At 66.8% G+C, this 56,945-nt stretch carries 52 protein-coding genes (1 of these 52 running past the window's edge); 33 read left to right on the top strand and 19 right to left on the bottom strand.

Going from position 1 to position 56,945, the window contains the following annotated elements:
- Nucleotides 1-15 precede the first annotated feature (15 nt).
- The 3 genes from EO141_RS13925 to EO141_RS13915 are packed head-to-tail and all read left to right on the top strand — an operon-like array spanning nt 16 to nt 2,229.
- Nucleotides 16-879 (top strand): SPOR domain-containing protein, encoded by an 864-nt coding sequence (locus tag EO141_RS13925; protein WP_127169486.1) that lies wholly within the window; start codon nt 16-18, stop codon nt 877-879.
- A 5-nt stretch (nt 880-884) separates the two neighbouring features.
- Entirely contained in the window at nt 885-1,433 is a 549-nt protein-coding gene (locus tag EO141_RS13920) for a hypothetical protein (RefSeq protein WP_126971526.1), read from the top strand.
- A gap of 40 nt (nt 1,434-1,473) precedes the next feature.
- Nucleotides 1,474-2,229 carry an SDR family NAD(P)-dependent oxidoreductase gene (locus EO141_RS13915; protein WP_127169485.1) on the top strand — a complete coding sequence of 252 codons (756 nt, stop codon included), beginning with the start codon at nt 1,474-1,476 and terminating at the stop codon, nt 2,227-2,229.
- Nucleotides 2,230-2,360: 131 nt separating this feature from the next.
- Here EO141_RS13915 and EO141_RS13910 read toward each other — a convergent pair whose 3' ends face one another.
- The 4 genes from EO141_RS13910 to speA form a co-directional block, all read right to left on the bottom strand.
- Nucleotides 2,361-3,488 (bottom strand): acyltransferase, encoded by a 1,128-nt coding sequence (locus EO141_RS13910; RefSeq protein WP_127169484.1) that lies wholly within the window; start codon nt 3,486-3,488, stop codon nt 2,361-2,363.
- A 278-nt stretch (nt 3,489-3,766) separates the two neighbouring features.
- Nucleotides 3,767-5,101 carry a glycosyltransferase gene (locus EO141_RS13905; RefSeq protein WP_127169483.1) on the bottom strand — a complete coding sequence of 445 codons (1,335 nt, stop codon included), beginning with the start codon at nt 5,099-5,101 and terminating at the stop codon, nt 3,767-3,769.
- Entirely contained in the window at nt 5,094-9,077 is a 3,984-nt protein-coding gene (locus tag EO141_RS13900) for a non-ribosomal peptide synthetase (RefSeq protein WP_127169482.1), read from the bottom strand. Before EO141_RS13900 ends, EO141_RS13905 begins: the two co-directional genes overlap by 8 nt.
- A gap of 892 nt (nt 9,078-9,969) precedes the next feature.
- On the bottom strand, nt 9,970-11,856 hold the full coding sequence (speA, locus tag EO141_RS13895; RefSeq protein ID WP_127169481.1) for an arginine decarboxylase: 1,887 nt from the start codon (nt 11,854-11,856) through the stop codon (nt 9,970-9,972).
- Between the two features lie 234 nt (nt 11,857-12,090).
- On the opposite strand from speA, the gene speE reads away from it, so the two are divergent.
- Nucleotides 12,091-12,948 carry a polyamine aminopropyltransferase gene (gene speE, locus EO141_RS13890; protein WP_024939717.1) on the top strand — a complete coding sequence of 286 codons (858 nt, stop codon included), beginning with the start codon at nt 12,091-12,093 and terminating at the stop codon, nt 12,946-12,948.
- A gap of 166 nt (nt 12,949-13,114) precedes the next feature.
- Here speE and EO141_RS13885 read toward each other — a convergent pair whose 3' ends face one another.
- Nucleotides 13,115-13,726 (bottom strand): PH domain-containing protein, encoded by a 612-nt coding sequence (locus EO141_RS13885; RefSeq protein WP_104584958.1) that lies wholly within the window; start codon nt 13,724-13,726, stop codon nt 13,115-13,117.
- 633 nt (nt 13,727-14,359) lie between these two features.
- Here EO141_RS13885 and EO141_RS13880 point away from each other — a divergent pair.
- Nucleotides 14,360-15,016, top strand: a complete 657-nt coding sequence (locus tag EO141_RS13880; protein ID WP_164739214.1) for an RIO1 family regulatory kinase/ATPase — start codon at nt 14,360-14,362, stop codon at nt 15,014-15,016.
- A gap of 158 nt (nt 15,017-15,174) precedes the next feature.
- Here the strand turns inward: EO141_RS13880 and EO141_RS13875 are convergent, their stop codons facing one another.
- Both EO141_RS13875 and EO141_RS13870 read right to left on the bottom strand, forming a co-directional pair.
- The gene (locus tag EO141_RS13875; protein WP_127169480.1) at nt 15,175-17,154 is read right to left on the bottom strand and encodes a beta-N-acetylglucosaminidase domain-containing protein; all 1,980 of its coding nucleotides are present in this window, start codon (nt 17,152-17,154) and stop codon (nt 15,175-15,177) included.
- A gap of 469 nt (nt 17,155-17,623) precedes the next feature.
- Entirely contained in the window at nt 17,624-17,962 is a 339-nt protein-coding gene (locus EO141_RS13870) for a P-II family nitrogen regulator (RefSeq protein ID WP_016904463.1), read from the bottom strand.
- A 191-nt stretch (nt 17,963-18,153) separates the two neighbouring features.
- Between EO141_RS13870 and EO141_RS13865 the strand changes: the two genes are divergently transcribed.
- The 3 genes from EO141_RS13865 to EO141_RS13855 all read left to right on the top strand — a co-directional run bounded on the left by EO141_RS13865 (nt 18,154) and on the right by EO141_RS13855 (nt 20,751).
- Nucleotides 18,154-18,432: an accessory factor UbiK family protein gene (locus EO141_RS13865; protein WP_016904462.1), complete on the top strand. Its 279-nt coding sequence runs from the start codon at nt 18,154-18,156 to the stop codon at nt 18,430-18,432.
- Between the two features lie 15 nt (nt 18,433-18,447).
- Nucleotides 18,448-19,968, top strand: a complete 1,521-nt coding sequence (locus tag EO141_RS13860; RefSeq protein ID WP_127169479.1) for a YifB family Mg chelatase-like AAA ATPase — start codon at nt 18,448-18,450, stop codon at nt 19,966-19,968.
- Between the two features lie 273 nt (nt 19,969-20,241).
- Entirely contained in the window at nt 20,242-20,751 is a 510-nt protein-coding gene (locus tag EO141_RS13855) for a lipocalin family protein (RefSeq protein ID WP_161960161.1), read from the top strand.
- 630 nt (nt 20,752-21,381) lie between these two features.
- Here EO141_RS13855 and EO141_RS13850 read toward each other — a convergent pair.
- Nucleotides 21,382-21,558: a hypothetical protein gene (locus EO141_RS13850; protein ID WP_010374782.1), complete on the bottom strand. Its 177-nt coding sequence runs from the start codon at nt 21,556-21,558 to the stop codon at nt 21,382-21,384.
- A gap of 383 nt (nt 21,559-21,941) precedes the next feature.
- Here EO141_RS13850 and EO141_RS13845 point away from each other — a divergent pair, with 383 nt between their 5' ends.
- The gene (locus EO141_RS13845; protein WP_127169478.1) at nt 21,942-23,501 is read left to right on the top strand and encodes an EAL domain-containing protein; all 1,560 of its coding nucleotides are present in this window, start codon (nt 21,942-21,944) and stop codon (nt 23,499-23,501) included.
- Between the two features lie 246 nt (nt 23,502-23,747).
- On the opposite strand, the gene EO141_RS13840 is transcribed toward EO141_RS13845, so the two are convergent.
- Nucleotides 23,748-24,872, bottom strand: a complete 1,125-nt coding sequence (locus EO141_RS13840) for an acyl-CoA desaturase (RefSeq protein WP_127169477.1) — start codon at nt 24,870-24,872, stop codon at nt 23,748-23,750.
- A 9-nt stretch (nt 24,873-24,881) separates the two neighbouring features.
- The gene (locus tag EO141_RS13835) at nt 24,882-25,958 is read right to left on the bottom strand and encodes a ferredoxin reductase (protein ID WP_127169476.1); all 1,077 of its coding nucleotides are present in this window, start codon (nt 25,956-25,958) and stop codon (nt 24,882-24,884) included.
- 93 nt (nt 25,959-26,051) lie between these two features.
- On the opposite strand from EO141_RS13835, the gene fabR reads away from it, so the two are divergent.
- Together fabR and EO141_RS13825 are read left to right on the top strand one after the other, a co-directional pair.
- Nucleotides 26,052-26,699, top strand: coding sequence for an HTH-type transcriptional repressor FabR (fabR, locus tag EO141_RS13830; protein WP_104584881.1), 648 nt, complete (start codon nt 26,052-26,054; stop codon nt 26,697-26,699).
- Nucleotides 26,700-27,177: 478 nt separating this feature from the next.
- Nucleotides 27,178-27,990, top strand: a complete 813-nt coding sequence (locus tag EO141_RS13825; protein ID WP_104584879.1) for a hypothetical protein — start codon at nt 27,178-27,180, stop codon at nt 27,988-27,990.
- A gap of 116 nt (nt 27,991-28,106) precedes the next feature.
- Here EO141_RS13825 and EO141_RS13820 read toward each other — a convergent pair whose 3' ends face one another.
- From EO141_RS13820 to EO141_RS13810, 3 genes are all read right to left on the bottom strand, one after another.
- Entirely contained in the window at nt 28,107-28,976 is an 870-nt protein-coding gene (locus EO141_RS13820) for an alpha/beta fold hydrolase (protein ID WP_127169475.1), read from the bottom strand.
- Nucleotides 28,976-30,076 (bottom strand): DUF3182 family protein, encoded by a 1,101-nt coding sequence (locus EO141_RS13815; RefSeq protein WP_127169474.1) that lies wholly within the window; start codon nt 30,074-30,076, stop codon nt 28,976-28,978. The genes EO141_RS13820 and EO141_RS13815 overlap by 1 nt, the downstream gene beginning before the upstream one ends.
- Nucleotides 30,077-30,184: 108 nt before the next feature.
- Entirely contained in the window at nt 30,185-30,346 is a 162-nt protein-coding gene (locus EO141_RS13810; protein ID WP_164739213.1) for a hypothetical protein, read from the bottom strand.
- Nucleotides 30,347-30,759: 413 nt separating this feature from the next.
- On the opposite strand from EO141_RS13810, the gene EO141_RS13805 reads away from it, so the two are divergent.
- The 8 genes from EO141_RS13805 (at nt 30,760) to EO141_RS13770 (ending at nt 36,248) form a co-directional block, all read left to right on the top strand.
- Nucleotides 30,760-31,041: a hypothetical protein gene (locus EO141_RS13805; protein WP_104584871.1), complete on the top strand. Its 282-nt coding sequence runs from the start codon at nt 30,760-30,762 to the stop codon at nt 31,039-31,041.
- Nucleotides 31,042-31,069: 28 nt separating this feature from the next.
- Nucleotides 31,070-31,336, top strand: coding sequence for a hypothetical protein (locus tag EO141_RS13800; protein ID WP_164739212.1), 267 nt, complete (start codon nt 31,070-31,072; stop codon nt 31,334-31,336).
- A 94-nt stretch (nt 31,337-31,430) separates the two neighbouring features.
- Entirely contained in the window at nt 31,431-32,024 is a 594-nt protein-coding gene (locus EO141_RS13795; protein ID WP_127169472.1) for a DUF4142 domain-containing protein, read from the top strand.
- A gap of 201 nt (nt 32,025-32,225) precedes the next feature.
- Complete coding sequence (locus EO141_RS13790; RefSeq protein ID WP_127169471.1) at nt 32,226-33,113, top strand: TIGR01777 family oxidoreductase; 888 nt, start codon at nt 32,226-32,228, stop codon at nt 33,111-33,113.
- Nucleotides 33,114-33,261: 148 nt separating this feature from the next.
- The gene (locus EO141_RS13785; RefSeq protein WP_104584865.1) at nt 33,262-33,927 is read left to right on the top strand and encodes a response regulator transcription factor; all 666 of its coding nucleotides are present in this window, start codon (nt 33,262-33,264) and stop codon (nt 33,925-33,927) included.
- Nucleotides 33,924-35,108 carry an ATP-binding protein gene (locus tag EO141_RS13780; RefSeq protein WP_127169470.1) on the top strand — a complete coding sequence of 395 codons (1,185 nt, stop codon included), beginning with the start codon at nt 33,924-33,926 and terminating at the stop codon, nt 35,106-35,108. Before EO141_RS13785 ends, EO141_RS13780 begins: the two co-directional genes overlap by 4 nt.
- Nucleotides 35,109-35,235: 127 nt before the next feature.
- A complete protein-coding gene (locus EO141_RS13775) occupies nt 35,236-35,526 on the top strand; it encodes a hypothetical protein (RefSeq protein ID WP_119129984.1) in 291 nt (96 codons plus the stop codon).
- A gap of 59 nt (nt 35,527-35,585) precedes the next feature.
- Nucleotides 35,586-36,248: a DUF3313 domain-containing protein gene (locus EO141_RS13770; RefSeq protein ID WP_127169469.1), complete on the top strand. Its 663-nt coding sequence runs from the start codon at nt 35,586-35,588 to the stop codon at nt 36,246-36,248.
- A 338-nt stretch (nt 36,249-36,586) separates the two neighbouring features.
- Here the strand turns inward: EO141_RS13770 and EO141_RS13765 are convergent, their stop codons facing one another.
- The gene (locus EO141_RS13765) at nt 36,587-37,405 is read right to left on the bottom strand and encodes a histidine biosynthesis protein HisIE (protein ID WP_127169468.1); all 819 of its coding nucleotides are present in this window, start codon (nt 37,403-37,405) and stop codon (nt 36,587-36,589) included.
- A 242-nt stretch (nt 37,406-37,647) separates the two neighbouring features.
- On the opposite strand from EO141_RS13765, the gene EO141_RS13760 reads away from it, so the two are divergent.
- The 9 genes from EO141_RS13760 (at nt 37,648) to EO141_RS13720 (ending at nt 46,223) form a co-directional block, all read left to right on the top strand.
- Complete coding sequence (locus tag EO141_RS13760; protein WP_104584857.1) at nt 37,648-39,087, top strand: Do family serine endopeptidase; 1,440 nt, start codon at nt 37,648-37,650, stop codon at nt 39,085-39,087.
- Between the two features lie 116 nt (nt 39,088-39,203).
- Nucleotides 39,204-39,566, top strand: coding sequence for a hypothetical protein (locus tag EO141_RS13755; protein ID WP_006450942.1), 363 nt, complete (start codon nt 39,204-39,206; stop codon nt 39,564-39,566).
- Between the two features lie 3 nt (nt 39,567-39,569).
- Nucleotides 39,570-40,058, top strand: a complete 489-nt coding sequence (locus tag EO141_RS13750; RefSeq protein ID WP_104584855.1) for a hypothetical protein — start codon at nt 39,570-39,572, stop codon at nt 40,056-40,058.
- Nucleotides 40,055-40,438, top strand: coding sequence for a hypothetical protein (locus tag EO141_RS13745; protein WP_119129794.1), 384 nt, complete (start codon nt 40,055-40,057; stop codon nt 40,436-40,438). The genes EO141_RS13750 and EO141_RS13745 overlap by 4 nt, the downstream gene beginning before the upstream one ends.
- A 187-nt stretch (nt 40,439-40,625) precedes the next feature.
- Complete coding sequence (locus EO141_RS13740) at nt 40,626-41,732, top strand: AI-2E family transporter (protein ID WP_104584851.1); 1,107 nt, start codon at nt 40,626-40,628, stop codon at nt 41,730-41,732.
- Between the two features lie 115 nt (nt 41,733-41,847).
- The gene (locus tag EO141_RS13735) at nt 41,848-42,585 is read left to right on the top strand and encodes an HAD family hydrolase (RefSeq protein ID WP_127169467.1); all 738 of its coding nucleotides are present in this window, start codon (nt 41,848-41,850) and stop codon (nt 42,583-42,585) included.
- 42 nt (nt 42,586-42,627) lie between these two features.
- Nucleotides 42,628-43,998, top strand: a complete 1,371-nt coding sequence (locus EO141_RS13730) for a leucyl aminopeptidase family protein (RefSeq protein ID WP_104649957.1) — start codon at nt 42,628-42,630, stop codon at nt 43,996-43,998.
- 591 nt (nt 43,999-44,589) lie between these two features.
- The gene (locus tag EO141_RS13725) at nt 44,590-45,684 is read left to right on the top strand and encodes a catalase family peroxidase (RefSeq protein ID WP_127169466.1); all 1,095 of its coding nucleotides are present in this window, start codon (nt 44,590-44,592) and stop codon (nt 45,682-45,684) included.
- Nucleotides 45,681-46,223, top strand: coding sequence for a cytochrome b (locus EO141_RS13720; protein ID WP_127169465.1), 543 nt, complete (start codon nt 45,681-45,683; stop codon nt 46,221-46,223). Before EO141_RS13725 ends, EO141_RS13720 begins: the two co-directional genes overlap by 4 nt.
- Nucleotides 46,224-46,327: 104 nt before the next feature.
- On the opposite strand, the gene EO141_RS13715 is transcribed toward EO141_RS13720, so the two are convergent.
- The 3 genes from EO141_RS13715 to EO141_RS13705 all read right to left on the bottom strand — a co-directional run bounded on the left by EO141_RS13715 (nt 46,328) and on the right by EO141_RS13705 (nt 49,175).
- Nucleotides 46,328-47,116, bottom strand: a complete 789-nt coding sequence (locus tag EO141_RS13715; protein ID WP_127169464.1) for a ThuA domain-containing protein — start codon at nt 47,114-47,116, stop codon at nt 46,328-46,330.
- Between the two features lie 177 nt (nt 47,117-47,293).
- Nucleotides 47,294-47,896, bottom strand: a complete 603-nt coding sequence (locus EO141_RS13710) for a response regulator transcription factor (RefSeq protein WP_127169463.1) — start codon at nt 47,894-47,896, stop codon at nt 47,294-47,296.
- A 91-nt stretch (nt 47,897-47,987) separates the two neighbouring features.
- Nucleotides 47,988-49,175 (bottom strand): sensor histidine kinase, encoded by a 1,188-nt coding sequence (locus EO141_RS13705; RefSeq protein ID WP_127169462.1) that lies wholly within the window; start codon nt 49,173-49,175, stop codon nt 47,988-47,990.
- Nucleotides 49,176-49,606: 431 nt separating this feature from the next.
- Here EO141_RS13705 and EO141_RS13700 point away from each other — a divergent pair, with 431 nt between their 5' ends.
- The 5 genes from EO141_RS13700 to EO141_RS13680 all read left to right on the top strand — a co-directional run bounded on the left by EO141_RS13700 (nt 49,607) and on the right by EO141_RS13680 (nt 55,730).
- Nucleotides 49,607-50,851, top strand: coding sequence for an efflux RND transporter periplasmic adaptor subunit (locus EO141_RS13700; RefSeq protein ID WP_164739211.1), 1,245 nt, complete (start codon nt 49,607-49,609; stop codon nt 50,849-50,851).
- A gap of 383 nt (nt 50,852-51,234) precedes the next feature.
- Entirely contained in the window at nt 51,235-51,924 is a 690-nt protein-coding gene (locus EO141_RS13695; RefSeq protein WP_104584264.1) for an ABC transporter ATP-binding protein, read from the top strand.
- A 12-nt stretch (nt 51,925-51,936) separates the two neighbouring features.
- Nucleotides 51,937-53,097 (top strand): ABC transporter permease, encoded by a 1,161-nt coding sequence (locus EO141_RS13690; RefSeq protein ID WP_127169461.1) that lies wholly within the window; start codon nt 51,937-51,939, stop codon nt 53,095-53,097.
- 7 nt (nt 53,098-53,104) lie between these two features.
- On the top strand, nt 53,105-54,430 hold the full coding sequence (locus EO141_RS13685; protein WP_164739210.1) for an ABC transporter permease: 1,326 nt from the start codon (nt 53,105-53,107) through the stop codon (nt 54,428-54,430).
- Between the two features lie 184 nt (nt 54,431-54,614).
- Nucleotides 54,615-55,730: an alpha/beta fold hydrolase gene (locus EO141_RS13680; protein WP_104584260.1), complete on the top strand. Its 1,116-nt coding sequence runs from the start codon at nt 54,615-54,617 to the stop codon at nt 55,728-55,730.
- Nucleotides 55,731-55,983: 253 nt separating this feature from the next.
- Here the strand turns inward: EO141_RS13680 and rarD are convergent, their stop codons facing one another.
- Entirely contained in the window at nt 55,984-56,895 is a 912-nt protein-coding gene (gene rarD, locus EO141_RS13675) for an EamA family transporter RarD (RefSeq protein WP_127169460.1), read from the bottom strand.
- Nucleotides 56,892-56,945, bottom strand: partial view of a drug/metabolite exporter YedA gene (gene yedA / locus EO141_RS13670; RefSeq protein WP_126943101.1) — the 3' portion only. 843 nt of this gene lie beyond the right edge of the window; 54 of the gene's 897 nt are visible here — the last part of the coding sequence; the start codon falls outside the window, past its right edge — the gene reads right to left on this strand; its stop codon occupies nt 56,892-56,894. The genes rarD and yedA overlap by 4 nt, the downstream gene beginning before the upstream one ends.

Below are 56,945 nucleotides of genomic sequence, written 5' to 3'. Positions count from 1 at the left end.
TCGGAGAAGTGGTAGATGGCAGCACGACGCGGTAAGAGTCAGGCGCGACGCAACACCAGCAATGGCACTCCCGGTTGGGTGTGGTTGGTGGCAGGCGCTGCGATTGCGGCAGTGATCTTTCTGGCCGCGCCCAACCTGTTCAAGAAGGACGGCGACGGCTTCCTGCGCGTGGGCCCGCGGGCGAACCCCGACGCCCAGCCCGAGCCGGTGGCCGATGCCGACGTGGATACGCCGGCCGAGCTCCCCAAGCCCGCGCAACCGCCCAAACCGCAAGCCAAGCCGGGCGATGCGCAAACCCAGTACGACTTCTACACCTTGCTGCCCGGCAAGGAAGTGCAGATGTCCGATGCCGAACTGGCGGCCAGTGCGCGCGCCGAGGAAGCCGCACGTGCGCGTGCGGCTCTGGAAGGCAAGCCGGTTGCACCTGCACCGGGTGCGAGCGTGGCCGCCGCCACGCCGGCCACCAGCGTGCCGGTGCCGTTGAACGAAACGGCGGCCAGCGCGCCGAAGCCGTTGGCGGAGACCGCCCCGGCACGTCCGGCCGCCACGCCGGCGCCGGCCAGCACAGCCACGCCGGCAGCGACGGCTGCGCCGAAGCCGGCAGCGGCAGCTGCCACCGCGGCAACCCCCGCTGCAGTGACAGACAACACCCGCTACATCCTGCAGGCCGGCTCGTTCGGCGCCTCCGGCGACGCCGAATCGACCAAGGCCAAGCTGGCGATGATGGGCCTGGCCGCACGCGTGGAATCGGCCGATATCAGCGGCAAAACCGTCTACCGCGTGCGCATGGGGCCGTATGGCAGCGCCGGCGAACTGGCCGAAGCCAAGCAGAAGCTGACCGGCAGCGGCTTGCCCGCCATTGCGATCAAGGCGCAGTAGCCGCAGTGCTGCAGCGCGCCGCCGGCCTGTGGTTGTGGTGGGGACTGATCGGCGCGGCGCACGCCACCGAGCAGATTCCAGACCGTATCCGGATCGACGGGCAGGACGCGGCGCTGCTGGCCGAACCCCTGTCGCCGGTGCTGGACGACCAGGCCACCTGGCAACGTTTCGTGCCGCATGCGCGGCAGGCGCTGGGCAGTTGCAGTGCGAACTGGCGCGGTTACCGGGCCGATTGGCGCGTGGAAAACGCACAGCTGCTGCTGGATCGCGTCGTCATCGGCGCCTGTGCCACCGCTCCGCCGGCATTGCCCCTGGATGTGCTGTTTCCCGGACGAACCGCCCCGGTCGCCGCAGACTGGATCGATGGCGAGCTGGTGATTGCTTTGCCAACCGCTGCGAGCGCCGCCGACACCGCACCCACAGCCGCAGAGGCGCCGTACCTGCTGCTGCAGGTGCAACACGGCCGTGTCCTGGCGCGCGAACCGCTCAGTGAGGCCAGCCTGCGCGCGCGGCGCGCCCAGGCCAGCGCGCCCGGCCCTGCCACTGCCCCCTGATCCCTTGCCTGATCCCCCTCGTTTGCAGGAGTTATCCCCCATGTCCAAGACTGTCCTGATCACCGGTGCCACCTCCGGATTCGGCAGCGCCGCCGTGCGCCGGTTTGCCGCCGACGGCTGGAAGATCATCGCCACCGGCCGCCGCGCCGAGCGCCTGGATGCCCTGGCGGCCGACCTGCCCGCCGGCCAGGTGCATACCGCCGCGTTCGACATGCGCGATGCGCAGGCCTTGTCGGCAGCGATCGATGCAGTGCCGGCGGAGTTTGCCGACGTCGATGTGCTGGTCAACAACGCCGGGCTGGCGCTGGGCACCGCGCCCGCGCAGCAGGCCGACCTGACGCAGTGGCAGCAGATGATCGACACCAATGTCACCGCGCTGGTCACCCTCACCCACCGCCTGCTGCCGGCGTTGATCGCACGCCGTGGCGCCATCATCAACATCGCCTCGGTCGCGGCGACCTACCCCTATACCGGCGGCAACGTCTACGGCGGCACCAAGGCGTTCGTGCAGCAGTTTTCGCTGGGCCTGCGCGCGGACCTGCACGGCACCGGCGTGCGCGTGACCTCGATCGAACCGGGCATGGCCGAAACCGAATTCACCCTGGTGCGCACCGGCGGCAACCAGGCCGCCTCGGACACGCTGTACCGCGGCGCCACGCCGATGACCGCCGAGGACATCGCCGAGCAGATCTTCTACGTCGCCAGCCTGCCGGCGCACCTGAACATCAATCGGCTGGAAATCATGCCGGTCACGCAGTCGTTCGCCGGTTTCCAGGTGGCGCGCGACGCGCAGTGACGATGGCCTGCAACGCCGATGCATCTGCCGGGTCGCGATCCGATGCTGTGTCGGCCGGCGCGTGAGCACTGCGCGCCGCATCGAGGCAGCACGACAACGCCGCGCATTGCGCGGCGTTTTGCGCTGCGCGGTCAGCCGCGATCAGCGGCAGCCAGCGGCCGCACGCCTGGCCGCAGCACCCTGTCACGCAGCTGCAGGAACGGGCGCTCCACCACGTAGTGCAACAGCGCACCGCCCAGCACTGCGACCAGGCCATACACCGCAAACGCCAGCACGCCACGCCCCTCCAGCGCCGGGCCGAACCAGCCCTGGGTGAGATGGAACACGGCCTTGTGGGTCAGATACAGGCTGTAGGAAATGGCCGCCAGCCACGCCGCGCCCGGCACGCGCAAGCCGCCAAGCACACCGCTGCGGGCTGCGCCGGCGAGCACCAGCAAGGCCAGTCCCAGCGACAGCACCGGCCAGCCCACCGCATTGCCGACCAGGCCGGTGCGCTCGCGAAACAACCACATCGCCAGCGCCAGAATCGCCACGCCCGCACACAGAATGGCGTTGCCGTGCTGCTGCAGCCGTTGCCACAGCGTGGGGCGAAACACCTTCAGTACCGCCAGCACGACACCGGCCAGCAGACCGTCCAGACGGTTCCAGGTCGGGTAATAGAGGTCTTCGATGAACCAGTTGCGCTGCAGGCCGGCGCCGGCGCTGTCCAGGGCGGTGTTGTGCCACCAGATGCCGGCACGCAACGCGATGCCTGCCACCACCACCAGCACGCAGAGCACGACGAACCGCGCGGCCGAGGGCCGCCGCATCAGCAGCGTCGCCAGCAACGGAAACACCAGATAGAAATGTTCTTCCACGCAGAGCGACCAGGCGTGCGAGAACGCGGCATCACGGCCATAGTCGACCAGCAGGTTCATGGTGAAGCTGACGAACATCCACCACGGCGCCAACCCGGGGGCCTCGCGGAACTGCGGCCACGCCAAGTAGATCGCCAGCACCACCAAGAATGCCGGCAGGATGCGGAACGCGCGGCGCAGGTAGAAATCCCTGAAGTCCAGGCGTTGCCCGCGTGCCAGCGGCCTCAGCACCTGCGTGCCGATCAGGAAGCCGCTCAGCACGAAGAACAGGTCCACGCCCATCCAGCCGTAGCGCGACAACCACGCCCAGTCCGGCCCCAGACCGCCGACCACGAAGGAATGGAACAGCATCACCCAGACGATGGCGATGCCACGCAGCAGATCGAGAGCGGGATAGCGCATGCGGGCGATGCAGGGCCGAGGGAGCCCGATTGTGCCGCATCCCGCCGCTGCGGCGATGCCGGCACCGGCGTTGGCCGCGCTCGCCAGCTCGTGCCGGCAATGCAGACGCGTTCCCGACGTCTGTCAACCGTGCAGGCCTGCTGCCGTCGACCAGTTAGCGGCGACAGCAACACGCCCAGCACCCCACCGGTGCCGCACCCGGAGACCTTCGGTACCGCCAGCCGCATTGCCGCCGCCAAACCGCTGTCGATGCTGTGGCTTCCCCACGGCGTCATCCATCACGCGACAGCCTGCTGCTCGACGCGCGCTCCCTGCGCCAGCGTCACCGTCGGTTCCAGCAATCCCCATGCTTCCAGTTGGTCCACTGCCCGGCCGATTCCGTCCTCATCGCGGATGCGCTGGCCCAGCGCGCGTGCCGCCGCGCGCATGCCCGGCGCGCTGGCCTGGCCGATGGCATCGGCCAGGGTCTCCGGCTGCAATCCGGCCCGTGCAAGCGCCGGCGGCGCGACGCCGCGCTGGGCCAGGCAATGCGCCCAGAACGGCTGGTCGTAGCCGAACGGCAGCACCACCGACGGAATCCCCGCAGCCAGCGCCGCACCGGTGGTGCCGGCACCACCGTGATGCACCGCCACCGACACCCGTGGAAACAGCCAATCGTGCGGTGCCTGTTCCAGCTGGAAGAAGCGCCCGGCATCGTCGGACGCTTCTTCCCCGGCCGCCAGCCCGCCCCAGCCGCTGGCCAGCAGCGCGCGCTGACCGGTCAGACGCACCGCCGCCTTGACGGTGGCGGTGAGCTGCGCCGCATCACTGCTGATCATGCTGCCGAAACCGATGTACAGCGGCGGCGGGCCCGCCTGCAAAAATGCCTCCAGCGCGGCCGGCGGCTGCCACTGCGGCTGCGGCAACTGCCAGAAACCGCTGACCTGGGCCCGATCCGGCCAGTCCGGCGGACGTGGGCACAGATGCTCGCTGTAGCCATACACCACGCGCTGCGCACTGCGATCGGGACCGCTCCACGGATACGCCGGCAACCCCAATGCCGGGCGCACGATGCCGTTGAGCGCCGGACGCATCAGCTGCCAGCCGGCAAAGCGCACCGCATGATGCAGCGCCACACTCACCAGCCCGGGCAGACGCACGGTGGGCATCACCATCAACGGCACGTGGCGCGAGGCGGTCAGCGGCTGCAATTGCGTGAGCACCACCGGCAGCCCGTAGGCCTGGCCCAGGCTGTGCGCCAGCAGGCTCGCGCTGCCGACGCCGAGAATCAGGCCGGCATCGGCACAGGCCGCGCGACCCTGCGCGGCCCAGTCGCGTGCCCACTCCAGCAGCTGGGCGCGCAAGGTGCCCCAGATGCCGCGCCAGCCACCGCGCATCTCGGCGACATCCGGATGGCCCTGCAACAGCTTCTGGTGGTCGCCGCTGAGCGGGAAGAACTCCAGCCCGTTGGCACGGATCAGCGATTCAAAGTTGGCGCTGGTCAGCACCCGCACCGGGTAACCGCGCTCCTGCAAGCCACGCCCCAGCGCGATGATCGGGCGCACATCGCCATGCGTGCCCAGGGTGGCGATCAGCACCGGGCGGCGTCCCGCGTTGAAGGAAGACTCAGGCATATTCGGCCACCCCGTCGCTGGCGGTGGCGATGCGGCCATCACGTTGTACGGCTTTCGCAGTGGCCGCGTGCAGCAATGCACTAAGCGTGGCCGAATGCGTGGGCGACAGCATCGAATGGTGGTCGCTGTCGAGCGCATGCAGGTGCAGGTTGCGCACGTACGGACGCCAGGCCTGCGGCCGGTAATCCACCCACATCGTATCGTCGCCGCCGGAGCTCATGCGCACGCTGGCTTCGACGAACACCACATCCTGGTCCAGCGGCTTGGGGCGATGGCGCCGCGCCAGCTGCAGGTGGTGCTGGGTCATGCCGCCCATGTCGTCCAGCAATGTGGGACGTTGTTCGAGCAGCTGGCGCACCGCGGGCAGGTCGTTCAACCCGTAGTGATCGCACAGCAGGCTGGCCAGTTCGGCAACCGTGGTCGGCATCGGCTGGCCATGGGCCAGATGCAGGCCCAGCGCATGCACCGATGCACGCACGTTTTCCGATTCCGGCAGCGACGCGGCCTGCTCCAGGTGCGGGTAGCTGTCGAGCATCGCCAGCAGCTCGACTTCTTCGCCCAGCGCATGCAGTTCGGCGGTGATGGCATGGGCGATCAAGCCGCCCAGCGACCAGCCAATCAACCGGTACGGCCCCTGCGGCTGCACCGTGCGCAGCCGCGCCAGATAGTCGCGTGCAATCGCCTCGATGCTTTCCGGGCGATGCTGCGGGTCGCTCAAGCCCGGCGACTGCAGGGCATATACCGGCCACTGCGGATCGAGCTGGCCGAGCAAGGTGAGATACGACCAGCCCAGACCGACCACCGGATGGATGCAGAACAGCGGCGTCGTGCCCGGGGTGCCGGCACGCAGCGGCAACAGCACGCCGAGCGGGTCGTTCGGGGTCTGCACGTTGCGCTTGATCACCTCGGCCAGGCCGGCGATGGTCGGTGCATGGAACAGGCTGCCCAACGGCAGTTCGACACCGAACGCCTGCGGGAAGCGTGCGGCCATTTCCGCCGCGCGCAGCGAGTCGCCGCCGAGCTCGAAGAAGTTGTCTTCCACACCCACCGCCTCGATCCCCAGCACGTCCTGCAGCATCGCCGCCAGCTGGTGTTCGAGCGCGTCGCGCGGCGCCACATGCGCGCGCTGCGGCAGCGCACCCGGCGACGGCAAGGCGCGGCGATCCAGCTTGCCATTGGGTGTCAGCGGCAATGCCTTCAACGGCATCCACAAGGTGGGAATCATCGACGTCGGCAGGCGCTGCTGCAGATGCGCACGCAACAGCTCGGGCGATGGCGTTGCGCCCTGCTTGCCCACCACATACGCCAGCAACTGCAGCGCATCGTGGTCGCCATCGCGATGACCGACCACCACCGCCTGCGCCACCTGCGAATGCAGCAGCAAGGCGTTTTCGATTTCGGCCGGCTCCACGCGATGGCCGCGGATCTTCAGTTGCGCGTCGGCGCGGCCGATGAATTCCAGCATGCCGTCGCGGCGCTGACGCACGCGGTCGCCGGTGCGGTACATGTTGCTGCCGTCGTTGGCGAACGGGTCACGCACGAACCGCTCGCTGGTCAGCTGGCGCTTGCCGCGATAGCCCTTGGCCACGCCCGCACCGCCGATGTACAACTCGCCGATCGCACCGGTCGGCAGCGGTTGCCGCTGTGCATCGAGCACATAGACACGCGTATTGAGCAGCGGCCGGCCGATCGGCGGAGCGGCGGCGTCGGTCAGCTGCAACGGCATGATGGTCGACCAGATCGTGGTTTCGGTCGGCCCGTACAACTGGGTCAGGCGCCCGACCCGGCTCAGCAGCTGGGTCGCCAGTTCCGGCACCAGGGCTTCACCACCGACCAGGGCGTGGATACGGTCCAGCGCCAGATCCTGGTTGGCCAGCAGGATGCGCCACAGCGATGGGGTCGCCTGCACCACACTGATCTGCGCGTGCGCGATCAGCCGCGACAGGCTGCGCGGATCATGGGTGATGCCGGCCGGTGCGATGACCACGCGCGCGCCCACCAGCAACGGCAGATACAGCTCCAGCCCGGCGATATCGAAGGTGATGGTGGTGACTGCCATCACGCGGTCGCGTGGGCGCAATGCCAGCTCATGCTCCATCGCATGCAGGAAATTGAACAGATTGCGATGGCTGATTTCCACACCCTTGGGCGCGCCGGTCGAACCGGAGGTGTACAGCAGGTAGGCAGTCCCGTCCGGCGTGGCCAGCGGCGCGATCGCCGCCGGCAACACGGCCGGGCGCGGATCCAGCCAGACCATGCCACCGAGCAGATAGCGCTCGCACAACGCCGGCTCGCAGACCAGCGCGATGGCGCCGGAATCGTTGAGCATCTGCCGGTTGCGCGCGGCCGGGCTTTCCGGGTCCAGCGGCAGATACGCCGCCCCGCTCCACATCACCGCCAGCAGGGCCACCAGCAGGTGCTCGCTGCGCGGCAACGCGATGGCGACCACATCGCCGGGGCGGACGCCATCGGCCACCCATTGCGCGGCGATGCGCGAGGCCAGTTCGCACAGCGTGGCGTAATCCAGGGTGCGGTTGTCGTATTCCACCACCACCGCTGCCGGCATCAGCTCGGCGCGCTGCAGCATGCCGTGAAGCAACGTGGCCGGTTCCGGCAACGCTGCGGCGGTGGCGTTCCAGGTGTGCAACAGGCGGTGGCGTTCCGCATCGCCCAGCACATCGATCTGGCCCAGCGCGCACTCCGGGTCGGCCAATACCGCATCGGCCAGATGGGTCAGGCGGCGGCAATGGTCGGCCAGTTCGTCGCTGTCGTACAACGCCGGATTGGCATCCAGATCGAAGCGCAACGCGGCACCGTCGCCGCGCTCGTAGCAGAAGATGGTCAGATCATCGGCCGGGCCGTTGGAGAGGTTATGCGGCATCGCATGGGCCTGGCCAAAGCGCAGTGCGTAGTCGAAGGCTTCGATGTTCACCGCCAGGCGTGCGAACTTCTGGTCGATCCCGAACATGCCCAGATCGCGGCGCACATCCTCGAAGCGGTATTGCTGGTGGCGCAGCGCATGCCTGACCACCGAGGACACCTGCGCGAACAGGGCATGCACCGGCTGCTGCGGATCCATTTTCAGGCGCAGCGAAATCACATTGGCCACCAGGCCTGCGGTCTGCCGGTAACGCGCATTGATGCGGCCGGTCACCGGCATGGCCAGCACCAGATCCTCGGTGCCGGTGCAGCGGTAGTAATAGGCGGCGATCAGCGAAATCAGCATCTGCGGCAGGCTGGCGCCATGGTCCTTGCCCAGCGCACGCAGCCGCGCCACCTGCTGCGGCGAGAACTGCCCGGTGCCACGCAACAGCCCGGTCGACAGCTGGCTGCCCGGACGTGCCAGGGTTGCCGGCGGCGGCAGATCGGCCAGCTGCTGCATCCAGTAGCTGCGGTCGCGCTGAAAGCGATCGGAGTCGCGATACTGCTGCTCGAGTTCGATCAGCGACAGCGCGCTGCCGTATTGCGCAGGCGCCAGCTCGATGCCTTCTGCGTAGGCGTTGTACAGCACCGCCATGCGCTGCATCATGATCGAGGCGCAATAGCCATCCATCACCAGATGACTGACGCATTGCACCCACATGTGGTGATCCTCGCCCAGGCGGAATACTGCGCAATGCCATAACGGCCCGTTCTGCAGGTCTTCCGGCTTGCGGATTTCTTCATCGACCCAGTGCTCGGCCGCAGTGCGCGGGGACGGATCTTCGCTGACGTCGAAGTACGGAATCGCGGCGGTGTAGTCGGGCAGGACCACCTGGTGCGGCACGCCGTCGTGCTCGACGATGCAGAGCCGCAGCGTGTCGAATTCGCGCGTCAGCTGCATGCTGGCGCGGATCAGCAGCTGCGGATCGAGCGGGCCGACCATTTCCAGGGCTTCGGACAACATCAAGGTGTTGTCGGTGTGCAACTTGTTGGCGACCCACAGGCCGCGTTGCGCTTTGGTCAGGGGAAACACGGGAGAGGCGTCAGCGTGCATGGCGTGCATCCTTCTTGTATGGCGCGCAGTCGCCCGGTGCGCCATGCCCGCAACGCGGTCACTGGGACGCCGGATCAGCACATGGCCTTGAAAACGTGAGGTAAGAGACACCGACGACCGCCGGCGCAGGCCGGCGATACACGATGGAAACGCACAATGGGAACGCACCACGAAGCGACGTGCAGCGTCGAGACAACGACGTGCACCGGCTTTCTTTAAAGCACTTGTTTCCCGACAAGTTAAACAAACACTAACAATTAGCCAACGCGATAAACCGTGCAAAAATCACGAAATCCGCGTCGTCTGCAAAAATCATGTGCTGAAGTGTGATTTCAATTAGTGTTCCAGATGCATACGTCCACAGATGGCGTTTTCCACACGCTGTGCGCTGCGGACCAGACTGCCATGCATCACCCGGCAACGTGGCCAAGGCGTTCTTTGCCGGGAATTTGGCCTGTTTCGCAACAAGCCCGGAACCGCGCGCACCAAGACCACTGCATGCAACGGCATTGACATCAGTGCACTGCGGGCACAACCACTGCGCAGGGCACCGCACTTTTTTGGAATGCGGATTGCAACCGCAGCGTCACGCGAGGGTTATCTGACCGTCATTGCCACGCCGCGTCGGCCACGCATGCACAGCCGTGGGATGCGTGGCCAGCTCCTGGCTAGAGCAGAGGGCGTGGGGTCTCGCAGGCAGTCAATGGGTGGTACGTCGCTGGCATCGCCAAGGCGCGCAGAAACCACGGCGTCCGGCGATGGCGCCGGTTCAACACCTGAGGTACGTCACATGCCGGCCGCATCGCTGTGCTGCGGCCCACCTATCCCATGCATGGCGCGCGGAGTGACAACAAAACGGCGCGCCACGGCATCGGCCGCAGCGCGCAGTGCATCAGCCCAACGGTTCGTCGGACAGATAGGTGTAACCGGTCAACCCTGCTTCCAGTGCGTCGCTCAGTTCCTGCGCGCGCTCGGGCGATAGCTGCGCGGCGGCAATGCGCTCGGCATAGGTCGCACGCAGCGTGTCCAGCTGATACCCCACGTAGTCCAGCATCACATCGGTGGTATCGCCACGACGCTGCTGCGCGATGCGATAGCCATCGCCATCCACGGCCACTTCCACCGCATCGGTATCGCCGAACAGGTTATGGATGTCGCCGAGGATTTCCTGGTAGGCACCCACCAGGAAAAAGCCGATGCGATAGCTCTGCCCCGGGTTCAACGTGTGCAGCGGCATCGAGCTGTCCAGGCTTTCGTTCTCGACGTAGGTCTTGACCATGCCGTCGGAATCGCAGGTCATGTCGGCAATGATGCCGCGCCGCTGCGGTGCTTCGTTCAGGCGCTCGATCGGCACGATCGGAAACACCTGATCGATCGCCCACACATCCGGGATCGACTCGAACACGCTGAAGTTGACGAAGTACTTGTCCACCAGCCGCTCGTTGAGTTCGTCCAGCACCGGGCGATGGCTCTTTTCGTCGAAGCTCAGGCGTGCACGCACGCCGTGCGCGATCGCATAGAACAGGTCGTCGATACGCGCGCGGTGGGTCAGGTCGATCTGGCCCAGTGCATACGCACTCAAGCCTTCGGCGTGGAAATGCTGCGCCTCCTGGAACAGTTCCACCGCCGGGCGCACATCGAGCTCGTCGTGGATCTCGCGCAGGTGGCGGATCGCCGCCGGTTCGTCGTCGTGCGCGTCGGGCACACGGCCTTCCGGCGCCTGCTCCACTTCGGACACGTTGGCGATCAGCACCGCGTGGTGGGCGGTCATGGCGCGGCCGCATTCGGTGACGATGCGCGGCGGGGCCAGGCCGTGCTCTTCGCAGGCGCTGGCCAACGGCTGCACGATGTTGCTGGCGTAGGAATGCAGGCCGTAGTTGATCGAGCAATAGCTGCGCGAGCGCGTACCTTCGTAATCGATACCCAGACCGCCGCCGACGTCCACGTGGCTGATCCTGGCGCCCAGGCGCGACAACTCCACGAAGTAGCGCGTGGCCTCGCGCATGCCGTTGGCGATGTCGCGCACGTTGGAGATCTGCGAGCCCATGTGGAAATGCAGCAGGTTCAGGCTGTCGGCGTACTCGGTGTCGCGCAGCATCTTCCACAGGTCCAGCACCTGACGCGGCGACAGCCCGAACTTGGCCTTGTCGCCGCCGCTGTTCTGCCACTTGCCCGCGCCCAGCGAGGCCAGGCGCATGCGCACGCCCAGGCCCGGCTTGACGTCCAGCGCGCGCGCCTCTTCCAGCACCAGCTTCAGCTCGGAGGGCTTTTCGATGACGATGAAGGTCTGCAGGCCGAGCTTGCGGCCGATCAGCGCCAGGCGGATGTATTCGCGGTCCTTGTAGCCGTTGCAGACGATCAGCCCGCCCGGACGCGACAGCGCCAGCACCGCCATCAGCTCCGGCTTGCTGCCCGCTTCCAGGCCGAAGCCGTCACCGTGGTGGCTGGCCAGGGTGCCGGCCACGCCGCGATGCTGGTTGACCTTGATCGGGTACACCGCGGTGTAGCCGCCGGCGTAATCCCATTCGGACTGCGCCTGCGCGAACGCCGCCTGCAGCTTGCCCAGGCGCTGGCCCAGGATGTCGGGGAAACGCACCAGCAGCGGCAGCTTGGCGCCGGCCGCGCGCGCGGCGTCCACCACCTCGGGCAACGACACCGACGGACCGTCGCTGGTCGGCGTGACCACTACATGTCCGGCATCGTTCACGTCGAAATACCCGTCGGCCCAATGCGGGATCGAATAGGTCTTGCGGGCTTGGTCGAGGGACCAATCGCTCATTTCGCTGACTCGGCTGGGGCAAAAAGGGCGTGAAGTGTAACGCCTGGCACGCGCAGGGTCCGTTACAATCCGCGCCGACTTCACGCCCTGCTCCTGGTCGGAGCGGGGTTGGCAGGGGGTCGGGACGGCCGCCAGCAGCTTGCTTGCGCGCGGCGGCGCCCGCCCCTCATCCGGCGCTTCGCGCCACCTTCTCCCGGCGGGAGAAGCAACAGCCCCCATCTTTAAGGACTTTGCATGAGCGCCAACGACAACTGGTACATCGAACACTTCCAGCCGACCGGCTCGGCCATCGGCTTCCGCATCAGCGGCAAGCTGGACGAGGTGCAGTCCCCGTTCCAGAAGATCGAGATCTACCAGACCACCGACTGGGGCAAGCTGATGCTGATCGACGGCGCGGTGATGCTGACCAGCCGCGACAATTTCTTCTACCACGAGATGATCAGCCACCCGGCGCTGTTCACCCACGCCGCGCCCAAGCGCGTGGTGATCATCGGCGGCGGCGACTGCGGCACGCTGCGCGAGGTGCTCAAGCACCCGGGCGTGGAAAGCGCCACCCAGTGCGATATCGACGAGCAGGTCACCCGCATGTCGGAGAAGTATTTCCCCGAGCTGTGCGACTCCAACCACGACGCGCGCGCCGAGCTGTTGTTCGACGACGGCGTGGCCTACATGGCCAACTGCCCGGCCGGCAGCGTGGACATCGTGATCGTCGACTCCACCGATCCGGTCGGCCCGGCCGAAGGCCTGTTCAACAAGGCCTTCTACGAGAGCTGCTTCAAGGCACTGAAGGACGACGGCATCCTTGTGCAGCAGTCCGAGTCGCCGCTAGCGCTGCTGGAGCTGATCAAGGAAATGCGCACCGAAATGGGCAAGGCCGGCTTCCAGTCGTTCAAGACGCTGCCGTTCCCGCAGCCGTGCTACCCCACCGGCTGGTGGAGCGTGACCATGGCCAGCAAGCAGGCCAACGCCGATTTCGCCTTCCGCCAGGACGCCGCACAGGCCAAGGGCTTCGAGACGCTGTACTACACCGCGCACCTGCATACCGGCGTGCTGGTCGCACCGCCGTTCGTGGCCAAGGCGCTGGGCGAGTAAGCGTAACTGTCAGCCCGTCGCGCTGCCGGCAGGTACGCGCGGCGCAGCAGGAACCACGGTAGGCGTGGTTCCTGCCGGTTCCGGGCCGCGGCCGCGCCCGCCTGGCGATCGGCGCAGTCGTTTGTCGGTCCTGGCCGTGGCCACGGCCAGGTACCGTGCCGAGCGCCTACAACCGCGCCAGCACCTCGGTTTTCTTGGCGTCGAACTCCTCCTGGGTGACCAGCCCCGCATCCAGCAACTGCCTGAGCTTGCTCAGCACCTGTATCGGATCGTCCGCGGCGGCTGCCGTGCTCGGCGATGCAGACGGCATGCCGCCCTGCGCGCCGGGTGCATGCACCACCACGCCACCGGCCGAGGCGCGCAACTTGTCGAACTCCAGTTGCTGGCGCTTTTCGTAGGCCGATTCTTCCACCTGCTGCGCATAGGCGTAGACCCGCCGGGCCTGTTTCTTGGGCAGGCTGTCGATGGACAGGTAGCCGCCCTGCGTGGTGCGGCACATGATCGTCGCTCCCAGCATCTGCTCGCTCATGTGCACGTCGAGCACCTCGCGCCAGGGGACATCGCGAAACGTCATCCCGAACAGCGTGGGGTGCACCACGATGAATCTGCGAGTGGTCAGCACCACCGCGGCCGGCGACAGGTTCACCACCATTTTCTTCTGCACCGCGATGTACTCGACCTGCTCGTCCCGCGTCAGCAACTCGTTCACCTTGGGCAGGATCTTGCCCACGGCCACCGGGTCCTGCTCGTCGGCCAGGAATTGCGTAAAGACCTCCATACCTTCCTCGTCGTGATCGCCTGCGCCGCAGCGTGTCCTGTATGACACCACATCCATGCCTTCGTGGTGCCGATCAGAAATCCGGCCAGCAATGCACGGCGCCGGATCGCTGAGTGCTTCAGACAACCCCAACCGCAACAAGGCGGATGTCGCCATCGCCTTGCTGTGGGCACCACGCTGGTTTTATCGCCGGCGCGAAAACGGACTCCGGCGCCGAAGCTCAACACCTCGGTACGATTGATCGTGATGTCTTCATCGTCGTCGTAGTCGTCGGCATACGGTCGTTCGTGTAGGGCACGCTCAGACTGACCTGCGTGCCGATAACCACACCGCAGCCCGCACCCAGAGCTGTCACCGACGTTGGAGCCCGCCATGCCGACGGCCACGGCACGCCCTGCGGGCCAAGTCACCTGCTGCATGCAGCGCGCGCCCGGATAGCGACAGGATGAGTCATAGATGACGCGGCAAGCTGTTGATTCTTCAGACCGTTCCACTCCCGGAACATTTCATTTGTTAAACAAATGTAATTACCATACTTCCAAGTTCTAAAATTCACCGGACCGATCCCTCGCGATCATCGTGAACCTGCCAGACGCGTGATTCCTCCGCGCCGACAAGGTCCGGAGACTTGCCATGCATTACCAGCCGCTGGACACCTCCAGCCTGCAAATCGTCACGCCGGTGTTGCTCAAGCAGGGCACCCGGCTGCTCGAGCCCAACGTCTATCGCACGCATCTGGATGGACAGCTGGCGGTGGTCAAGGACTACAGCCGCTACCGCCGCACGCTGCTGGCGCCGGTCGCGCGGCTGATGGTGCGCCACGAGGCGAAGATGCTGGCCCGCCTGCACGGTTGGCGGCATGCGCCGGCCCTGCTCGGCACGTTGGGTGGTCTGGCGCTGGGCATGGAGTTCATCCCCGGCGACACCCTCAGTGCCAGTGCGGTGGTCGGCCAGGAAGTCTTTCAACAATTGCAGCAGGCACTGCGTCGCCTGCATGCGTTCGGCATCACCCATAACGATCTGCACGGCACCAACGTGGTGGTCAGTGCCGGGGTGCCGGTGTTGATCGATTTCACCTCGGCCTGGCGCTTCCCGCGCTGGTTGCGGCGCGGCACGCTGGCACGCCAGCTGCAGCGCAGCGACGTGGCCAATTTCCAGAAGATGCGCCAGCGCCTGGCCGGGATCGCGCCGACCGCCGACGAGGCCGCACGCAGCGCCGAACCGCGCTGGGTGGGCACCCTTCGCGGCGGCTGGAAGCGGCTCTATCGCCGCCTCAAGCGCGGCGCGTAAACAGTTCGGAGCCGCCTGACGAGCATCCGTCAGAGAGGTGCGGACCGCGCGGGGAACCGGCGTGTACGAGTGGTCCACGCCGCACCTGGCAGCGGCTGCACCCGCCTGCCGGTGAGCACAGTCGCTGTGTCAGCGGCTCTCAGCCGCCAACAGCACCATCAGTGCTCCACCGCCGCCGACCCGTCGGGCGCCTTGGAGGCGATCAGGCGCGGCGCGTCGGCGACGAAGCGGTCCAGCACCCCATCGGCAATCTTGACCGGGCCCCCGAAGCGCGTGGCGCCGGGAATCGAGACGATTGCTGCGGCTTCGGCCGCGATCCGCTTGGCATCGGCAAACGCAACGGACGCCTGCGCGTCACCACGATTGGCGGCATCCAGCCCGGCGGCGGTCTGCTGCAGCGCGCGGCCCCAGCCGTCCATCGCCTCCAGCCAGGGACGCGACTGTTCCGCAAAGCCCTTGTCGGCCACGCCCGCACGGATGATCTGCGGCGCAGCCGCGAACGCATCCGCCGTACGCGCCAGTTCGGCGATGGCCTGGCTGCGCGCCGCCGCATCGCCGAGCGCAATCGTCTCGCGTACATGGTCGAGCACGGCCTTCAGGCGCGGCGCCTGTTCCTGCCACGGCTGGCTGCCGAAGGTTGGCGCCAGATGCTGGGTATCGAAGAAGGTCAGCAGCGCGGCGGTCACCTGCGCGTCGCCACCGGCCAAGTCGCGCGCGGCCGCGTGCCAGGTGCGCTGGGCATCGTAGCCGGTGTCGTTCCATGCGAACGCGGTCAGCCCCATCACCGCGACCCGGCTGGGCACTTCCTGATTCATCGGGTTGGAGACGATGCCGGACAACTCCGCCGACAGGCCGGCTTCGCGCCGCGCATACGGCGCCATCAGCAGGCGCCCGGCCGAGGTTTCGAAATCGTTGACCGGGTAGTTGTCCCACAGCAGCGTCTTGCGGCCGAACGCCTTGGTGGCCGCGCGTGCATCGGGAATGGAAATGGCCGGCGGCACCACGTCGGTGCCGGTCCACTGCACCACGATCTTCGGGTCCAGGTGCTTGCGCAGCGCTTCCTTGTACGGGCTTTCCTTGGCGTCGTAATACTCAGTCGGCACCATGATCAGTTCCGAAGACGCATCGTGGCGGGCCACCAGGTCGGCCTGCACCAGATTGAGCAGATACGACTGCGCGATGCCGGCCGCCTGCGCGCCGGACGCGCCGAAGGTGGTCTTGTCGCGCTCGCAGTTCCACTTGGTGTATTCGATATCGTCCAGCGCCACGTAGAAGCTACGCACGCCCAGCGCGCGGAAGGCATCGAACTTGCGCAGCAGTGCCTTGGCATCGGCCGGATCGGAGAAGCACACCGTCGGCCCCGGCGAGATCGCATAGACGAAGTCGACGTGATTGCGCTTGGCGGTGGCCGCCAGCTTGCCGAGCGCCTTCAGCGTCGCGGCCGGATACGCCTCGCGCCAGCGGTCGCGCGCATACGGGTCGTCCTTGGGGCTGTAGATGAAGGTATTGGCCTTGCTGCGGGCGAGAAATTCGATGTGCTTGCTGCGGTCGGCCATCGACCATGGCGCGCCGTAGAAGCCTTCGATGGTGCCGCGGATCGGCATCGCCGGGTGATCCTGGATCGCCAGGGCCGCAATGGCCGGGCGCTCGACCAGCTGGCGCAGCGTCTGCGCCGCATGGAACAGGCCATCGTTGTCGTGGCCGGCCAGCGTGATCAGGCTGCCGGTGCCGAGCGCCACGCTGGCCAGCGTATAGCCCTCCGTGTGGGTGTCCTGCACCGCCTTGCTGCGCGTCAGCGCATCGCGCACCACTGCCGCCTCACCGGTGCCGAGCACGATATGCGGGCGGTCGAGCGTGGCCGGCAGACGCTCCGCAGTGGCGATCTTGGTGACGCCGGCCGTGCCGAGGATGCGGCGCACCAACGCGACCGCCTCCGGATCTGCGCCCGGTGCCACCACCAGCACCACCGACCGACCCAGCGTGACCGTGCCGCCGTCCAGCGTGATCGCGACCGGCGTGGGGAAGATCGCCGGCTGGGTGACCGGCTGCGCCAGTGCGGGGACTGCCGCCGCTGCCAGGCCTGCTGCCAGCCACAGCGAGAGCGGGCGCAAGCCCGACGTTCCAGCGCGTCGCTTCATCCCCGAACTCCGGTATTGAAATGGTATTAGGCCCTAGAGTAGGCAAGTCCTCGCGTGGCGACAAGCAGGCGCGGCCTTTTGGCGTCCTGGCTCGATTTGGGAACGGCAAGCAGGGTGAAGCGCCTCAGGCGGATGCCGAGGCTGGCCTGTGGTGCCGGATCCGGTCTTCGGTATTGAAATGGTATGAGAACGCTGGCTGGCGGCTTATAGCAGCCTAGCTTGAGGAGCGCCCGCGCGACTGCGTCGAGGGCGACCCCGGCTCAGCATTGCGTGCCCACCTCAGCCGTCGACGGCCGCGTGCCACCCTGGAGGACGCAGTGACCGGCGATGCACTGCGCACGCCATGGCACTGCGTCGCCGCACTCAGCCGATCGTCGGTCGCCGACTGGCGCGGTGTGGTGTTCCGGCAAGCGGGCGGTTGCCCAGGCTCCAGGCGCACCGTCGCCGACGTCGCTGCCCGCCGGCGCGCTTACAGCGCGTCGCTATCCAGCTCGCCGGTGCGGATCCGCACCACGCTGCCCAGGTCGTAGACGAACACCTTGCCGTCGCCGATCTTGCCGGTCCCGGCCGCGGTCACGATGGCCTCGACCACGCGCTCGGCCTGGTCGTCGGTCACCGCCACTTCGATCTTCACCTTGGGCAGGAAATCGACCACGTACTCGGCGCCGCGATACAGCTCGGTGTGCCCCTTCTGGCGCCCGAACCCCTTGACCTCGGTCACCGTGATGCCCGCCACCCCGCAGCCGGCGAGCGCTTCGCGCACATCGTCGAGCTTGAACGGTTTGACGATGGCCATGATCATTTTCATCGGTGCAGTACCAAGGGCATGACGGGGCGCGCAGCATACCGTGGACGGCCATAACACTCACCCCATGGCGTACCGCCGTCACCGCGGCCGACAGCCGAATGGGACTATCCTTACCGCCTGCCGACTGCCTTGCCGATGTTCCGCGTGTCCCGGCCTGCACTAGGCTTCCTACGGACCTGCGGAGAACACCCATGATAGATTTCAACCAGCTCGACGACCTCGCCCGCCGCCTCAGCGACCTGGTGCCGCCGGGCCTGCGCCAATCGCGCGAAGAACTGCAGAGCACCTTCAAGGGCGCGCTGCAGGCCGGCCTGGGCAAGCTGGACCTGGTCACCCGCGAAGAGTTCGACGTGCAGCGCGCGGTGCTGCTGCGCACGCGCGAAAAACTCGACGCGCTGGAGCAGGCCGTGGCCGCGCTGGAAGCCCGCGCGCCTGCGACGACGCCCACAGCGCCGCCTGCCGCTCCCTGACCAGGACCTTCCACCATGAGTCTGGCGCTGGTGCACAGCCGTGCCCGCGTGGGGGTGCATGCACCTGAGGTTCGGGTGGAAGTGCACTTGTCCGGCGGGCTTCCCTCCACCCAGATCGTGGGCCTGCCCGAGGCTGCGGTACGCGAATCGCGCGAACGCGTGCGTGCGGCGCTGCTGTGTGCGCAGTTCGAATTTCCCGCCCGGCGCATCACCATCAACCTGGCCCCGGCCGACTTGCCGAAGGAAGGCGGCCGCTTCGACCTGCCGATCGCCCTCGGCATCCTGGCCGCCAGCGGCCAGATCGATCGCCAAACCCTGGCCGATTACGAGTTTCTCGGCGAGCTCGCGCTGACCGGCGAATTACGTGGCGTCGATGGCGTACTGCCGGCCGCCCTGGCTGCCGCGCAGGCCGGCAGACGGCTGATCGTGCCGCTGGCCAACGGCGCCGAAGCGGCCATCGCCGGGCACGTCGAAGCCTTCACCGCGCGCACGCTGCTGGAAGTCTGCGCCGCGCTCAACGGCAGCCAACGGGCGCCGGCCGCCGAGGTGGCGGTGCCGGCGCTCGGCGCGCGTGCCCTGCCCGACATGGCCGATGTGCGCGGCCAGCCGCATGCGCGTCGCGCGCTGGAGATCGCCGCCGCCGGCGGCCATCATCTGCTGCTGGTCGGCAGCCCCGGCTGCGGCAAGACCCTGCTCGCCTCGCGTCTGCCCGGCCTGTTGCCCGAATCCAGCGAGGCCGAGGCACTGGAAACCGCTGCCATCACCTCGGTCAGCGGCCGCGGGCTGGATCTTGCGCGCTGGCGGCAGCGGCCTTACCGGGCCCCGCACCACACCGCCAGCGCGGTCGCGTTGGTCGGTGGTGGCACCCATCCGCGTCCCGGCGAGATCTCGCTGGCCCATCACGGCGTGCTGTTTCTGGACGAGCTCCCGGAGTGGCAGCGGCAGACGCTGGAAGTGTTGCGCGAGCCCCTGGAATCGGGGCTGGTGACGATTTCGCGCGCAGCGCGCAGCGTGGATTTCCCGGCGCGGTTCCAGCTGGTTGCTGCCATGAACCCATGTCCGTGCGGATGGGCCGGCGACGGCAGCGGGCGGTGCCGCTGCAGCAGCGACAGCATCCGCCGCTACCGCAGCCGCATCTCCGGTCCGTTGCTGGACCGGATCGATCTGCATGTCGACGTGCCGCGACTGCCACCGCATGCCTTGCGCAGCGGCAATCCCGGCGAAGACAGCGCCAGCGTGCGTACACGCGTGGTCGCCGCACGCGAACGGCAACTCGCGCGTGCCGGCACACCCAACGCACAACTGGATCAGGCACAGACCGATCATCATTGCCACCTGCAAGGCGACGATCAGGTGCTGCTGGAACGCGCCATCGAACACCTGCAGCTCTCCGCGCGCTCGATGCATCGCATCCTGCGCGTGGCTCGCACCATCGCCGATCTCGACGACAGTGCAGCCATTGCCACCCGGCATCTGACCGAGGCCATCGGCTACCGCAAACTGGATCGTGCGGTGGACACGGCGAGCGCGGCGTAGTGCGCCGACCCGGGGGCGTCGAGGCGACCGCCCGCCCGCGCACCCCCATTCCACGCCGTTGGTTAGGACGCTAAGCACTCCAGCAACGCAGGACGGTCGACCGCTTCATCGCACCATCGCTCGCTGCCTGTGCGCCTGCAATGAGCATGCGCGCGCCCTTCTCTGGCGGCACGGCATTGGCCCCATACGTCCACCCGCTCTCTCCGGCGTCGCAACATCCATTTCATGGCAATGCACGTACAACGTCCGCCACACCACTGCGCAGAGGCCGCCATGAGCCGACATCCCGACCTAGTCACCGTCCCGTCCCTGGATCTGAATCGCTATCTGGGCACCTGGTACGAGATCGCACGGCTACCGATTCGCTTCGAGGATGCCGATTGCACCGATGTATCGGCGCACTACTCGCTGCAGGACGATGGCACGGTGCGGGTGCAGAACCGCTGCCTGACCGCCGAAGGCGAGCTGGAAGAGGCAGTGGGCGAGGCGCGCGCCATCGACGACAGCAACGCGCGGCTGGAAGTCACCTTCCTGCCCGAAGGCCTGCGCTGGATTCCGTTCACCAAAGGCGATTACTGGGTGATGCGCATCGATGCGGACTACACCGCCGCGCTGGTCGGCGGTCCCGACCGCAAGTACCTGTGGCTGCTGGCAAGGCTGCCGCAGCTGGACGAAAACATCACCCAGGCCTATCTGGCGCATGCGCGCGAGCAGGGCTTCGACCTGGCCCCGTTGATCCACACCCCGCACACCGGGCGACTGACCGAGCAGCCACTTCCCTGAGTGCTGCGCACAGCTGCCATCACAGTCTGCCCGGTGGCCAGAACGCGCGTCCTCGGCCAGCGAATGCTGGTCCGCAGGGGATTGGGTCGCACCGATAGATCGACTGCGGAGCTGGATCAAGAGCGGCTGATCTGCGGCCTGGTTGCAGGGCTCTTGCCTACCCACCCTCGCGCCTGCCCACCCTCGCGGGACACGCCGTGACTCCGTTCCCGGAGGCTCTTCTGCGACGTCCATGCCGCACAAGGCCCCGCAGCGGTAGGCGAACAAGGACCAATCAGGATGGTCGCTGTGCCTGGTGCAAGCAGGGCGGGGCTTGGGGTGTCCAGGGCATGGTGTGTGCGGCCGGCGTTCCATCGCAAGCCAGACAGCGGACAACTCCTCAAGACGCAACCTACAAACGTCTCGTCTGCCCACCACACGCCGACTGACAGGCTGACAGGAACGCGGCCGACCGATTTACCGGTGCGGTAGCCCGGCCGGTTACGGAGCCCCTGGCGGCATGGATGCCACCAAGGACCCGTAAGGATGGACGACCTGTCCTGCAAGCGGTGAGGGCACGCGCCCTCGGACCTATCCGCGCCTCCGACGCTCCGGCATTGAACGACTGCGCAGACCGGACTGCAGCCCAACTCAACCGTTGAGCGTGCCCAGATCCTTGGCCGCAGCCTGCGCGCCTTCCAGGCTGTCGAAGGCAACACCGGTGTCGCCGACCACGTACTTGGTCAGCTCGCCATCGCGGGTGGTTTCCTGCATCTTGAAGATCGGCACTGCATCGGTGCCGCCGACGCGTTCTTTCTGCGTTGTCATGGTGATTCCTCCAGGGAGAGTGCCTTGCACGGAGCCGGATGGCGCCGCGGCTCCCACGCGGGAGCACAGACGACCCGACCCTAGCGCGCCGTCTGGTGCAGGCGCGTGAATCCATTGACGAGGCCGATTGCCACGGCACCCGGCACCATCATTTGCAGAAAATCACATCCGCTTCGCCCCGCGGACGCGCGCAACCCACGCGTCTGTCGTACATTCGCGACGTGCAGCCTCATCAGTCCACCGTCACTCTCTCCACCGTCTTGCCGCGGCATGCCCACGTGCGGCGCAACTACGCCGCGCCGTTCGTGGGGCGATGCATGTCAGCGCTGCCCTGCGCGGGCTGTCGTGCGTGAGCACGCCTCCCCGCAGATGTGGGTGGTGAGGTGAAGCGTCAACGCATCATCAGTGTGACCGTGTTGCTGGTGCTGCTGTGCGCAACGCTTCCGATCAGCCTGTCCTACTACCTGGCATGGCGGCTGGCACTGGACCGCGAGGAAGGCAAGCTCGCGCAACTCGCGGCATTGTCGATCCGGCGCACCGAAACCGCCTTTGACGAGGCACATGGTGCGCTCTTGAGCATGGGCACATCGCCGCTGCAGCCGTGTTCCCAACCGCATCTGGCGCAGATGCGCGCGCTGGTGCTGGCCAGTCATTACATCGTCGAACTGGGCTACCTCCAGCAGGGCCGGCTGCGCTGCACCTCGTGGGGCCCATCACCGGAGGTCGTGGCGCACACCGCTGCCGACTTCGTGGTCAAGCGCGGCATCGCGGTCACCACGCGGTTGCGCCCGCTGGCCAATCCGCACCACCCGCTGATGGCCTTGCAGTTGCGGGACTACAACGTGCTGATCAATCCGACCACGCTGACCGACATCAATCTGCCGCCCGGCCTGCAATTGGCGATTGGCACGCCGGACGGCCAGATACTGAGCAGCACCGGCACCGCCGCCGAGCAGCTGCTGATCGCGCTGCCGACCGCTGCATCCGGCACCGGGCCGGACGCCCAGGCATTGTCCGGCCGCGACCGCCGCGGCGACTGGGCCGCGGTCGTCACCGAGCCGGTGGCCTATCTGCGCGGGCCGCTGGCTGCTGCACGGCTGCAGGTGGTACCGGTCGGCATCGCGCTGGCGCTGCTGTTGGTCAGCCTGGTGATCTGGGTCTCGCGGCGGCGGTTGTCGCCGCTGGCGCGGCTGGAAATCGCCGTGCAGCGCAACGAGTTCGTGGTGCACTACCAGCCGATCATCGCGCTCGACACCGGCGCCTGCGTCGGTGCCGAGGCGCTGGTGCGCTGGCAGCAACCCGATGGCGTGTTGATCCCGCCCGATGCCTTCATCCCGCTGGCCGAAGAGAGCGGCCTGATCCTGCCGATTACCGATCTGGTGGTGGCCGAAGTCATCCGCGACCTCGGCCCGACCCTGGCGACCGACCCTTCCCTGCACGTGGCCATCAATGTCTCCGCCGACGACATCAAGAGCGGCCGCGTGCAGACCGTGCTGGCCCGGGCGCTGCATGGCACCAACGTGGACAGCGGACAGTTGTGGGTGGAGGCGACCGAACGCAGCCTGATGGACATCGAAGCGGCGCGCACCACCATCACCCACCTGCGCGGTGCCGGCCACACGGTGTCGATCGACGACTTCGGCACCGGTTATTCGAGCCTGCAGTACCTGCAAGGCTTGCCGCTGGATGCGCTGAAGATCGACAAGTCCTTCGTGGACACCATCGGCACCCACTCGGCCACCAGCGCGGTGACCTCGCACATCATCGACATGGCCAAGACGCTGCAGCTGCGCACCATCGCCGAAGGCGTGGAACGGCAGGAGCAGCTGGACTATCTGCGCGCGCACGGCGTGGACCTGGCGCAGGGCTGGCTGTTCTCACGCGCGCTGCCGGCCACCGGCTTCATCGCCTACCACGCGCTGATGCGCGGCGGCACGCACTGACCAGCGCAGCTACGGCGTCAACACCGACGTGGAGCCGTGACGGCGAGTCGTCGACCAACCGGGCACGGCGATCCAGGCGCGGCAATCAGCGGGATGCACACACGGCCTGCTCGAATCGCGGCCAAGACGGTTCGCCTGTGCCGAAGGCAACGAGGTTGCACGCCGACCAGGCGCACGCTCGTGCGGCCGCCAGGCCGGACTGACTGGCCCGACAAGAAAAAGGGCCGCCAGTGGCGGCCCTTTCGATCAGGCGCCTTGCAGGGCACCTTCGCGTTGGCGACGTACCGGCCGGGGCCGGCTCGGGAACGCATGCCGCACGATCCGCCACATCACCTGGCCGAACTGACGCGGCAGCGAGCCGGTGTTGTAGTGCTGGCCGTAGCGCGCACAGATCTGCTTCACCTCGACCGCAATCTGCGCGTAACGGTTGGCCGGCAGGTCCGGGTAGAAGTGGTGCTCGATCTGGTGGCTCAGATTGCCCGACAGCACGTTCATCAGCTTGCCGCCGGTGAGGTTCGAAGACCCCCGCAGCTGACGCAGGTACCAGTGACCGCGCGACTCGTTGCGGATCGACTCCTTCGGGAACACTTCCGCATCGGCGGTGAAGTGACCGCAGAAGATGATCACGAAGGTCCAGATGCTGCGCAGCACGTTGGCGGCCAGGTTGCCCAGCAGCACGGTCAGGAAGAACGGGCCGGCCAGCGCCGGGAACGCGATGTAGTCCTTGAGCATCTGGCGGCCGATCTTGCGGCCGACCGGCAGGAACGAGGCGCGCAACTCGGCCGCCTTCATCTTGCCGGCGAACCAGCGGCCCAGGCGCAGGTCCTGGATCGCCACGCCCCATTCGAACAACAACGCGAACACCACCGCAATGAACGGCTGCAGCAGGTAGAACGGGCGCCAGCGCTGCTCGGGGAAGATGCGCAGCAGCCCGTAGCCGATGTCGTCGTCCATGCCGCGCACATTGGTGTAGGTGTGGTGCTTGAAGTTGTGCGTCTTGCGCCAGTTGTCGCCGGTGGCAACGATGTCCCACTCATAGGTGTTGCCGTTGAGTTGCGGGTCGCCCATCCAGTCGTACTGGCCGTGCATGACGTTGTGGCCCAGCTCCATGTTCTCCAGGATCTTGGACAGCGTCAGCAGCACCACACCGGCGATCCACGCCGGGATCAGCACGCTGTGCACGAACGCGCCCAGGAACAGCAGCGCGCGTCCGGCCACGCCGGTCCAGCGCACCGCGGCCACGATGCGGCGGATGTAACGCGCATCGGCGGCACCGACCTGGGCCTGCACGCGGGCGCGGATGGCGTCGAGTTCGTCGCCGAAGGACTGCAGTTCGGCAGCGGACAGGGCGCGGTTGTGGACTCGGCTCATGAGGATTCCTTACAGATCCAGGATCAGGTCAGTGCTCGGGGCACTGATGCACAGGCGGACCTGTGCGGTGGGTTCGTTGCTGCGCTCACCGGTCAACAGGTGGCGCGTGGTGCCGGCCTGGCGCGCGCAGGCGCAGCTGTTGCAGATGCCCATGCGGCAACCGTGCTTCGGCCGCAGGCCTTGCGCTTCCAGCCCCTCCAGCAGCGACTGGCCGCGCGGCAGGGTCAGCGTACGGCCGCTGCGTGACAGCTGGACCTGCACCTCACCGGCTTCGCCGTCGTCCAGCACCGGCACGCTGAAGGCTTCGGCCTGGAACGCGGCCACGCGGCCCTGCAGGCGCGCGCGCGCTGCCTGCACGAAGCCGCCCGGGCCGCAAACCATGACGTGGCGGCTGGAGAGATCGGCGACCTGCTCCAATGGGTAGCCATCGATGCGCGCAGCCGGCGTGGCGCCTTCGCGGGTGGTCAGCAGGCGCACGCGCAGGCGCGGATGTGCGGCGGCCATCGCCTCGAATTCCTCGACGAAGCAGGCTTCGTCGCGCTGGCGCACCCAGTACAGCAGGTCCACGTCCATCGGCATGCCGGCCTGCGCGGCGGCCTGCAGCAGCGCGCGCATCGGGGTGATGCCCGAGCCGGCCGCCAGCAGCAACAGCGGCGTCGGGGCGGCCGGCAGCAGCATGTCGCCGAAGGCTGGATCCAGCGACACCACCGTCCCGATCGGCGCATCGCCGGCCAGGTAGCGGCTGACCAGCCCGCCCTCGATCGCCTTGACGGTGATCGCCAGGCGGCCATCGGCCAGCACGGTCGGGCTGTAGCTGCGCAGCAGGCGGCGGCCGTCGATCTCCACGCCCAGGCTCACGTGCTGGCCGGCCTGCAGCCCCTGCCAGTGGCCGTTGGGCCGCAGCACCAGGGTCACCGCGTCGCGGCTGGCCGGCGTGCGCGCGACCAGGCGGGCCATTGGCCGTTCCAGGGTCCACAAGGGGTTGAGCCGGGTTGCCCAGAAATCGAACAACTGCGGCGACACCAGCCGACGCGCCAGGCGCGTCGGCAACAGGGACTTGGACTTGGGGTCGGATGCCAGGTTCATGGATTGCACTATACGCATGCATGCACAGCCGTGTATACAGTTGTATATCGATCAGAGGAGCTATGATTCAGGCCCACGCCCGGCTACCGCCTCATGACCTCCATCGCCCTGCCTTCCAACGACGCGCCGCCGTCACGCAAGCCGGCGATTTCACGTGAGGATCTGATCGCCGCGGCACTGTCGCTGATCGGACCACACCGCAGCCTGTCCACGCTGAGCCTGCGCGAAGTGGCCCGCGAAGCCGGCATCGCGCCCAACAGCTTCTATCGCCAGTTCCGCGACATGGACGAACTGGCGGTGGCCCTGATCGATCTGGCCGGGCGTTCGTTGCGCACCATCATCGGCCAGGCCCGTCAGCGCGCCACCTCCACCGACCGCAGCGTCATCCGGGTATCGGTCGAAGCCTTCATGGAACAGCTGCGCGCCGACGACAAGTTGCTGCACGTGCTGCTGCGCGAAGGTGCGGTGGGCTCGGATGCGTTCAAGCAGGCGGTGGAGCGTGAGCTCAGCTATTTCGAAGACGAGTTGCGGGTGGACCTGATCCGCCTGGCCGCCGCCGACAATGCCAAGCTGCATGCGCCGGCGCTGGTGTCCAAGGCGATCACCCGGCTGGTGTTTGCGATGGGCGCGGTGGCGATGGACTCGCCGCCGGAAAAAGACCCCGAACTGATCGAGCAGATCTCGCAGATGCTGCGCATGATACTCACCGGTGCACGCACCTTGGGCACGCACGGCGGGTGAGCGTAGCCTGACGCTGGAAAGCCACCGGTCTGTCTCGCGTTGACCGGTGACGCATGCTCGCTTCGAGCGATACGCCTGGCTGGTTGCCTACGCATCAAGTCGCACGCATGCGCTGTCGGTGCGTCAATGACCTGCGCGCAGTATGGGGCGCAGTCCACGTGCATAGCCACGCCAGGTGCGTGCAAGCGCCTGTGCATGGAGATCGGCACATGCCGCGTTTTGCGCAGACAAGCGAACATGGCGATCGCTGAAACATCGGCAGTGCCTGTTTGTCTTCAAAGCCATCCAACACCTGCAAGGCGATACGGTCGTACGTCTATCTCCTATCGACCAGCCTCATCCATGACGGCGAATGCACAGTTCAGTCTTGTCGCGGTGGTGCTCACATCCAAGCACACGCGTTTCACTCCTGGCTGGCCAAGGTGGGCCACGTTCGCGATCTGCTCGACAGACGCACCTACAGGCACACGGAGACGACATGAGCAACCACGACACCCCTCTCGACAAGCAGGAACGCAAGGCCGAAGCGCAGGATCTGAACCGTGATCCGATCTCCGGTACACCCGGTTCGCATCCGGTCGGTGTGGGTGTGGGCGGCATCGCAGGCGGCGCTGCCGCCGGTGCGCTGGCCGGCACCGTGTTCGGTCCGCTGGGCACGCTGATCGGCGCGGCGGTTGGCGTGGTGGCCGGCGCCGCAGCCGGCAAGGGCGTGGCCGAGCGCCTGGACCCGACGGTGGAAACCGAATACTGGCGTCAGGAGCACCAGAACCGTCCTTACTACAAGGAAGGCACTGACTACGACCGCGATTACGCCACCGTCTACGGCTTTGGTCTGCAGGCGCGCGAAACACGTCCGACCAGCACCTGGGAAGAAACCGAGGCCACGCTGGCTGGTGAATGGCCGCGCAATCGCGGCGAATCGCGCCTGGAATGGGAAGAGGCACGCCTTGCCGCGCGCGATGCCTGGGAGCGTGCCGATCGCACGCATAGCGTCTATCGCGAGGGCGACACGCATTACCAAGGCCGTTTCGACAGCGCGAGTTATCGCGACGCCGAATATTCCTACGACGATTATCGCCCTGCCTATCGTTACGGCATGCAGGCACGTCAGCAATATGTCGGCCGCCAGTGGGACGACCATCTGGAACGCGATCTGGGCGATGGCTGGGACCGTTTCAAGTCCAACTCGCGCCTGAGCTGGGAAAAGGCCAAGCATGCCGTGCGCGAAGCCTTCGATTCGGAGAATCACGATCAGGCTGCACGTCGCAATCCGACCGACCCGCGCGTCTGAGGTGTCGCGGCCTGGCACCAGGCCACGCTGATCTGTAAAAAAGAACGGGCCCGATGGGCCCGTTCTTCATTTGTCGAAAACATCGACGGGGACGCTGACCCCGTTGCGTGGACGACTCAGCTGGAGCTGTTTTCCACGGCACGGATGTCGCCACGAAATTCGCGCGCGCCCTGCCCGGGCGATGACACTGCATCGCCCTGTTGCTGCTTGAGCATCTGCTTGCGTGCGGCCACCACTTCCTTGGCCAGGGCGATGCGCCGGCCAACCACCATTTCGGTCAGCCAGTCGATCAGGGTCCGTGTGTATTCCTGCTGGTGTTCCTTGATGCTCAATGCGTGATCGGCACCGGCAATCACCCGCGCGCTCACCGAGCGCGCATTGACGAAGGCATTGGCATAATTGCGCAACACCGGATGCGGCACGATCACGTCGTGTTGCGCCTCCACCAGCAGCACATCGCCCTTGTAGTCGGCACAGGCCGCCAAGGCGATATTGTCGTCCGGGGTCAGCACGCGCTGCCGGTAATCCATCAATTCCGGATCGGCGTTGAGGCTGACCTTGGGGCGATCCCAATGCTCGTCCTTGTACAGCGCGGGCGAGCGTAACGCCAGCCATTCCACCGGGCGTTCGCGCGTCAGCAAGGCGGACAGGTAGCCACCGTAGCTGAGCCCGACCACGGCGATCGATTGCGGGTCGACATACGGCAGGCCGGCAAGCTGATCGTAGGCCGCCTTGATGTCGTCCAGGTTCTGCGCGCGTGTCACGCTCTGGCGCATGGACGCATAGCCTTCGTGGCCACGCAGGTCGAAGGTCATGCAGATGCAGCCAAGGCCGACCGCTTCGCGCGCGCGCACCAGGCTGTGATGCTGGCTACCGCCCCAGCCATGCACGAACAGCACGGCGGGAATGCCGGTGGGCGTGAGCAAGGTGCCACTGAGTTCGTCCTGGTCGACCGGGATCTGGATGCTGGAAAGTTTGGCTTCCATTACGGGGTGGATACCCTCCTGTATTTGAAGCGCGGACCCGGCCCGGGGCGTTCGGCGCGGTAGTAGATCTGCGCATCTGCGGGCGGTTCGCCCTGATAGATCTCGTGCGTGGATGCATGCACCCAGCGCAAGTTGGCATCGTCCTGAAAGCTGCCAATCGCGGCGAGCTCGGCCGGTGTGGCGCCGCCGACGCGCCAGGATTGCTCCAGCACGCCGCAGACCGCACCGCTCCTTCCATCGTCGCCGCTGACCACATCGTAGTTGCGCCGCGAGATGTGCAACCCAGGATAGGCGGCGGTGATGAATCGATCGTATCTGCAGGCTTGCGCGACCACACGCTGTTGCAGGGGCGGTAGCGCCGTCACGGCCAGCGCTTCGAGCGATCCGCGATACACATGCAGCGATGAGCCGCCATAGACGTCCTCGCCCTGCGCATTGCGCACGCTGCATTGGGTGCCGTAATAGGCGATCTGGACGCCGGCAACGCATAGCTCGCCGACGCTATGTGTCACCGGCTGCAGGATATTGCGCTCCAGGACCGCGCCATGCGTGCCCAGATAGTCCTCCGGCAAGCTGTCCAGCACCTGCGTCAGTTGCGCTGCATCGGCAATACGCCACTGGCCGTTGCCACCCACGCCGGTCGGCAGCTTGAGTCGCACACCGCCATCCGGCAGCAGGGTCTGCAGCGCACGCAGGGCATCGGTGCGCGAAAACACCGTATAGCCCGCCAACGTGGCCGGAATCAGCGCGGTGGCCAGTGCCTGGTTCCATCCGGGGACGCTGGCTGCCTGCTCGGCAATCAGCGGGTGGCCGATCACCTTGGTTGCGAGGAAGGCATGCGGCACGATGCCGCCCAGCAAGTCCGCAGCGTCATCGATGCCCAGTCCATGCGCTTGTTCCGACGTCAGGGTTTCATCGGGCACATGAAACACGGTCTCGGCGACCATGGGTCCGGAGGCGGCACGATGCCCTGCGCCGCGCACGTCCAGCAGCCGTGCAATTTCGCGACAGACCCACGCGTGCGTGGCACGCTCATGACCATCCTCGGGCACCGGCCGAGTGACATGCCCCACGACCTGGCAGTACTGCTTGTGCGCCATCACGTCTCCCCTCGCAGCGTCGAACCGCGTGCCGTTGCTGGCTTTTCAAGCAGTTGAGACCCGCGCAGTCGGTGATGCAGCGCTACGCCGGCGCCGGAAGAACCCGGCTTACTTCAAGGTCAGATAGAACGCAAACACAATCACAAGGACGACGATCAAGCTGATGGCGACACGTCCCCCACGCAACTCCACCAAGGCATGCCACCACACACGTGCTTCCGAGGTGCCGCTGGCGGCTTGCGGCTTACGACTGCTTTCGCTGTCCTGCATCCTGAGTACTCTCATCTCCATCATGTCATCCCACATCCTAAGCATCAGACGTTACACAAGTGTGGAACGATTCAGAATCTTCCGTAAATTGCGGCATTGCGTGCATGTTTGCCCCGACATCATCGCAACGATCGCCCGATGCACAGTGGCAATGGGAACTCGCCGAACGTAGACCTTTGGAAAGGATGCAATCGATTGCTGACGGGTGCTCACCGCTGCGCTATGACTTGAATCGCCGATGCACACTGCAGACGACACGACCTGCATGCGCAGCATGTCACGGCGCAAACGAAGCTGACCAGTTAAGCACGCGCTGCTGCAATTGGGCCAATAGTCGGGTTCGATGATCATCCGTTGACACAGCCACGGTTACCCTGCGTGTCAAGTTTGTTTAACCCGGACCACGCGAAGTCATGAGCAGAGACCCATCCGTCATCGATGTACAGGCCGAAATCGCGCATTGGCAGGCGCGTCACGCGCAGGGCAACCTGGGCGCAGGCAAGTTCAGCGAATTGTCCCCGGTGGTGAAAATGGCCTGCGATATCTATCTGCAGGCACCGCGTTCGAGCGATCAGGAACGTCTGCGCCTGTTTCGCGACCGCCTGGAGCATCACTTCATTTCATCCAGCACGCAGTCCAATTACGAGCAGTTGGCGACCGATTGCTGGCAGCGGTTAGGCAACCGCAATAGTTGAGCAAGACCGTTCCTCATTGGAGAGCATCATGAAAACCCCGTATCAAGTGCAGCAGGAGCTGGAGCGATTGGAGCGGTTGGTTCCGCACATCGTCAGCGACCAGGGCGACCGCGCGGAGGACATCCTAGGCTTCCATGTCGCCAGCTTGCTGGGCAGTGCCCCGGCCAGCGAACACGCGTTGATTCGCGAACGCACCGCACGCATGGCGCGCGTGTGCCGCACCGCGCAGGATACGGTGCGCACGCCGGCCAGATCGCTGGGCCTTGGGGCAGTCGCCCAGCCACAGCTGGCCTGATCGGCAGGCACCGGTCCACGCATCACCGGAGCCGCGTAGCGGCTCCTTTGCATTTCACCGTCGGCAGTGTTGGCCGCCTCTTCCCAGGACCTCCATGAAATCCCTTCTTGTCGCGACATCGCTCCTCGCCATGCTGTCCCTTACCGCCTGCGATCGCCCCGGCGGCGATGCATCGCGGACTGCGCCGGCCGTGTCCCCCGAACCGACTGCTGCACCGGTCTCCGGGACTGGCGCCACCGAACTGGCCAAGGGCGACGCCGCCGTGCTGGGCGTGTTGGTGGCGCTGGATGAAAACGAGATCGCGCTGGCCAAGCAGGCCATTGCCCAGGATCTGGGCGGTGCGACCGATACGTTCGCCAAGCAGCTGCTGCACGACCACGAAGCCAACCTGGAAAAGAGCAAGGCGCTGGGTGCCACCGACAGCCCCCGTGCCGATGCCATGCGCGCCAAGGGCAAGGCCGCAGTGGACGCACTGGCAAAGACCGCGACCCTGCCCGATGGCAAGGACGCCTACCGCAATGCCTTCATGCGCACGATGGTCAGCGACCACGGCGACACCATCAAGATCATCGACTCCGAACTGCTGCCCGCCGCCGAAAGCGCGCCGGTCAAGCAGCACCTGGAAGAAAGCCGGCGCGTGGTGTCGGCGCACTTCGAGCGGGCCCACGCGGTGTCCTCCTCGCGCTGAGCCTGGCGCACCGTCTGCAAGCACCCAACGCGCCGGCCTGTCCGGCGCGTTGGCGTTTGGGCCTTGCCGATCGAGCGCGCTGTCCACCCGGCCGCCGTCCTGGCGCCACGCGGCGACCGCCACGCATGCGGCAGCGACTTCACCCTGCAGCAGGCAGCGCTGGCCTATCGTGCCGCATCGATTCGGCGCAGGAGTGTCCCCATGCAGTTGCTCATCACCGGCGGCACCGGCTTCATCGGCCAGGCCTTGTGTCCGGCACTCCTGCAGGCCGGGCACCAGGTCAGCGTGCTGACCCGCGACCCGCGCCGCGCCGGGCGCAGCCTGCCCGGCATTACCGCGGTGGACACGCTGGACGGGGTGCGGGCCGATGCGGTCATCAACCTGGCGGGCGAACCGCTGGCTGCCGGTCGCTGGACTGACGCGCGCAAGCAGCGCTTCCGGGCATCGCGCCTGGGCATCACCGGCCAGTTGCATGCCTGGATCGCGCAGCAGCCGGCCGAACAGCGCCCGTCGGTACTGATTTCCGGCTCGGCGGTGGGCTATTACGGCGAGCGTGGTGACAGCGTCCTGACCGAGGCAGACCATGCCGGCGACGATTTCTCCGCGCAGCTGTGCCGCGACTGGGAAGCCGAGGCGGCCAGCATCGCCGCACTCGGCCCGCGCGTGAGCTGGGTGCGCACCGGCATCGTGCTCGACCGCGACGGCGGCGCCCTGGCCCGCATGCTGCCGGCGTTCCGTTTCGGTGGCGGCGGCCCGTTCGGCGATGGCAGGCACTGGATGAGCTGGATCCACCCCGCCGACATGGTGGCCTTGCTGCTGTGGTTGCTGGACCACGGCGAGGGCGGTGCCTACAACGCCACCGCACCGACCCCGGTCACCAATGCCGAATTCGCGCGCACCCTGGCCCACGTGCTGCATCGCCCGGCGCTGCTGGCGTTGCCGGCCGGCCTGCTGCGACTGGGCTTTGGCGAGATGGCCGAGCTGCTGCTGATCAGCCAGCGCGTGCTGCCACAACGTGCCCTGGAGGCCGGCTTCCGCTTCCGCTATGTGCGCCTGGACGAGGCGTTGCGCGCCATCCTGCAGCACTGACCCGCGCGTTGCCCGGGCGGGGCCTTGCACACAGGGCGGGCCGCCGGCCGCCCTGCGACGGCCGGCGGCCATGCACTAATATTTGCCTAACGACCATCCCCGACAGTGCTGCCGATCTCGGACTGGCCCCGGGCCCGGCGGAACACCTATGCACCTGCTCCTTGTCGAAGACGACACCATGCTGGCCAACGCGATCTGCGATGGCGTGCGCCAGCAGTCCTGGACCATCGACCACGTCGGCAGCGCCAACGCCGCCAAGACCGTGCTGGTGGACCACCGCTACACCGCGGTGCTGCTGGATATCGGCCTGCCGGGCGAATCCGGGCTGACGGTGATCCGCTTCATGCGCGGCCATTACGACGCCACGCCGGTGATCGCACTGACCGCACGCGGGCAGCTCACCGACCGCATCCGCGGCCTGGATGCCGGCGCCGACGACTACCTGGTCAAGCCGTTCCAGTTCGACGAGCTGATGGCGCGGCTGCGTGCGATCACCCGGCGCAGCCAGGGCCGGGTGGTGCCGCTGCTCACGCAGGGCGATGTCTGCGTGGACCCGAGCAGCCGCAAGGTCACCCGCGACGGCAAGTGGGTGGCGCTGAGCGCGCACGAATACCGCCTGCTGCTGGCGCTGATGGAACGCGCCGGGCGCGTGGTCACCAGGGATCAACTGGAAGAAGGCGTCTACGGCGGCCCGTGCGAAGGCGGCAGCAACATGATTGCGGTGTACGTGCACCAGCTGCGCCGCAAGCTGGGCGATGCGCTGATCTCCACGGTGTATGGCCAGGGCTACATGGTCGGCAAGGCACCGGAATGAAATCGCTGCAGGCGCGCATGCTGGCGGCGCTGGCCGCAATCGTGTTGTTGAGCTGGTGCACCTCCCTGTGGATCCTGGTCGCCCTGGTCACCCAGGGCCATCACAGCGTGTTCGAGCAGGAACTCAACATCTTCGGCGACCAGCTGATCGGCGCCCTGCCCGACGCGCTGGAGCACCGCTTCGATACGCAAGCCGAGCCGCAGGCTGCGCTCGACGCGCGCGCGTCGAGCGGCAATGTGTCCTCGCGGATGAGTTTCAAGCAGACCCTGATTGCGATGGTGCTCAACACCGTGCAACTGGGCGTGCTGGGCCTGCTGGTGTGGTGGGCGGTACGCACCGCGCTCGCGCCGCTGCGCGCCATTTCCAGCGCCATTGCGCAGCGCACCGGGCTGGACACCGAACCGGTGCCGCTGGCGCAGGTGCCGGAGGAGATTCGCCCGCTGATCGGCTCCTTCAACTCCCTGCTGGCCCGCGTGGAAAAGACCGTGCAGGCCGAGCGCGATTTCGTGGCCGATGCGGCGCACGAACTGCGCACGCCGCTGTCTGCGCTGCATGCCTATGCCGAGGTCGCGCTGCGTGCGCCCACGCTGGAGGCCAAGGACGCGGCGCTGCAGCAGCTGCTGGAAACCGCACGCCGCAGCAATCGGCTGGCTGCGCAATTGCTGGATCTGGCGCGGCTGGATGCAGGCATCAGTTCGGCGGCGTACCGGCAGGTGGACATGGGCGAGTTGATCTCGCATGTGCTGGACGAATTCAGCGTGCAGGCCGACGCCCGCCACATCACTCTGCAGGTGGAGGCATCGCCCTGCCTGCTGCGTTGCGACGTGGATGCGGTGGGCATCCTGATCCGCAATCTGGTCGACAACGCCATCCGCTATGGGCGCCTCCACGGCACGGTGGAAGTGAGTTGCGGCTACTGCCTGCGCGCCGATGCGCTGCATCCGTTCGTGCAGGTCGGCGATGACGGCCCGGGCGTGCCGGAAAGCGCACACGCGTCCATCTTCGAACGCTTCTACCGGGTCGCCGGCAGCCAGGTGCAAGGCAGCGGGATCGGGCTGTCGCTGGTGGCCGGTATCGCGCGCCTGCACGCGGCCACCATCGAAACCTGCGAAGGCCACCAGGGCCGCGGCCTGTGCGTGCGCGTGGTGTTCGCCGGCGAAGGCGTGCGCCGCACTGGCTGAACGCAGGCGGCGCGCGGCGATCGCCTATCGACTATCGACTATCGCCTGTCGTTATCGCCCAAGCCAATAAGTTTCCAACACCCACTGCCTACAGTGCACTCACCGCATGCATCCAGGATGCCTGGTGATGGTCAACTCGATCCGTTCCACCCCGCTCGTCCCCGCCGCCGTCGCGCTGTTGGCACCACACGCGGCCGCCAACGACAGCGCCATCCCTGCCGCCGTCGCCAACGCGGCACTACGGGAATTCCGCTGTGGCCGCACAGGCACGCGCAATCGCGACATCTGGCGCGCACTGCCGGATATCCGTAGCGCGCGCCAGGCACGCCGGCTGCAGCGCTGGGCCAACGGCGGTGTGTTGTTCACTGCCGCCGCAGTGGTGTTTGCGCTGGCGGTGGCCAGTTATCTGATGCATTGAGCGCGCGGCTCCGCTCGCGCGTGCTCGTCCCTATCTGCTTCCTCTCCAGGTATTTGCCCATGTCGTCGCATTCCCTTGTCCGTTGCTGCGCGCTGCTGTTTGTCGGCGTGACGCTGATCGGTTGTGCCAGTACGCGCCCGATGCCGTACAGCCAGTTGCCATCTTCAAGCTATCTGCGCCCGCACGTTGGCAGCCGCGGTGACCGCATGCCGTACGCCTACCAGGGCGCGGTGGATTGGACACGCTACCGCGCCGCACTGATCGAGCCGGTCAGCATCTATCGCGGTCCCGACGCGCAATTCGAAGACGTGCCCGAGCAGGACAGACGCATGCTCGCCGATTACATGCAGCAGGAGTTCGGCAATGCGATCGGGCAGCGTTGGCAACGCGCGACAGTGGCCGATCGCGACACCTTGCGCGTGCGCATCAGCCTGACCGGTGCCAAACCCAGCAAGCGGGTGCTGGGCACCTTCATGAAGGTGGATCTGGGCGGCGGTTCCTATAACGCGGTGCAGGCCGCACGCGGCAAGGAAGGCGCGTTTTCCGGCTCGGTCAGCTACGCGGTGGAAATCTTCGACGCGCAGAGCAACCGCCTGCTCGCCGCCTACGTCGAAAAACAGTACCCGAGCGCAATGAACATCAAGGCCAGCCTGGGCGCCTACGACGCTGCGAAGGCGGGTATCCGCAAGGGCGCCGAGCAGTTGGTCAAGGGAATGGATTAGCTGGGATTCGGGATTCGGGATTCGGGATTGGAATCGGGAATCGGGAATCGGGAATCGAGAATCGAGAATCGGATTATCGGAAGCGATGGCTTCTAGTTTCCTTCTCCCACCGGGAGAAGGTGCCCCGCAGGGGCGGATGAGGGTACGGACCAGAGGCCCAATCCAGCCCAGATGTCAGATTCGATCACCTGCCCGATCACAGGAGCACAGCAAGACCGCGGTCGCCGGGTCACCGATCAACCCACGAAAAGGCCGGCGCCGTACGGACAGCGCCGGCCTTTGTCAGTTTGCACGGCCCACGTGTTGTCAGCGGGCCATGCCCTCTTGGCGCTGCAGCCTCAGCGCGTGACCCGCTTGGCCGCCTTCTTGCCGACGGCCTTGCGGGCGGCGGTGGTCTTGGCCACGGCGCGCGTGGCCGGCGTCTTGGTGACCTTGGCGGCCTTCTTCAAGGTGGTCTTGGTCACCGCCTTCTTGAGCGGCACCTTTTTCACTGCAGCCTGCTTGGTGGCGGTCTGCTTGGCCACCGGCGCCTTCTTGGCGGCGGGCTTGACGATGGTCTTGGCGACCGGCTTCTTGACCGGGGCCGACTTGGCCACCGCCTTCTTCGCTGCCGCGCGCGCACCCACCGTGGCCACCGCGCTCTTGCGCGCCGCGCTCTTGGCGGCCGTCTTGGCACTGAGCGCCGCCGCTTCGGCCTTGGCATTGGCCTTGGCGGTCTCCAGCTTCTGCCTGGCGCTGGCCTTGCTGTTGGCCAGTTTCTGTTTGGCAGCATCGGTGGTGGTGCTCAGCTTCTGCTTGGCCGCATCCTTGGTGGAGGCGAGCTTCTGCCTGGCGGCAGCACTGGTGGCGGCCAGTTTGTCCTTGGCGGCCGCTTTGCCCGACACCAGCGAACGCTTGGTCTTGGCCACGCTGCGCTTGACCGCGGTGGCTGCATCGCCAGCTTTGTCGACGACGCGCTGTTCGACCTTGACCACGGCCTTGCGCGCCTTGGCGACGCCGGTCCTGACCTGCGCCGCCGCCGTGCCGGCCGCGTCCTGCACGCTGGCCACCGCGTCGCTGGTGGTGCTGGCGATGGTCTCGCCCAGTTCGGTGGCCGTGCTCTTGACGCTCTCGACAGCGTCGGACAGGGTTGCCGTCACACCATTGCCGTTGTTCATAGACCCTCCTTAAGGGCGTCAGTGCGGAAAACGCGGGCGATGCGCAGCGGCATGCGTATGCTGAACAGGCATCGGATCAAGCGGACGCTACGCCGGGCTCAAGCGGCTGTCAACGCAGCGCCCGCAAGGGATCTGCTGCGCTTTCACCAGGCGTTAAATTGCCCGCTGGCACTCTCGTTCAGCTTGATTTACGCAGCCAGACGCCCTATTCCTCTTCCACCGCGTAACCCGGACTTCGTTGCATGCGCCCGCTGCCTACCTTGCTGACACTTTCCCTGGCCGCTGCCTTCGGCGGTTTTGCCGCCACCGGCATCAATGCCTGGATGGACAACCGCGCCGAGGCCACACCGGCCGGCGCCGCCACCACCTTCAGCCTGCCGGCGGCTGCCGCGTTGCCGGCCGCCGTGGCCGGGCAACCGGTGCCGTCGCTGGCGCCGATGCTGCAACAGGCGATGCCGGCGGTGGTGAGCGTCAACACCAAGCAGGTGGTGCGCGTGCGCAACCCGTTCTTCAACGACCCGATCCTGCGCCGGCTGTTCCCGGAGATTCCACAGGACCGCATCAATGAATCGCTGGGCTCGGGCGTGATCATCGATGCGCAGAAGGGCTACGTGCTGACCAATCACCATGTCATCGAAAACGCCGACGACGTGCAGGTCACGCTCGGCGACGGGCGCACGGTCAAGGCCGATTTCATCGGCTCCGATGCCGATACCGATATCGCGTTGATCCGCATCAAGGCCGACAAGCTCACCGACATCAAGCTGGCCGACAGCAATGCGCTGCGCGTGGGCGACTTCGTGGTGGCGATCGGCAACCCGTTCGGCTTCACCCAGACCGTCACCTCCGGCATCGTCTCGGCGGTGGGTCGCAGCGGGATTCGCGGGCTGGGCTACCAGAACTTCATCCAGACCGATGCCTCGATCAATCCAGGCAATTCCGGCGGCGCGCTGGTCAACCTGCAGGGCCAGTTGGTGGGCATCAACACCGCCAGCTTCAACCCGCAGGGCAGCATGGCCGGCAACATCGGCCTGGGCCTGGCGATCCCCTCCAACCTGGCGCGCAATGTTGTCGAGCAACTGGTGACCAAGGGCGTGGTCGTGCGCGGCACGCTCGGGCTGGAAACCCAGAACCTCACCCAGCAGATGCTGCAGGGCCTGGGTGTGGATTCGTTGCGCGGCGCGCTGGTGACGCGCGTGTTGCCAGGGTCCGCCGCGGCGGCCGCAGGCGTGCAGCCGGGCGATGTGGTGGTGGCGGCCAACGACCAACGCGTGGACAGCGCAGAGGCATTGCACAACTATGAAGGCCTGCAGGCGGTCGGTAGCGCGGTAAGGCTGGAGATTCGCCGCGATGGCAAACCGCTCACGCTCACCGCGACACTGAAGGAGCAGGACCGCGCGGTCACCGGCGACATGCTCGACCCACGCCTGGGCGGCGCCACCTTCGTGGATCTGCCCGAATCGCTGCGCCAGTCCGGCATCACCGGCGTCATGGTCAGCGAGGTCAAACGCGGCGGTCGTGCCGCAGCCAATGGTCTGGTCACCGGCGATGTGATCGTGGCCAGCAGCGTGGGCGAGTTTGCCGATCTGGCCAGCTGGCGCGCCAATTTCCAGCGCAAGCCGCAGCAACTGGTGGTGCGCATCCTGCGTGGCAATGCGCAATACGACGCGTTGATGCGTTGACATGGCGTGCACTGCCCTCGACCTGCACTAACACCTCCTACACCGCAGCGATGCTATTGCTGCACCACGCCCGCATGCTGTTCGCGGCTGCCATCAATGACCGAAGGAGATATCGCATGAGCCCCACCAATACCGACCAGCTGAAAGAAAACCTGAGCGAAGCCAGCACCCACCTGAAGTCTGCCGCCAGCGCCGCAGGCGAAGCCGTCAAAGGCGCCACCAGTGCTGCCGGCGACGAACTCAAGCTTGGTCGTGCCAACGTCAAGGCAGAGCTCTCCGATACCGCACTGGCCGGTATGGCGGCTGCCGAGTTTGGCGGCGCCGCTGCCAAGGAGCAGCTCGACGTGCTGGTCAGCAAGGGCAACGACCTGCTGGAAAGCGCGACCGATCTGATCCGTGAGCGGCCGTTGGCTGCGTTCGGTGTGGCGTTTGCGACCGGCTGGATCATTGCCAAGCTGGCACGTAGCAACGACAACTAAGTCGTGAGCGATCAGGCCTCCACAGCTGCCGCCTCCGACGCGCCCAACGCGCGGCCGGAAACGCCAGGACTGGACGAAAGCGTACGTGCGGTCGGCGCAGCCGGCCGTGCGACGCTGGGCTCGGCCAAGGACACCAGCCGGGCATTGCGCCGGCTGGTGTCGGCCGATTTACAACTTGCACGCAGTGCCTTCGGGCGCGGACTGGCCTGGGCATGCGTTGCCGTGGTCTTCGGCGCCTCGTCGTGGCTGTTGCTGGCGGGTGCGATCATCGCCCTGCTGCAACGCGCGGGGCTGTCGTGGTTCCAGGCGATGTTTTTCACCGCGTTGGCCAGCCTGTTGGTCACCGGCATCGCGGCGTGGCGCGTGTTCTTCTACTTCGACCACACTGGCTTGAATGCAACACGCCGTCAGCTGGTCAAGCTGGGCATCTTCGATGACAGCAGCGACGACGACGATGCCCATGCATCGGCTGCCACTGGAGCACGTACATGAAGTTTGGCACCTTGCGTCAGCGCGTCGATCGCGCGGAATTCCTGGTGGAAGGGCGCGCACAGGAAACGCGCCTGCATTGGGGAGAACTGCGTGACACCTGGCGTGCCGGATGGTCCCCGTTGCGGATCATGGTGGTCGGGTTCGGCCTGGGTTTTGTCACCGGCCGTAACGAACCGCAGGCGGCGCTGGGCAGTATCGCCAGCAAGCTGGGCGGTATCCCGAAAATCCTGCAGATGATCAGCACGATCTCTGCGCTGTTCACTGCACATCGTGCGCAGGAAGCCTCCGAGCAGGCAGAACGTGCCGCCGACAATGCCGAAGAGGTCGCTGCCGATCCACCGGTGACGGTGGTGCAGGCACCGGTTGATCGCGCCGCATAATGACGACGGTCCCGGGCCATCGCGCGGGATCACGCTGCGCAAGGTGTGCCACCCAGTACACGGCAGAGCCCGCCACTGACATCGTTCGGGCCTGACATCCTGCGCACACCCTCTGTGCGCGGTGTTGACACGTTCGGCTGATAATGGCGCACCGCTGGCAGCATGCCAGTCTGCTGCCAGGGCGCGCATGACTCTTCCCGTTGATTCAATGGATGCTGCCGTTGCGGCAGATTCGCTTCCGCCGCCACCGGCACCGCGCCCGCGCGCACCGGTCTCGTTGGTGGTGCTGGCCACGCTGGCGGTCGGTTACACCCTGTGGGCGGCACAGACGATCATCCTGCCGGTGATGCTGGCAGCGTTTTTTGCCTTGATCGGCAATCCCATCCTGCGCGGTCTGCGCAAGCTGTATATCCCGCGCTTTCTCGGCGCCTTGATGGTGTTGTGCCTGGGCCTGGCCGCGACCGTGGCGCTGGCTGCGCAGCTGGCCGGGCCGGCAGCCGAGTGGGTGCAGCAGGCGCCCCGACAGATGCGCCAGATTGCGCGCGACGTGCGCGATTTCACCAAGCCGATGATGCAGGCCAACCAGGCCGCGGAAAACTTTGCGCGCGCCGCCGGCGGCGACGGCCAGCGCAGCGTGCAGATCGTGCGCACGCAGATGGACGACCCCTACAAGGCGCTGGTGCGCACGCCGAAACTGGCCGCCTCGGTGCTGGCGGTGGTACTGCTGACGTTCTTCTTCATGGTCTACGGCGAAAGCCTGCAACGGCATGCGATTGCGTTGCTGCCCAATCGCCAGCAGCAACGCTTCACCACCGAGATCATGTTGGACATCGAGCGCGAGGTCTCGCGCTACGTGCTCACCATCAGCGTGATCAATACGCTGGTCGGGCTGGTCTTTGCCGGCATTCTCTATGTGCTCAAGATTCCGCTGCCCGAAGCGCTGTTGTGGGGCACGGTGGTGGCGCTGCTCAATTTCGCACCGTACGTGGGTCCGTTGATCGGCGTGATGCTGATGCTGCTGATGGGCTTTGTGGAATTCCGCACCACCTTGTCGGCAATGCTGCCGGCGATCCTGTATCTGGCGCTGCACACCATCGAGGGCCAGGTGGTCACTCCGATCGTGCTCGGCCGCCGCATGGCGATCTCGCCGCTGATGCTGATCCTGGCGCTGATGCTGTTCGGCTGGCTGTGGGGCATGATCGGCCTGCTGCTGGCGGTGCCGCTGCTGGTCTGCATCAAGATGGTGCTGAGCCGGGTAGAGGGAATGCAGCGCTGGGCCAGGCTGCTTGAGTAGCCGGGATTGGAGATTCGGGATTCGGGAATCGCAAGAGCAGTGAAGCAGCCCGCCAAAGCGTTGCTCTACCCATTCTCGATTTCCGACTCCCCATTCCCGGCATTACAATCTCGCGATGAGTTTCCCAATCAGCGCCATCACTCTCGACCTCGACGACACGTTGTGGCCCTTTGCGCCGATCGGGGCGCGGATCGACCAGGTGTTGTACGACTGGATGCGCGAGCACAGTCCGGTCACCGCCGAGCGGTTTCCGGTGGAGGCGATGCGCGAACTGCGCGAGCGCAGCTTTGCCGACAACCCGCACCTGCATCACGATCTCAGCGCGCTGCGGCGGCTGACGCTGGAAATGGCACTGCGCGAGAGCGGTGGTGATCTGGCCTTGGTGGAGCCTGCGTATGAGGTCTTCTACGCCGCGCGCAACCAGGTGGAGTGCTACCCGGATGCGTTGGACGCGCTGGCGCGTATCGCCGCGCATGTACCGGTGGCGGCGCTCAGCAACGGCAATGCCGATCTGCAGCGCATCGGGCTGATGCATCACTTCGCGTTTCAGCTGGGCTCGCGCGAGCACGGCAGCGCAAAACCCGACCCGAGCATCTTCCTGGCCGCCTGCGCGCGCCTGGAGGTGCCACCGGCACAGGTGCTGCATGTGGGCGACCATGTGCGCATGGACGTGCTTGGCGCGCTGGATGCCGGCCTGCGCGCCTGCTGGATCAATCGCGACCGAGCACAGTGGTCGCACCCGACCCAGCAGCCGGATCTGGAGTTCGACTCCATGACCGGGCTGGCCGACTGGCTGGACGCGCAGCAACCGCATCCAGGCACCGCACACGCTGGCATCCGCCTTCCCGCCTGAGCCACTTCTGCTCGGCGCATGGCGCCGCCTCCGAGGATTTCCATGTCGCAGCTCACCGGTTTCATCGATCCCAACGCCGCAGCCCTGCCGCTGCATGTGCTCGACCGCGAAGGCTTTGCAGGTTGGTGCGCCGAGCAGCCCACGCGCGTGCTGGCGTGGGCGCAGGCGCAGCGTTTCGATGCCGCGCCGGGCAGCGTGCTGTTGCTGCCGGGCGAACACGGGCTGGCCGGCGCGGTGCTCGGGATCGGCGACCGCGCCGATGCCTACGCCTATGCGCACGCGCCGATGGCGCTGCCGCCGGCCAGCCGCTGGACGCTGGCCAGCGCGCTGAGCGAGAGCGAGCAGGCGCTGCTGCACCTGGGCTGGGGCCTGGGCGCGTACCGCTTCTCGCGCTACCGCAAGGTGCCGCGCGCACCGGCCGAACTGGCCGCCACACCGGCGCCGCACACGCGCGCCTTGATCCAGGCCTGCCTCCGCGTGCGCGACTGGGTCAATACCCCGACCGAAGACATGGGCCCGCAGCATCTGGAAGAGGCCGCGCGTGCAGTGGCACAACCACATGGCGCGCAGGTCGAGGCCATCGTCGGTGAGGCATTGCTGGCGCAGAACTTCCCCACCATCCACGCGGTCGGGCGTGCCTCGCACCGGGCCCCGCGGCTGATCACGCTGCAATGGGGCGACGCGGCGCATCCGCATCTGGTGCTGGTCGGCAAGGGCGTGTGCTTCGACACCGGCGGGCTGGACCTGAAACCGGCCGATGGCATGCGCAACATGAAAAAGGATATGGGCGGGGCGGCGCATGCATTGGCGCTGGCCGGCCTGGTGATGGCGCAGCAGCTGCCGGTGCGGCTGACCCTGTTGATCGCCGCGGTGGAAAACGCCGTCGGCCCGGATGCGTTCCGCCCGGGCGAAGTCATCACCACCCGCGCCGGTGTCACGGTGGAAGTGGACAACACCGATGCCGAAGGCCGCCTGGTGCTGTGCGATGCGCTGAGCTACGCCACCGAGCAGCGCCCCGATCTGATCCTGGATTTCGCAACGCTCACCGGCGCCGCACGCATCGCCCTAGGGCCGGACCTGCCCGCGCTGTTCGCCAACGACGATGCGCTGGCGCAGGCCTGGTTGAACGCCGGCGAGCAGACCCGCGACCCGGTCTGGCGCATGCCGCTATGGCGCCCGTACCTGCGTTACCTCAACAGCCATGTCGCCGACATGGCCAACGCCGGCTCGCGCATGGCCGGCGCGGTTACCGCCGCGCTGTACCTGGAGCGCTTTGTCGCACCGGGCCAGCCGTGGGCGCATCTGGACGTCTACGCCTGGAACGACAGCGACCGCCCCGGCCGCCCGGCTGGCGGCGAGGCACTGGCGTTGCGCTCGGCTTACGCGATGCTCGAGCAGCGTTACGGCGGCTGAGGCCGGCTGACAGCACGGCCTCAACAAACTCGCCTTCGTCGACGCGTGAAGTGATGTCGACGATGGCAGCGACGTCGATCGGATTAAAGTGCGTGATCAGCCCACGCCGCGTTCACGGCTCGCAACCATGCACACCGACCATCCCGACTGGTCCTTGCCCGCCCACCGTCGCGGGACCTTACGCGGCATGGATGGCCGCGTAAGAGCTTACATGGACATACTTGCAGCGTGCCCCGCGAGGGTGCGCGGGCAAGGGGCCTGCAGCAAACCCGCAGATCATCCGCTCCACAACCGATGCATCCACTCTGTTCGATTACCTCCAAAGGCGAGCGAGCGCTCGAGCTTCAGCGTCGTTTGACTATCCCCAAGCCGAGCGGGTCGATGGCGTAGTGCCTTGAGCACGCTGCGCCATTGCCCGTCATCTGGATCATTCATCGACCGCTTTGGTCGCGGCATCACACACCAGACGCACTGGAGCGTGGACTATGCGCCCACGGGTCGTGCCGGTGCCGCAGGTTGGGCGGGGTGGCGACCACGGTGCCACACGCCTCACCGCATCGACTCTTTGCCGCATTGCCACCGGAGCCAGCCATGAACTTGCCACCTCCCGCTCCACCCCCGCAGCGCGCACGCGTTGTGGCGCCATTGCTCGGTATCGCCGCGATTGCCGGCGGTATCGCGGTGGCGTTCGCCTGGACCGCCGGCTGGATCGGTGGCGACCGGCTCACTGCCGCGCGCATGACCGACACCATCGAAGCCAGCGGGCCGCCGCATCCGGGCTTTCGCCGCGCGCACACCAAGGGCGTGTGTGTGAGCGGGGAGTTCAAGGCCAGCGGCAAGGCCACCTGGCTGTCGTCGGCACGCATCTTCAGCCAGGCCAGCACGCCGGTGCTCGGGCGCATGTCGATCGGCGGCGGTGATCCGCATGGCGCCGACGGCGCGGCGCGCGTACGCAGCATGGCATTGCTGCTGCGCAGCGACGACGGGCAGGAATGGCGCACCGCGATGAACAGTTTTCCGTTCTTCGTAGTGGCCACGCCGGCCGGTTTTCAGGCCTTGAATGTGGCCTCCAGGCCGGACCCGGCCACCGGCAAGCCCGATCCGGCCAAGCTGGCCGCGTTCGGCAAGCAGTATCCGGAAGCGGCCAAGTTCCAGCAGTGGGCCAAGACCGCGCCGTGGTCCAACAGCTGGGCCAACACCCAATACAACGGGGTGAATGCGTTCCGCGCGATTGCGGCCGATGGACGCGAGCGCTACATCCGCTGGTCGATGCGTCCGCATACGCCGTTCAAGGAGCTCAGCGCCGAGCAGCGCGCGCAGGCCGATGGCGATTTTCTCGCCACCGACCTGGACACGCGCCTGGCGCAGGGTCCGCTGCGCTGGGACATGGTGCTGACCGTGGCCGAGCCTGGAGATGCGGTGGACGATCCCTCGCAGCCATGGCCGGAAAGCCGCAAGCAGATCGTGGCCGGCACGGTGTCGATCGGTCATGCCGAACCGCAGGCCACCGGCCCGTGCCGCGATCTGAATTACGACCCGCTGATCCTGCCCAAGGGCATCGCCGGATCGAACGACCCGATCCTGGCGGCGCGCTCGTCGGTGTATTCGCAATCGTTCAACCGGCGCGAGCATGAGATCGCCAATGGCACAGGCAACGCCGCCACCGGCCAGGGAGCGCACCGATGAGCAGCCATTCCCACTTCAATCTGCCCGCGCGCATCCTGCACTGGTTGATGGCCGCGATGATCCTGACCATGCTGTTCGTCGGCGTGGGCATGGTGGCGTCGGTGACGCAGCGGCCGTGGTTGATCGACCTGCATCGCCCCCTGGGCATTGCGATCCTGGTTCTTGCGGTGCTGCGCCTGATCAACCGCCTGCGTCACCGCCCGCCGCCGCTGCCGGCCGACCTGCCGGCCTGGCAGAAGGCCGCCGCGATCGCCTCGCACTGGCTGCTGTATGCGTTGATGCTGGGGATGCCGTTGATCGGCTGGGCGATGCTGTCGGCCGGTGCGTATCCGATCGTGCTGTGGCCGGGTGCGAACCTGCCGCCGATCGCACCACACGATCCGGCGCTGTACGCCTGGCTGCGCAGCGCGCATGGCTGGTTGGCGTATCTGTTGTTCGCCACCGTGCTGGGGCATCTGAGCGCAGCGCTGTTCCATGCCTGGGTACGCCGGGATGGCGTGTTTTCCAGCATGGCGCGCGGGGAGCGGTCTGCGCGTTGACGGATTGGATGGGTGGGTGTTGGAAGACGTGTTGCGCTGAGTGATTTCACTGCGCGGACGTACCCTCACCCCAACCCCTCTCCCGACGGGAGAGGGGCCAGGATCTAACGCTGGCGCTTTGTCTTGGCTGCTGGCGCGGGTGCCTGGATGCCCTTGCCGGTCGCGGCCCAGTAAATACCGCCATATAAATGATCTAAATAACGCGGGTCGTTGTAGGCCTCGGCCAGATGGCCCAGCGCGGTGGCGAACACGCGGCCGCCTTCGAAGTGGTGGTACCAGGCCACCGGGTGCTGGGTGCCCATGCCCTTGGCAACCTGGCCCGGCCAGATCAGCGTGGGGTCGTAGCTGCTCTCGTCCACCGTCAGCAGCGTGACCAGGTCATCGCTGTACGGCGGATCGTATTCGTACCATTCGTCGGTCCACACCCAGCGCCTGGGCAGGCCGGCGCTGGCCGGGAAGTTGGGGTCCACCACGTCGACCATCGCGGTCTGCATGTACGGATGGGTGCGGAACGAGCGGCCGATCAGATGGTCGTACCACTCCCAGTCGCCACGCTTGATCGCAAACGCCTTGTGCACCGCCACCACGCCGCCGCCGTTGCGCACGTATTTCTGGAAGTTCGCACGTTGCGCCGGATCCAGATCGGTGGCCGGCGTGTTGAGCAGCACGATTGCCGCGTATTGCGATAGATCGCCATCAAAGGCCTTGGCATTCCACGCCCAGACCAGCTCGACATAATGCTTGCGCGCCATCGCTTCGAATTGCGGCTTGGCCACCGGGATGTAGTCGTGGTGATACTGGTTGGGAATTGCCGCCACCAGGATCTTGAACTGCTCGGCGGACGCATTGAATGCGCAGGCCAGCAGCAGACCCAACAGCCACAGAGGTTTCATGCCGTTCGCTCGGAAATCGTTCTGGCCCGGCAGTGTACCTGCGCCTGCACGGCATGCTTTGCGCATGATCTGGAATAGCTGTCCGCTGCGCCGGTGATCGAGTGATGCGTGGCAGTGCATGGCCAATGCCATCCAGCGCTGCGCCCGCTGACAGCGCAACGCGTCTGCCTCACCGGTTCACAGCCAGCCTTTCTGCCGGGCCAGCCGATACGCCTCGATGCGATTGGCCACGCCCAGCTTGCCGATGCATTCGGACAGATAGTTGCGCACCGTACCGTGCGACAACTGCAGCTGCTGCGCGATCTCGCTGGCCGAGCGCCCTTCGCCGGCCAGCCGCAACACGGTGCGCTCGCGTTCGCTCAAGGGGTCGGCTTCCACCCAGGCGTCCAGGGCCAGTTGCGGGTCGATCACCCGGCTGCCGCGCTGCACCTGACGCAGTGCGCTGACCAGTTGTTCGGCCGGCGCGTCCTTGAGCAGATAGGCAGCAACACCGGCATCCAGCGCGCGGCGCAGAAATCCCGGGCGGGCGAAGGTGGTGACGATCATCACCCGCACCGGCAGCGCCTGGCGCTGGATACGCTGGGCCAGTTCCAGGCCGGTCAGGCCGGGCATTTCGATATCGGTGATCAGCACGTCCGGCTGCAGGCGTTGCAGGTCGCGCCAGGCACTTTCGCCGTCGCCTGCGCTGCCGACCACCTCGATATCGTCTTCCAGCCCAAGCAAGGCGACCAATGCGCCACGCAACAGCGCCTGGTCTTCGGCCAACAACACCCGGATCATCGCGCGCGCTCGTATGCAGACAACGGTGGCGCACGATAGCAGCGGTGGCGCCTGCCGTGCATGGGTCGATGTGCAGTGGACGTGCGTGCGATCAGCGCGACGGTGTCACCAGCGGGACCGGCACCGGCGGCTGCGCCGGCACCGGTGTGGGCTGCGGCAACGGCACGCTGGCGCGCAGGCGCATGCCGCGCGGCAGCGCTTCCACCTCCAGCGCACCGCCCAGGCCGCGCAGGCGTGCGCGCATGCCGTCCAGGCCATTGCCGGGCACGATCACCCCGCCGCGCCCGTCGTCGCTGATGTCCAGCACTGCCTGGTCGCCGTGCGCGCGCAAACTCACGCGCACGTGTCTGGCCCGCGCATGCCGTTGCACGTTGGTGGCCGCCTCGCGCACCACCAGCGCCAGTGCGGTTTCGTGTTCCGGCGGCAATGCCAGCGTCTGCAGGTCGTGTTCCAGCACGATGCCGTCCATGTCCAGCAACACCCGCGCCGACGCCAGTTCGGCCACCAGCCCGGCCGCGCGAATGCCGGTGACCGCGCGCCGCACCTGCGCCAGGGCATCGCGCGAAATCTGCGCCACCGCATCGATCTCGCTGCGTGCCCCCTGCGGATCACGCTCGATCAGACGCGCGGCCAGATCGGACTTGAGCGCCACCAGCGACAAGGTGTGGCCGAGCAGATCGTGCAGATCGCGGCCAATCCGTTCACGCTCGGCGGTGGCCGCCAGCCGGCGCACTTCGTCCTGCGACAGGCGCAGCAATGCGTCCTTGCGTTCGTTGATGCTGTACACCGCACCGACCCCGGCCATGCCCAGCACCGACACCGGCAACCACACCAGCGATTGCAGGCGCATTCCCAGCCAGTGCGCCCAACCCAGGTAGAGCACGTTCATCACCACCAGCATCGCGAAGTGCCGCCACAGGGCATGCCGTGTGGACGGGCGCAGGCTCAGGCAGGCGAAGACGAAATAGCTGATCCCCGCCGGATACACCGGCAGCAATGCGGCACTGAGCGCACCCATCGCCCAGGCGTAGCGATACAGGGTGCCGCGCGGCGCCAGCAACATCCGCGCGTACAACAGCAGAAACACCGGATACGACAGCACGGTGCACAGCAGCCAGGTGCTGTCGTAGCCACGTGGCGAAAACACCGGCACCACGAACACCCAGCTCGACCACAGCAGATGCACGGCATCCATCCACGGCGACTGGCCCTGCGCCAGCCGTGCGGCAACCTGCGACGTGGCGGCGGGGCGAAGCCAGGCGGGCAGCGACAAGCGCATCGGGATGGGTCCGTGTGAGTGATCGGATTCTGCCACTGCCGGGCCCGGCCGGGCGCCCGATGCGGCAGCTCGCTGCGAACCGGCACGCTCATGCATCTGCGCCGCGCCCGCTCGTGGTGATCCTGCACAGCACCGACCCGGGCAATCGCGCAGGCCGACAACAGCAATGAACGCAGCGCATGGCCGATCCGGCAGTATGAGGATGCTGCAGCCTCGCGCATGCTGCAAAGCCCGGCCAGTTGCCGCTGTCATGGACGGCAGATGACAGCTGTCACTGGTGGAGGTGCCGCGACGGTCGCATGCTGCGCAGCACCTTGCAGCCGCGTCGATCACGCTACCGCTCGTCGCCCCCCTGCATTGGTGACTTCCGGCAGCTTGCGGCGCCGCCCGCGTCCGGTCACATTTCGCGCAGCATCCCGTCCCGGTTATCGATGAATACTTCTGCCGATCTGCTCAAGCAACTGCGCATCGACCGCCAGCGTCCTGCTGCCCCTGAACCTGCACGGCGCGGTGGCTGGATCATCGCCGCGGTGGTCATCGTGATCCTGTTGGCGACCGCGGCGTGGTGGTTCACCAGACGCCCAGTGATGAAGGTGCAGACCGCACCGGTGGTGGCGATCAGCGCCGGCAGCAGCAGCGCCTCGGTGCTGGACGCATCCGGCTACGTGGTGGCGCGGCGCATGGCCACGGTGTCGGCGCAGGTCACCGGCAAGGTGCGCGAGGTGATGATCGAGGAAGGCATGCGCGTCGAACAGGGCCAGGTGATGGCGACGCTGGACCCGCTGGACGCCGATGCACAGCGCACGCTGTCGGCTTCGCAACTGTCGGCCGCACGCAGCCAGGTCGACAACATGCAGGCGCAGCTGGCGGTGGCCAATGCCGATGCGACGCGCCTGCAATCGCTGGTCGGCGCGCAACTTGTGTCGCGCTCGCAATACGAGCAGGCCACTGCACAACGCGATGCCTTGCGCGCACAGCTGCAGAGTGCGCAACGCAACGTGCGCGTGGCATCGGACCAGCTGGCGATCTCGGCGATCCGCTCGGACTTCAACGTGGTGCGTGCGCCGTTTGCCGGCGTGGTCACCGCCAAGGCCGCCCAGCCCGGCGAAATCGTCTCGCCGCTGTCGGCCGGCGGCGGCTTCACCCGCACCGGCATCGGCACCATCGTGGATATGGAATCGCTGGAGATCGAAGTGGAAGTGGGCGAGTCCTACATCGGCCGCGTGCAGCCGAAGATGCCGGTGGAAGCGGTGCTCAACGCCTACCCGGAATGGAAGATTCCCGGCGAGGTGATCGCGATCATTCCCACCGCCGATCGCGGCAAGGCCACGGTGAAGGTGCGCGTGGCGTTCAAGCTCAAAGACCCGCGCATCGTGCCGGAGATGGGCGTGCGGGTGAGCTTTCTGGAGCGGGCCAACACGCAAGAGGCCAGCAAGCCGCAGGGCGTGCGCGTGCCGGGTGCGGCGCTGGTCGAACGCGACACGCGCACGGTCGCGTTCGTGCTTGGCGAGCGCAACACCGTCACCGCAAGGACGGTCACTCCCGGCATGGTGATGGGCCAGGACCGCCAGGTGGTATCGGGCTTGAGTGCAGGCGACAGCGTGGTGCTGGATCCGCCGCAAGGCCTGAAAGACGGTGACACGGTGGCCGAGGCGGAAGCGGACGCTGCCGAATAACCACAACGGATATTGCAGTCAACAACGCTGGGCAGCAACGCCGCTGCGGCGAGCGCGGCGCCCATAGTGGCAGCCGGCGGCGTATGCGCTCGTTGCGCCTGGATGGCGTTGTGATCGCACACAGCGATGTCGCAATGGCGCAAGGAACGCGGTCGATCGCGATCCGCATTTGTCATTGTTCATTGCAGAACCACGCTTGGCTCGCCGCCGCCATGCGTCGTCGCCGTTTTTCACCCAGCAGTTGCGTCCGTCGTCAGCAAGCCTCGCACCGTCTTGCCGCGTTACCGTCACCGTCATCGCATCGCCGTGTTGCCGTCTCATGCCAGCGCGGTCGCCATGCTGCATCGCGCTTGCCTCTTTCCCTTGCACCGTCAGGAGTCGCCATGACCGCTCTCGTCAGCTTGCGCAACATCACCAAGACCTACCAACGCGGCCCCGAGCAGGTGCAGGTGCTGCACGGCATCGACCTGGAGATTGCCAGCGGCGACTTCGTCGCGTTGATGGGTCCGTCCGGTTCGGGCAAGACCACCTTGCTCAACCTGATCGGCGGCCTGGACAGCCCCAGCGGTGGCGAGATCGAGATCCAGGGTGAGCGCATCGACCGCATGAGCGGCGGCCAGCTCGCGACCTGGCGTAGTCACCACGTCGGCTTCGTGTTCCAGTTCTACAACCTGATGCCGATGCTCACCGCGCAAAAAAATGTGGAACTGCCGTTGCTGCTCACCGCGCTCACCGCCGCGCAGCGCAAGCGCAATGCGGAAATCGCGCTGACCCTGGTCGGCCTGCAGGAACGCCGCAACCACAAGCCCAGCGAACTGTCCGGCGGCCAGCAGCAACGCGTGGCGATTGCGCGCGCGATCGTGTCCGATCCCACCTTCCTGATCTGCGACGAACCCACCGGCGACCTGGATCGCCACAACGCCGAGGAGATCCTGCGCCTGCTGCAGGAACTCAATCGCGAACACGGCAAGACCATCGTGATGGTGACCCACGACCCCAAGGCCGCCGAGTACGCCACCCATACCATCCATCTGGACAAGGGCGAGCTGGCCGACGCGCCGCTTGCGCTCTAACGGAGTGATGCCATGAAGTATCTCTCGCTGGTGTGGGCGCAGTTGTTCCGCAGCAAGACGCGCACCTTGTTGACCTTGCTGTCGGTGGTGGCGGCATTCCTGCTGTTCGGCATGCTCGATTCGGTGCGCGTGGCCTTCACCGCCGGCGGCAATGTCAGCGGCGTGAACCGCCTGGTGGTGGCCTCGCGCCTGTCGATCACCCAGTCGCTGCCGATCAGCCTGGAGCCGCAGATCCGCAGCGTGCCGGGCGTGCGCGATGTGACCTCGGCGATGTGGTTCGGCGGGATCTACCGCGACCCGAAGAACTTCTTCCCGAACTTTTCGGTGGCGCCGAATTTCTTCGACGTCTACAGCGAGTACGAGTTGCCCAGGGAGCAGCTGAAGGCATTCCAGACCACGCGTACCGGCGCCATCGTCGGCGAGACCCTGGCCAAGGCCAATGGCTGGAAGATCGGCGACACCATTCCGCTGCAGGCCACCATCTTTCCGCGTGGCGGCAGCAACGACTGGCCGCTGCAACTGGTCGGCATCTTCCGCATGAAAGACCGCGCGGTGGCGGCCAACCAGGAGCGCCAGTTGATGATGAACTGGAAATACTTCGACGAGTCCAACGACTACATCAAGAGCAAGGTCAGCTGGTACACGGTGACGCTGGCCAACGCCGACCAGGCCTCGCGCGTGGCGCAGGCCATCGATGCGTTGTCGGCCAACTCCGATCACGAAACCAAGTCGCAGACCGAATCGGCGTTCCAGCAGGCCTTCATCAAGCAGTTCGCCGATATCGGCCTGATCGTCACCTCGATCATGGCCGCGGTGTTCTTCACCTTGCTGCTGCTGACCGGCAACACCATGGCGCAGGCGGTGCGCGAGCGCATTCCGGAACTGGCCACGCTCAAGACGCTGGGCTTTCAGGACCGCACGGTGTTGAGTCTGGTGATGGTCGAATCGGTGCTGTTGATCGGGCTGGGCGGGCTGATCGGCATGGGCCTGGCAGCGCTGGTGATCCCGCTGGTGGCCGCGCGCAGCGGCGGGGTGATGCCGGTGCAGAGCGTGCCGCTGCAGACCTGGTTGGTCGGGCTGGGCCTGATGGCCGGCATCGGCATCGTGGTGGGTGTGCTGCCGGCGCGACGCGCGCAGCGCTTGAAGATCGTCGATGCCCTCGCCGGCCGCTGACAGGAGCATGCAGATGCAAACCAAATGGAAGAACCGTTTCGTCAATCTGCTGTCGGTCGTGGCGCTGGCCGCCGGGCTGGGTGTGTGGATCGCATTGCCCTGGATCGGCGTGCTGGTCATCGCAGCGTTGCTGGCGGTGTGGCTGCTGGCCACACGCAGCGGCCGGCTGTCACTGGCCGCCGCACGTATCGGCATCGCCACGCTGCCGCAACGCTGGGGTGCCAGCTCGGTGATCGTGGTCGGCATCGCCGGTGTGGTCGGGGTGCTGGTGGCGATGCTGGCGATGGGCCAGGGCTTCCAGGCCACGCTCAACAGCACCGGCGACGACACCACCGCCATTGTGTTGCGCGGCGGCTCGCAGGCCGAGACCAACTCGGTGATCACGCGCGAGCTGGTGCCGCTGGTCAGCAGCCTGCCCGGCATCGCCGCCGATGCCAGGGGCCGCCCGCTGCTGTCGCCGGAGCTCTCGCAAGTGGTCAACATCGCCTCCAAGTCCGATGGCACCGACGTCAACGCGCAGGTGCGTGGCGTGGGCGAACAGGCCTGGGCGGTGCACGCCAAGGTCAGGCTGGTGCAGGGCCGGCGCTTCACCACCGGCCTGCGCGAGATCGTGGTCGGCAAGGGCGCATTGAATCAGTTCCGTGGCTTGGAGCTGGGCAGGACGCTCACCCTCGGCAGCCAGCAATGGACCGTGGTCGGCGTGTTCGCCTCCGGCGATGCGCACGATTCGGAGCTGTGGACCGACGCGCAGACGCTGGCCACCACCTACAACCGCAGCGCCTATCAGTCGATCAGCGTACGCACCACCGGCAAGGCCGGTTTCAGCCAGTTCAAGACCGCCATGGCAGCCGACCCGCGGCTCAAACTGGATGTGGAAACCACCCGCGCCTACTACGGCAAACAGGGCGGCGGCTTGAACAGGTTGATCAGCGTGCTGGGCACGGTGATCGGCGCGATCATGGCGGTGGGCGCGGTGTTCGGCGCGCTCAACACCATGTATGCGGCAGTGGCCACGCGGGCGCGCGAGATCGCCACGATGCGCGCGATCGGCTTTCGCGGCACGCCGGTGATCATGGCGCTGATGCTGGAGACCATGCTGCTGGCGCTGCTGGGCGGCTTGCTCGGTGGCCTGATCGCCTGGGCCATCTTCAATGGCTACAGCGTGTCCACGCTGGGCAGCAACTTCAGCCAGATCGTGTTCCAGTTCAAGGTCTCGCCGGAGCTGTTGTGGAGCGGGCTGAAATGGGCGCTGGGCATTGGCCTGGTCGGCGGGCTGTTTCCGGCCTTGCGTGCAGCGCGCTTGCCGATCACGACGGCCTTGCGTGAGGTGTAGCGCGGGCCTTGGCCCGCCGGGAATCGGGAATCGGGAGTGGGGATTCGTGACAGCCAAAGCGGAGCAAGTGCGCTGCTGCGGCTGAACCTAGTGCAGGCTGTCATCGTTTTGTCACTGCAGTGCGGTAGATGCGCGGGCGGGCGGACCTTAGGCTGCTCGGCCGTTGCATCCATCGATCGTGCCCATGACGCGCCTGATTCTGCTGGCCTGCGCCTGCCTGTGGCTGGCCGGCTGTTCTTCGTCCTCCACCTCGCTCAGCGAACGCCTGGTTGCGCCCGGTGGCACTTCGCCGTTGCTGGATGCCGAGCGCATTGCCGCCACCATCGCCACGGTGCCCAACCGCAGCGGGCATGTGGTCACGCGCGACCAGGTGCCGATCTTCTGGCGCGCGATCGACCCCGGCCAGTACGCCATGCACTACCGCTATCTCGGCCAGCGCCACGATCCGGCGCATGCGCTGGATGTGGATTTCAGTTTCAAGGTGCCCACCGCCCCCCCGCCGACGCCGCGCGGCACCGTGGTGCTGTTGCATGGCTGGATGATGGATGGCGATTCGCTGCTGCCGTGGTCGCTGGAACTGGCCCAGGCCGGCTACCGGGTGATCACCATCGACCTGCGCAACCACGGCCATTCCGGCGGCGGTCCGTCCGGCTACGGCACGCGCGAATCCGACGACGTCATCGATGTGCTCGATGCGCTGCAGCCGCGCGGCGAGATCCGCGGCCCGCTGTACCTGTTCGGCATTTCCTACGGCGCCGCCACCGCGCTGTTCACCGCCGACAAGCTCGGGCCGCGCGTGACCGGCGTGGTGGCGATGGAGTCCTTCGCCAACGCCGGGCGCGGCATTCGCGACATGGTGCCGCACCTGCTCGCCAGCCAACCGAACGGCTGGCGCGGGCAGGCGGTGGCCGCGTATGCGCGCTGGCGCTATGCCGACCAGGATCTCGATGCGGTAATCGCTGCCGCCGACCGCCAGCTGCAGCTGGATCTGGACCACGTCGATGTCGCGCACGCCCTGGCCGACACCCGCAGCTGCGTGCTGCTGGTGCATGGCGATGCCGATCAGCACATCCCGGTGGCGCATGGACGTGCGCTGGCGCTGGCCAGCCCGCGCGCGCACTACGTCGAGCTGCCCGGCGAAACCCATCTGAGCCTGCCGCTACGACTGGATCTGCTGGGCGGGCCGATCGACCAGTGGCTGGCGCAGACGCAGCAGGATCCGAACCACTGCCCTGCCCCGCAGGCACTGCCGACCTCCACGCTCGCGGTGGCGGCACCGGCATCGGCGCCGCGCGGCTGAGGGCGGCCGACAAGAACCTCGCGCGGTCGGCAGGCCGGAGCTGACCGTACGCTCTCAGCCTGCGTGTGTGAGGGACATGCCGATTGCGGGCAGCGACCACGCCCGCATGGCACCGAGCGTAGTGCTCTGCTGGTCGCCCTGCATCCAGACGGGAAGTGGCCCGGCGGCAGGCTGCACGGAGCGCGCAACCGCATTGCTGCCCGCCACGTGACGCCGTCGCTGCGCGCTCACCCCGAGCGCGCACCACCGATGCTTACGGCACCGCCACAGCCGGCCGCCGCGACCGCCACACGCTATCGCCGACGAACAGCAGCAGCCCGACCCAGATCGCGGCAAACCCGATCGCGCGCCCCTGATCGAACGGCTCGTGGAAGAACCACACGCCCAGCAGCAACTGCAGGCTCGGCGCGATGTACTGCAGGATGCCCACCAACGACAGCGGAATCCGCCGCACGCCATACGCAAACCCGATCAGCGGCACCGCGGTCAACACGCCGCCGAAGATCAGCAACAGATCGGTGCGCAGGTCCCAGCCGCTCAGGAAGGCACCGCCGTGGCCCTGCTCGCCCCAGCCCGCCAGCAGCAGTGCCGGCACGAACAGATACACGCTTTCCACGCCCAGCCCGGCCACCGGATCCACCGCCACCAGCTTGCGCAGCAGGCCGTAGGCACCGAACGAGAGCGCCAGCCCCAGCGCGATCCACGGCGGTGCACCGGCATCCAGGGTCAGCCACAGCACGCCCACCGCCGCGCACACCACCGCCACCCATTGAATGCGCTGCAGGCGTTCCTCCAGCACCAGCACGCCCAGCAACACGCTCAGCAGCGGATTGATGAAATAGCCCAGGCTGGCCTCGATCACATGCCCGGCGTTGATCGCCCAGATGTACAGGCCCCAGTTGAACGCGATCGCCACGCTGCTGCCGGCCAGCATCCACAGCGCGCGCGGCTGCGTGGCGACAGCGCGCCACCAGCGCAGGCCCGAGGTGGCCAGCAACCACACCACCACCAGCAACGCACTCCAGACGATGCGGTGCGCGATGATCTGCAGCGACGGCACCGCCTTGAGCAGATGCCAGTACAGCGGCACCAGGCCCCAGATCACGAAGGTCGATGCGGTGATCAGCAGTCCGCGGCGTGCCTCGATCGGCGAAACCACCGTCATCGCCGCGCCTTTGCCAGCGTCACCACCAGCACGCCGGACAGGATCACCGC

The sequence above is a fragment of the Xanthomonas sp. BRIP62415 genome, assembly GCF_003993515.1.
GTDB classification, from domain to species: Bacteria; Pseudomonadota; Gammaproteobacteria; order Xanthomonadales; family Xanthomonadaceae; genus Xanthomonas; species Xanthomonas euroxanthea.
This window is presented reverse-complemented; position numbering and strand designations above follow the sequence as displayed.

Excerpts from the sequence above, each read along its gene's own strand:
- EO141_RS13925 (WP_127169486.1), top strand. The coding sequence starts at position 16 with ATGGCAGCACGACGCGGTAAGAGTCAGGCGCGACGCAACACCAGCAAT.
- EO141_RS13915 (WP_127169485.1), top strand. The coding sequence starts at position 1,474 with ATGTCCAAGACTGTCCTGATCACCGGTGCCACCTCCGGATTCGGCAGC.
- EO141_RS13910 (WP_127169484.1), bottom strand. The coding sequence starts at position 3,488 with ATGCGCTATCCCGCTCTCGATCTGCTGCGTGGCATCGCCATCGTCTGG.
- EO141_RS13905 (WP_127169483.1), bottom strand. The coding sequence starts at position 5,101 with ATGCCTGAGTCTTCCTTCAACGCGGGACGCCGCCCGGTGCTGATCGCC.
- EO141_RS13900 (WP_127169482.1), bottom strand. The coding sequence starts at position 9,077 with ATGCACGCTGACGCCTCTCCCGTGTTTCCCCTGACCAAAGCGCAACGC.
- speA (WP_127169481.1), bottom strand. The coding sequence starts at position 11,856 with ATGAGCGATTGGTCCCTCGACCAAGCCCGCAAGACCTATTCGATCCCG.
- speE (WP_024939717.1), top strand. The coding sequence starts at position 12,091 with ATGAGCGCCAACGACAACTGGTACATCGAACACTTCCAGCCGACCGGC.
- EO141_RS13885 (WP_104584958.1), bottom strand. The coding sequence starts at position 13,726 with ATGGAGGTCTTTACGCAATTCCTGGCCGACGAGCAGGACCCGGTGGCC.
- EO141_RS13880 (WP_164739214.1), top strand. The coding sequence starts at position 14,360 with ATGCATTACCAGCCGCTGGACACCTCCAGCCTGCAAATCGTCACGCCG.
- EO141_RS13875 (WP_127169480.1), bottom strand. The coding sequence starts at position 17,154 with ATGAAGCGACGCGCTGGAACGTCGGGCTTGCGCCCGCTCTCGCTGTGG.
- EO141_RS13870 (WP_016904463.1), bottom strand. The coding sequence starts at position 17,962 with ATGAAAATGATCATGGCCATCGTCAAACCGTTCAAGCTCGACGATGTG.
- EO141_RS13865 (WP_016904462.1), top strand. The coding sequence starts at position 18,154 with ATGATAGATTTCAACCAGCTCGACGACCTCGCCCGCCGCCTCAGCGAC.
- EO141_RS13860 (WP_127169479.1), top strand. The coding sequence starts at position 18,448 with ATGAGTCTGGCGCTGGTGCACAGCCGTGCCCGCGTGGGGGTGCATGCA.
- EO141_RS13855 (WP_161960161.1), top strand. The coding sequence starts at position 20,242 with ATGAGCCGACATCCCGACCTAGTCACCGTCCCGTCCCTGGATCTGAAT.
- EO141_RS13850 (WP_010374782.1), bottom strand. The coding sequence starts at position 21,558 with ATGACAACGCAGAAAGAACGCGTCGGCGGCACCGATGCAGTGCCGATC.
- EO141_RS13840 (WP_127169477.1), bottom strand. The coding sequence starts at position 24,872 with ATGAGCCGAGTCCACAACCGCGCCCTGTCCGCTGCCGAACTGCAGTCC.
- EO141_RS13835 (WP_127169476.1), bottom strand. The coding sequence starts at position 25,958 with ATGAACCTGGCATCCGACCCCAAGTCCAAGTCCCTGTTGCCGACGCGC.
- fabR (WP_104584881.1), top strand. The coding sequence starts at position 26,052 with ATGACCTCCATCGCCCTGCCTTCCAACGACGCGCCGCCGTCACGCAAG.
- EO141_RS13825 (WP_104584879.1), top strand. The coding sequence starts at position 27,178 with ATGAGCAACCACGACACCCCTCTCGACAAGCAGGAACGCAAGGCCGAA.
- EO141_RS13820 (WP_127169475.1), bottom strand. The coding sequence starts at position 28,976 with ATGGAAGCCAAACTTTCCAGCATCCAGATCCCGGTCGACCAGGACGAA.
- EO141_RS13815 (WP_127169474.1), bottom strand. The coding sequence starts at position 30,076 with ATGGCGCACAAGCAGTACTGCCAGGTCGTGGGGCATGTCACTCGGCCG.
- EO141_RS13810 (WP_164739213.1), bottom strand. The coding sequence starts at position 30,346 with ATGCAGGACAGCGAAAGCAGTCGTAAGCCGCAAGCCGCCAGCGGCACC.
- EO141_RS13805 (WP_104584871.1), top strand. The coding sequence starts at position 30,760 with ATGAGCAGAGACCCATCCGTCATCGATGTACAGGCCGAAATCGCGCAT.
- EO141_RS13800 (WP_164739212.1), top strand. The coding sequence starts at position 31,070 with ATGAAAACCCCGTATCAAGTGCAGCAGGAGCTGGAGCGATTGGAGCGG.
- EO141_RS13795 (WP_127169472.1), top strand. The coding sequence starts at position 31,431 with ATGAAATCCCTTCTTGTCGCGACATCGCTCCTCGCCATGCTGTCCCTT.
- EO141_RS13790 (WP_127169471.1), top strand. The coding sequence starts at position 32,226 with ATGCAGTTGCTCATCACCGGCGGCACCGGCTTCATCGGCCAGGCCTTG.
- EO141_RS13785 (WP_104584865.1), top strand. The coding sequence starts at position 33,262 with ATGCACCTGCTCCTTGTCGAAGACGACACCATGCTGGCCAACGCGATC.
- EO141_RS13780 (WP_127169470.1), top strand. The coding sequence starts at position 33,924 with ATGAAATCGCTGCAGGCGCGCATGCTGGCGGCGCTGGCCGCAATCGTG.
- EO141_RS13775 (WP_119129984.1), top strand. The coding sequence starts at position 35,236 with ATGGTCAACTCGATCCGTTCCACCCCGCTCGTCCCCGCCGCCGTCGCG.
- EO141_RS13770 (WP_127169469.1), top strand. The coding sequence starts at position 35,586 with ATGTCGTCGCATTCCCTTGTCCGTTGCTGCGCGCTGCTGTTTGTCGGC.
- EO141_RS13765 (WP_127169468.1), bottom strand. The coding sequence starts at position 37,405 with ATGAACAACGGCAATGGTGTGACGGCAACCCTGTCCGACGCTGTCGAG.
- EO141_RS13760 (WP_104584857.1), top strand. The coding sequence starts at position 37,648 with ATGCGCCCGCTGCCTACCTTGCTGACACTTTCCCTGGCCGCTGCCTTC.
- EO141_RS13755 (WP_006450942.1), top strand. The coding sequence starts at position 39,204 with ATGAGCCCCACCAATACCGACCAGCTGAAAGAAAACCTGAGCGAAGCC.
- EO141_RS13745 (WP_119129794.1), top strand. The coding sequence starts at position 40,055 with ATGAAGTTTGGCACCTTGCGTCAGCGCGTCGATCGCGCGGAATTCCTG.
- EO141_RS13740 (WP_104584851.1), top strand. The coding sequence starts at position 40,626 with ATGACTCTTCCCGTTGATTCAATGGATGCTGCCGTTGCGGCAGATTCG.
- EO141_RS13735 (WP_127169467.1), top strand. The coding sequence starts at position 41,848 with ATGAGTTTCCCAATCAGCGCCATCACTCTCGACCTCGACGACACGTTG.
- EO141_RS13730 (WP_104649957.1), top strand. The coding sequence starts at position 42,628 with ATGTCGCAGCTCACCGGTTTCATCGATCCCAACGCCGCAGCCCTGCCG.
- EO141_RS13725 (WP_127169466.1), top strand. The coding sequence starts at position 44,590 with ATGAACTTGCCACCTCCCGCTCCACCCCCGCAGCGCGCACGCGTTGTG.
- EO141_RS13720 (WP_127169465.1), top strand. The coding sequence starts at position 45,681 with ATGAGCAGCCATTCCCACTTCAATCTGCCCGCGCGCATCCTGCACTGG.
- EO141_RS13715 (WP_127169464.1), bottom strand. The coding sequence starts at position 47,116 with ATGAAACCTCTGTGGCTGTTGGGTCTGCTGCTGGCCTGCGCATTCAAT.
- EO141_RS13710 (WP_127169463.1), bottom strand. The coding sequence starts at position 47,896 with ATGATCCGGGTGTTGTTGGCCGAAGACCAGGCGCTGTTGCGTGGCGCA.
- EO141_RS13705 (WP_127169462.1), bottom strand. The coding sequence starts at position 49,175 with ATGCGCTTGTCGCTGCCCGCCTGGCTTCGCCCCGCCGCCACGTCGCAG.
- EO141_RS13700 (WP_164739211.1), top strand. The coding sequence starts at position 49,607 with ATGAATACTTCTGCCGATCTGCTCAAGCAACTGCGCATCGACCGCCAG.
- EO141_RS13695 (WP_104584264.1), top strand. The coding sequence starts at position 51,235 with ATGACCGCTCTCGTCAGCTTGCGCAACATCACCAAGACCTACCAACGC.
- EO141_RS13690 (WP_127169461.1), top strand. The coding sequence starts at position 51,937 with ATGAAGTATCTCTCGCTGGTGTGGGCGCAGTTGTTCCGCAGCAAGACG.
- EO141_RS13685 (WP_164739210.1), top strand. The coding sequence starts at position 53,105 with ATGCAGATGCAAACCAAATGGAAGAACCGTTTCGTCAATCTGCTGTCG.
- EO141_RS13680 (WP_104584260.1), top strand. The coding sequence starts at position 54,615 with ATGACGCGCCTGATTCTGCTGGCCTGCGCCTGCCTGTGGCTGGCCGGC.
- rarD (WP_127169460.1), bottom strand. The coding sequence starts at position 56,895 with ATGACGGTGGTTTCGCCGATCGAGGCACGCCGCGGACTGCTGATCACC.